This is a genomic window from Klebsiella sp. R390 (genome assembly GCF_051131745.1).
Classification (GTDB): Bacteria; Pseudomonadota; Gammaproteobacteria; order Enterobacterales; family Enterobacteriaceae; genus Klebsiella.
In genome coordinates this window covers 5,271,304-5,328,974 of record NZ_CP180445.1, presented here as the reverse complement: position 1 = coordinate 5,328,974, position 57,671 = coordinate 5,271,304, and the positions used below count along the sequence as shown (strand labels likewise).

Sequence of the window (57,671 nt, the reverse complement as noted above, 5' to 3'; positions counted from 1 at the left end):
ACGATCGCTCCGCCGCTGTAGAAACCTTACGCTGCCGAAAACTGGCGGCGGAGGACGTAGTGCTGGGTATTGCCGCCAGCGGACGCACGCCGTTCGTGCTGGCGGCCCTCGACTATGCCCGTGAGGTGGGAGCCAAAACCATCGCCCTGACCACCCGGGGTCTCAGCACTATTTCGCAGCATGCAGATATCGCCATCGCGCCGGACGTGGGGGCGGAGGTACTCTCCGGCTCGACCCGTATGAAGAGCGGATCGGCACAAAAGATGCTGCTCGGGATGATCAGTACCGCCGTTATGACCCAGCTTGGTAAGGTGCACGGCAACTTTATGATCGACGTGAAGGCATCGAACGAAAAACTCTACCGCCGCGCAGAACATATGGTGCAGCAGATTTGCGCCATTGATGAGCCTGGTGCCAGAGCTTTGCTGCAATCGGTGGGGTATAGCGTGCGGGCAGCGGTACTACGCCAGATGCTGAACCTGACGCCTGAAAAGGCGTTGGCCAGGGCCGCCGAGCCTTTCCGCTCGTTAACATCACAGCTAGGGACCGGAGGTGAACAACATGGCGAATAAGATAGATCATCTGGAAGCTGTGGCGGATGCTATTGAGCAAAATATTGGCGGTTTTGCCAACGTCGTTACCCTGACGAACTGTATGACCCGGGTACGCATCGTACTGGCCGATCGCACGCAGTTTAATGCCGACGCGCTGCGCAAAACCGAAGGTGTTAAAGGCGTGGTGGATGCGGGTGAGCAGTTTCAGATTATTGTCGGGATGGGCACAGCGGCAAAAGTCGCGGGAGTGCTCAATAAGCGACGGGGTGGGTCGGGGTCATCCCCGGCGGCGTCAGCGGAGAGGAAACCTTTCTCCGTACGGCGTGCGCTCAACACCCTGGCGGCAATTTTTGTCCCGACGATCCCGGCGCTGATTGGTTGCGGTCTGATCCTGGGCCTGATTAACGTCGTGAAGCTGCTGTTTCCCGCAGTGGTGACCAGCCATCAGGAGCTGTTCACGCTATTCACCGTCATCGGCAAAGCGGTTTTCACCGTGCTGGCCGTTATGATAGGCATGAACACTTCGAAAGAGTTGCAGGCTTCCCCGGCGATAGGCGCGGTGATGGCGGCGATCCTTACCGCTCCGGACCTGGCTGGTATTAAGCTATTCGGATTTGGCCTGACGCCGGGCGGCGGCGGTATTTTTGCTGTGCTGCTGGTATGCGCGTTTGCGGCTAAGTTTGAACTCTGGTTTCGTGGTTGGTGTAAAGAGAGCCTTGACCTGATCCTGACCCCGATGATGACAATTCTGCTCTCTTCACTCGTGGCGCTGCTGGTTCTGCAGCCTGCGGCCCATGCGGTCAACCTGTGGCTGGGTAATCTGGTTTCTCTGGCGCTGCTCAACCACTCTGCGGCGTCGGTGATTGTCGGTGCGGTACTGGGAGGTGGCTTCCTGTTCTTGCTGCTGACCGGGTTGCATCAGGGGCTGATCCCGATCCACGCCCAGATCCTCGATACCTTTGGTCTTAACTACCTGTTTCCTATTCTGGCAATGGGCGGGATGGGGCAGGTCGGGGCTGCGGCTTATGTCTATTTGAAGACGAAAAATCCGCGGCTGAAAAAAACCATCGCCGGGGCGCTGCCAGTGGGGATAATCGGCGTCGGTGAACCGCTGCTGTTTGGCGTGTCGCTGCCGCTGGGCAAGCCCTTTATCGCAGGCTGCATCGGCGGCGCTGCGGGGGGCGCGGTTATGGCTGCCTGCAAGGTTGGGATCATTATCCCGTTCGGTACGGCCGGGCTATCGCTGCTGCCGCTGGTGGGACCGGGCCAGATCCTGCCTTTCCTGCTGGCGGTAGGCTGTGCCTGGGTCGTCGGTTTTATGGCAGCGATGCTGCTCGGCTTTACCGATCCTACAGAGTAATTTGGAATAATTATGGACACGATTATCAGCAAAATCAGGGCGCTGGTGCACACCGGCAAGCGTGGCGAGCGGGCGATATCTACCTTTATCATTGCCCAGGGATTTGACCTCTCCACGATGAGCGCCACGCGCGTGGCGCAAGCGCTGGACATCAGCGATTCGACAGTGATTCGCTACGCCAGAATGCTGGGCTGCAATGGCTTTCCCGACCTGAAGCTGCAGCTGGCCGCTGCAAAGCCCGACAGCGCAGCCGTCAGGCAGGAGATCTACGAGGGGATTGAGACCGATGATAGCACCGCGCAGATCGTGGCAAAATCAAAGCGGCTTTTCACCAGCAAGATAGAGCAGTCGCTGGATCTTATTGAGCCTGAGGTCATAGATGCCTGTGCACATCTGCTGGTTAACGCCCGCAAGGTTGTGCTGGTAGGGATCGGCTCTTCCGCCTTAATTGCGCTGGATATGAACCACAAGCTGATTCGCAGTGGCCTGAACGTGCAGTTCAACTATGACTATCACACCCAACTGGTGCAGGCGTCGCTGCTCGGCCCTGGCGATGTACTGTTGGCTGTCTCCGCCCGGGGGGAGAGCGAAGAGGTGATAGAGGCGCTGACCCTTGCCCGTAATGGCGGGGCACAGACCATTGCCCTTACGCGCTATGGCAAAAACAGAGCCAGCGCGCTGGCGGAACACGTTATCGCTTACAGCTACACCGAAGCCCATGAGAAGTTGGGGATGGTGACGCCGCAGATTTTACAGATGATTGCCTTCGATATTCTGTTTTTCAAAATCAATGGCCTGATCTCTCATGACAGTATGCGAACCGCCATGAGCGCGGTAGACAAGCATCAGCAAAGGCGAGCTCAACCATGAAGATCTCCCATCTCGGAGAAGCTCCGGATTACCGCTTTTCACTGGCAAATGAACGTACCTTTCTGGCGTGGATCCGCACCGCGCTCGGATTTCTGGCGGCGGGGGTGGGGCTGGACCAGCTGGCTCAGGACTTTGCTACCCCCGTTATTCGTGAATTACTGGCACTGTTGCTGTGCCTGTTTGCCGGTGGTCTGGCGGTTTATGGCTATCTGCGCTGGTTGCGTAATGAGAAGGCCATGCGGCTGAAGGAGGATCTGCCATACACCTACAACCTGTTGCTAATCAGCATGCTTTTGATGAGCGTGACGGTGATGGTAATCGCATTGGTACTGTATGCCGGATAGTCGTAAAGCACGTCGGATCGCCGATCCGGGACTCCAGCCGGAGCGCACATCACTGGCCTGGTTTCGTACCCTGCTGGGATATGGGGCACTGATGGCCCTGGCGGTAAAACATAACTGGCATCAGGCTGGTGTCCTGTTCTGGGTCTCTGTTGTCGTACTGGCTGCGGTTACGATCATTCTCTGGCGCTATACCCGCAGCCGAAATGTGCTGGATGTGGTGAATTACGATTTTTCTCAATCTCGCGTGGCTCGTGACAAATTGATGATCTCCTTCGCGGTGTTATCCCTCGCAATACTGTTTGCTGTCGGACTCATTACGCCCCGACTTTATCTATTATTTCCCTGACTTTTCTCATAACCGGCATGACATCACCGTAGGCATATTCCATCGTCGTTAAATAAATAATATGGTTTTTATCAAAACCCTCGCGGTAAAACTGAAAACGTAATCCGGGCACACAAACCAGTAGCGTGGCGTTCTGTTCGATGAGTTTCGCTATATCGGATTCGGTAGTATCAAGCTCTACCCGCCAGTCGATACCCTCTGCGGCCAGTCTGTTTTTTAATCTTAAGAGGTAATCACCGGACCGATACCAGCCAAAAAGACCGCCGCCTGTACCATGCAGAGGGGAACGACCTAACGTTGGCGACGGTTTAACAATGAGAACGATCTTTTTAACGCTCATCCGCACTCTCCATTTGCAAAAGACGTTGACTGCCCTTGTAAAAAAACTATCACAGACGGGGCGCATGTCCATTGATTTGTAAGACACAATCCTTAATCAGCCTGCCTGACGTTGGCATATTGACAGAGAAGCGCCCGGCGCAGATGACATATGATCGAATAGCTGATAAGTTAGCTATTCAAAAAGCTATTCACTAACCTATTCATAAAGTGATTCATCGCCATGACAAACCGTTCTGACACCATCCGCCAGTTGCTACGCCAGGGGCCAACGCCCGTAAGGCAACTAACTGAAATTATGGGAATTAGTCAGCCCACGGTTTCCCGCGCGTTAAAAGCGCTGGGCGATGATGTCGTACGAATTGGTGCCGGGCCATCTATTCAATATGCGTTGCGCGACGCGTTTCGCGGGTTCAGTTCCGTCCCTATTTACCGCATCACTGAAGAGGGGCAAATCAAACCCCTCGGGAAACTCATTCCGGTTCATCCCGGCGGGTATGTCATGGAGCAGACTGATAACGTCTGTCTGCATAGCGACGGCCTGCCGTGGTGGTTGTTTGACATGCGACCGCAGGGCTACCTTGGTCGGGCATATGCCTCAGCGCATTCATCCGCGCTGGGGTTGTCGCCGAATCCGGAAGACTGGACGGACGCTGAAGTGATTAGCGCGCTGCTGACGCATGGGCACGATGCGGTGGGGAATCTCCTGATCGGGGAGCGGGCCAGAACCCAGTTCCTGGAAATGGCGTTACCAGAAGCGGTGGATCGCGCCACGACCTATCCCACGCTGGCGCTGGCGGTGAGCTCTGGCGAAGTTCCGGGGTCATCTGCTGGAGGTGAGCAGCCAAAATTCTGCACCTATACCGACCGCGGCCATGTGCTGGTGAAATTCACCGCGCTGGACGATAACCCCGTCAGCGAACGCTGGCGCGACCTGCTGCAGGCCGAGCATCTCGCCCTGAAAGTGCTGGGAGTCAACACCGAGGTGTTTGATTTTGGCGGACAGCGCTTCCTGGAGATCCCCCGGTTCGATCGCACCGGGCCGCTAGGCCGTATTGGTCTTTTTTCTTTGCGGGCGCTGGAGGCGGAGTTTGTTGGTCGAGCAAGGGACTGCTGGCCCGTTCTGGTTAATGAACTGGTGAAGCAGCAGCTGGTTCATCCTGATGCCGCCATGGGGACGGCACGGCTCTGGGCGTTTGGCATGCTGATCGGCAATACCGACATGCACCACGGGAATCTGTCGTTTCTCAGCAGCCATGGCCGCCCGTACCACCTTGCGCCGGCCTACGATATTCTGCCCATGGGGTTTGCCCCTAAATCCGGTGGCGCCATGGTGAATACCCTGCGGCCCGCAACGCTGCTTGAGGCGATCGACGGGGAAGTCTGGCGCGAAACCCTGGCGCTGGCTGAAGCGTTCTTCACGTTAGTCACTGAGTGCCGCCGTTTCTCCCCGCAGTTCGCCCCGTGTCTGGCGGCGTTACGCAGCCACCTTGACGAGGCGCGGGCGCGGATATCACGTCTGGGCTAATGCGGCAGAAAAAACAAAAGGCGCCACTGCGCCTTTTAAACGCTACTGCATGCCTTTCTGATACATCTCTACCAGCTTCTGTTTTTGCTCTGCGGTCAGCATATTACTGACGCTGGTGTAGTAGGTGATTTTACAGCGCGCGGCCTGGTCATGGAGCTTATTCTGAATGGCCATTTGTTGGGTGAATGTCGCTTCGTCCACCTTGCCTTTTTTCACCATCTCAACGAACAGATGCGGCTGATACTTTCCGCCATCAATATTATTAAAACATTGCTCGGCGCTGGCGTGAAATTGAATAAGCTGGTCTTTCTGTTGTTTATTTAAATGCAGCGCGCCGCCCATTTCTTCAGGGGTTGTTGGGGCTTCAGCGGCCAGGGTCATACCAGAGAAAATAAGTGAGCTCAGGCCAATAATAATAGTATTAAGTTTCATATGTCGTGCTCCATATTATGGGTGGTCGTGCCCGAAAAAGCCTCTGCCGCAAAGAGCCTGTGCGGCAGAGGAATCGGACTTTTAAGTTTTACAGCACCTGCAGTTTCGCGTCCTCAGAGCAGAGTCCGGCGGCGCTGGAAATACGGTAATCGGCACGGCGGTTTTCTGGCAAGAAATAAGCAGTCCCAAATGAAACTCTTTTCATCGTCGCTATTTTGTATAGTTCCTCCCTCGATATAAATAACAATATTTTCTCGGACTTATCAGGCGGAATTATATAATGAATACGCTTCACAAAATGCTGTCGGGTGGCTTGCTGATATCATGCGCCACCCTGTTAACGGCATGCGATCGCCCGGCCACCCCGACGGCCGGTACGCCAGCACACGCGGTAGGGGTCGTGACATTGCGCTCCCAGTCCCTGCCGGTAAAAACAGAACTGCCGGGCCGCGTCCTGGCATTTCGCGTGGCCGACGTTCGCCCCCAGGTGAATGGGATTATCCTCAAACGCAATTTTGTTGAAGGCAGCCATGTGAAGGCGGGAGAGTCGCTGTATCAGATCGACCCGGCGCCCTATGAGGCTGCGTTGAGTAACGCAAAAGGCGACCTGGCCAAAGCCAAAGCGGCGGCAGTGCAGGCGCATCTGACCGCCGGTCGCGAGCGCGCGCTTATCAAAAACCACTATGTCAGCCAGCAGGATTACGACGCGGCAGTTGCCAGCGCCGAGCAGGCCGATGCGCAGGTGGTAGCGATGCTGGCGGAAGTGCAGACGGCGCAAATCAACCTCAACTACACCCATGTCACTTCACCGATTTCCGGGGTGATTGGTAAATCAAGCGTGACCGAAGGGGCTCTGGTGACCAATGCTCAGTCCTCCGCGCTGGCTACCGTGCAGCAGCTCGACCCGGTGTATGTTGATGTCACGCAATCCAGCGATGATTATCTGCGCCTGAAAAGCGAACTGGAGAAAGGCGAGATACAGCAACAGGACGGCAAAGCCGACGTGATGCTGCAGATGGATAACGGGCGTCTTTACCCGCAGCAATGCAAGCTTGAATTTTCCGATGTCACGGTGGATCAAACCACGGGCTCGATTACGATCCGCGCCGTCTGTCCTAACCCCGAGAATATTTTGCTGCCCGGGATGTTTGTGCGGGCATTTCTGACCGAAGGGGTTCGCGAGAATGCCCTGTTGGTACCTCAGCAGGCGATTGCCCGCACGCCTCATGGTGATGCCACGGCCATGGTGGTGGATAAAGACAACAAAGCGCAGCTGCGCCAGGTAGTTGCGGCCCAGGCGATGAGTAATCAATGGCGCGTCTCTTCCGGCCTGCAGGCGGGCGACCGGGTGATTGTTACCGGCCAGCTGATGCTGCGTCCGGGGATGCCGGTAAAAGCGACCGAAGATGACAGCATGGCGGCCTGGGCTAACGGAGCGGGGAAATAAGCGATGTCGAGCTTCTTTATTAATCGGCCCATCTTCGCCTGGGTCATTGCCATCGTGCTGATGCTGGCGGGCGGTCTGGCGATCCTTAAACTTCCCGTATCGCAATATCCAACGATTGCACCACCGGCGGTGCAAATCACGGCCAGCTACCCGGGGGCTGATGCTAAAACCGTGCAGGATACGGTGACGCAGGTTATCGAACAGAAGATGAATGGCCTTGATGGCCTGATGTACATGTCTTCCAACAGTGATGCGATGGGCAATGCCACCATCACCCTGACTTTTGCCAACGGAACCGATCCGGATATTGCCCAGGTGCAGGTGCAGAACAAACTGCAGCTGGCGATGCCGTTGTTGCCGCAGTCGGTACAGAGCATGGGTATCAACGTGCAGAAGGCCAGCAGCAGCTTCCTGATGGTGGTGGGTTTTACGGGCGCGAAGGGCAGCTCGCTGACCCAGGCGGATCTGGCCGATTACGTGGCGTCGACGGTGCAGGATCCGATCGGTCGGACCCAGGGGGTCGGCCAGGTGCAGCTGTTCGGCGCGCAGTATGCGATGCGCGTGTGGTTGGATCCTAACAAGCTCAACAACTATCAGCTCACCACAGAAGACGTGGTGCGGGCCATCAAGTCGCAAAACAACCAGATTGCCGGCGGCCAGCTCGGCGCGCTGCCGGCGCCGCAGATGCAACGTATGAATGCGTCGATCATCGCCCAGACGCGTCTTAGCACGCCACAGCAGTTTGGTGACATCATTCTACGGGTGAACGAAGACGGCTCGCAGGTGCGGCTGCGTGACGTGGCGCGTATTGAGCTAGGCAGTGAGAACTACAGTTCCAGCGCCGAATACAACGGCCGACCAGCCGCCGGGCTGGGTATCAAGCTTGCTACCGGGGCGAACGCACTGGATACCGCTAAAGCGGTGAAAGAGGTCATCGACAACCTGAAACCGTTCTTCCCGCAGGGCATGCAGGTGGTCTATCCGTATGACACCACGCCGTTTGTCAAAATCTCCATTCACGATGTGGTGACCACGCTGCTGGAAGCGATCGTCCTGGTGTTCCTTGTGATGTATCTGTTTATGCAGAATCTGCGGGCCACGCTGATCCCGACCATTGCGGTTCCGGTGGTGCTGCTGGGGACCTTTGCGGTGCTGGCGCTGTTTGGCTTCTCGATAAATACCCTGACGATGTTCGGCATGGTGCTGGCGATAGGCCTGCTGGTGGATGACGCCATCGTGGTGGTCGAAAACGTCGAACGCGTGATGATGGAGGAGGGGCTCTCGCCGAAAGAGGCGACGCGCAAATCGATGTCGCAGATCCAGGGGGCGCTGGTAGGTATCACCATGGTGCTGTCGGCGGTGTTTATCCCGATGGCGTTCTTCGGGGGCTCTACCGGGGCTATCTATCGCCAGTTCTCGGTGACCATCGTCTCGGCCATGGTGCTGTCGGTGCTGACCGCGATGATCCTCACGCCCGCGCTGTGTGCCACGATCCTTAAACCGGGGAACCATGCGCCACAAAAAGGATTTTTCGCCTGGTTTAATCGGGTGTTCACCACCAGCACCAATCACTACGAAGGCAGCGTCAGGCGTATTATTCACAAAACGGGCCGCATGATGGCACTGTATGTATTGATTGTGCTGGGTATGGCAGCGATGTTTATCCTGCTACCAACCTCGTTCCTGCCGGACGAGGATCAGGGCGTATTTATGAATATGGTGCAGCTGCCGTCCGGGGCCACTCAGGCACGCACCCAGGCAAGCCTGGATAAAGTGACGCAGTATTACCTGCATAAAGAAGCGAAAAACGTTAATTCGGTATTTACCGTCGCGGGCTTTGGCTTCAACGGTAACGGGCAGAATAACGGCCTGGCGTTCGTTAGCCTGAAAGACTGGAGCCAGCGCCGCGGCACGGCAAACCATGTGGAAGCGATTATTCACCGCGCCAATATCGCGTTTCATCAGCAGATCAAAGATGGCGTGGCGTTCGCCTTTAACCTGCCGGCTATTACCGATCTGGGTACCGCGACAGGCTTTGACTTCGAACTTATCGATAAAGCCAATCAGGGGCATGCGGCGCTAACCAAAGCGCGTAATCAGCTGCTGTTTATGGCGCATAAATACCCGAACGTGGTGACTAAAATTCGTCCTAACGGCCTGGAAGATGCACCGCAAATGAAGCTGGAAATCGATCAGGAGAAAGCCGAAGCGCTGGGCGTCAGCAACGATGCGATAAACCAAACGATATCCACGGCGCTTGGTGGAACTTACGTCAATGATTTCCTTGACCGCGGGCGGGTTAAAAAAGTCTACGTTCAGGCCGATGAGCCATACCGTATGCTGCCTGATGATATCAATAGCTGGTACGTCAAAGGTAAACACGACCAGATGGTGCCATTTTCGGCATTCGCTACGGCGAAGTGGCAATACGGCTCACCGCGTCTGGAGCGTTACAACGGTCAACCGTCGATGGAGATCCTCGGCGAACCGGCCCCAGGGCGCAGCTCCGGCCAGGCGATGATGCTGATGGCCAAACTGGCCGCTAAGCTGCCGCAGGGGTTTGGCTATCAGTGGACCGGCATGTCATATCAGCAGCAGCTTTCGGGCAGCCAGGCACCGGCGTTGTACGCCATTTCGCTGGTGGTGGTGTTCCTGTGCCTCGCGGCATTGTATGAGAGCTGGTCGGTACCGTTGGCTGTGATCCTGGTGGTACCCCTCGGGGTGATTGGCGCCCTGATGGGCGCGATGTTGCGCGGGTTGAACAACGACGTCTATTTTCAGGTTGGGTTGCTCACCACCATCGGCCTGTCGGCGAAGAATGCGATATTGATCGTTGAGTTCGCCAAAGAACGGATAGAGAAAGAGGGTAAGGATCTGATTGCGGCAACCCTTGAGGCGGTACGCATGCGCCTGCGTCCGATCCTGATGACGTCGCTGGCGTTCATCCTTGGCGTACTGCCGCTGGTGATAAGCAATGGTGCAGGCAGCGGGGCACAGAACGCCGTCGGTACCGGGGTGATGGGCGGGATGATCAGCGCTACGCTGCTCGCCATCTTCTTTGTCCCGGTATTCTATGTCGTGGTGATGCGCTGCGTTAACCGCAAAAAATAAGGTCTAATAGCGCAGCGGCAGGTGAACGATGCGGATCAGTTTCCCCCGTTGCGCTTCCAGATATCCACCCTCCGTTAGATTTTTCATCACCCGCAGGATCGTACTGCGCGACAGCTTGGTCGTGCCGAGAATGTAATTGAGGATTGTGGTCGATTTCCGCAGCGTTTCATCGTGTTTTTCCAGTTCCAGCAGCTTGCCGCGAATAGTGTCGTAGGCATTGTCATTCAACAGGTGCAGGTCACGCCAGGTAGAGAAATGCAGGTGAAAGGCGAGCACTCGGGAAACGTCCTGCCATAGAGCAGGTTGTTGATTCAACAACGCCTGCGCTTTTGCTCCGGAAAGCGCATAAACCTCGCTATCGGCAGCAAATTTGACGTAGGTAGTGTCGCCCACCGGAATAACCAGTTCAGCCAGGCCAAAAATATGCGGGGCCTTCGCCATGCTCATTTGCAAATCGTCCACACGGCGATGTAGCCAGAAATTCCCGTTCTTCAGCAGGTAAATTTCCGGACCATTTTTGTGAAAACTGCGCGGGCGGCGCGTGACGATTTCATCGGCCTGCGGCAGCAGGACAGCCATCAGCCGCTCGATACTTTCCAGCGGCTTTAGGTCCATGATTTTATCCAGCGTTAGCTGGAAGGGGTCGTCAGGATGGAGCTTTGGCGTTGTTGTCATTCAGAAGCCATACGAGTAGACGTGCAGCAGGTGTCATTGTTTTTAAAAAGATACCTACACCATAGAGTAATAACCGTAGTGCTTCAAACGGGTTTCTGTAAGCCTCTCTCAGAGGCAGAAACAAAAAAACAGCGACCGCGGGCCACTGCTTTTAGGGGACATCAGAGGGGGGTTACCAACGGCGAGCTACCATGCGTCCGCCAAAGCGATCGTCACTTTTAATGGAGGCCATCAGCCCCTGGCGCGGGTTAAAACGATTAGGCAGGGTCACGCGCGGTGGCATCCTGGCGGTCTGTCGATCCAGACCGTGCTGCTGCTTCGGTGACAGCTTTACCGGACCGGGCGCCATTGGCAGGTGTTTGACATGGGGTTGCTGATGGTAACGCGGTGGCGTGTTAACCCGCGTACCGTTAAACGAGGCAATATGCGCTGGTGAAAAAGTATTATGCACCGGAGAAAAATGCGGGACGCGCACCGGGCCAGGTGCAAACACCGGCTGATGGAATGCCGGGTGCGCATTCACCACGGTACGGTTTACAAAGGTCCGGTTGTTATAGATAACCGTCGGGCTAGCGCCCCAGCGCATATGCCAACTGTTCCAGCCCCAGTTGTTATCCATGGCCGCGCCAACCATCACCCCGGCGGTAAAACTGATGAGGCCTGTGGCAACCATGTCCGCACTGCTGTATGACGGCGGTGGAACGTAGCCCGGATAGTAGATAACGGGTGGATTGCCATACACGGTCGGCGGATACACTGGCACATACACCACTCCGGGATGGGTCGGTGCGATCGTAATGGTCCTTGGGGTTGCGGGCACTGATTTGGCGGCGCTGGCCTGCGCGATTGAAGGTGCGCTGTGGACCTGCAGCTGTGGCGTAGATTTCAGGGCGCCACTTTGCTGCGCTCGCTCACGCAGTACCTGCACGGCGTTCATCACATCCGCGGGCTGGCGGGTATAGGCATCGCCAAGCTGGCGAGTCCACTGGATATTCAGCGCCAACTGCGCCAGCACATCCGGGAAAGTCATCAGCGATTTCACCGCGGCGGGCCAGTCTTGCATCTTCAGTTGTAAAGTCAACGTCTCGCCTTTCAGCGTGCTGTGCTCGCGCTGCCATTGATAAGCTATCGTGACCGCATCGGGCACGGTGCTGGCGGCCAGCACCTGCGCCAGCAGGCTATCGGGGAAAAGGGCAATCGGTGATACCAGCGAGTAAAGCTCATCGGCACCGATCACCGGATGTTGCACCACCGACGATGTAGCATACGGTGCCGGCGGCGGGGTATCGACGGCCTTCTGGTCGCATCCCGCCAGCGGCAAGAATAGCGCCAGTACGCCGCATAACGCATAACGGTTTTTCACCATAATCACCTGTAAGAAGACGTGTTTGGAAGATGTTATGGAAACCGATCGACGCTGGCGGCTCAAGGAAATAAGAGTTCCATTTGGCACTCCCGGCTCAGGTGATGGCTGGAGGATTAACGAACGTGGCGTTTAGTTTCAGGTACGTCACGAAATGACGATCCCGAGCTTTAAATATTGAATGAGACCATTGAGGCGAATTTCTGACGTCAGGATCCGAGGCGCTCCTTACTAGATTTAAAAACTAACAGTTCTGCTCTCCCAAAGAGAGAGCAGAGTATTCAGACGATTAATATCCCTCTAATATCGTTGACGTTGGTTAACGTTGGTCCTGTGATAATCAGGTCATTCGTTGAGTGAAAGTAGCTATAGCTATCGTGTGCATCCAGATATTCCCTGGCATTGAGGCCATGATGGTTTCCTCGTGACAGTGTATCGGGATAAATCAATGCTCCGGCCGCGTCTTCCGTACCATCAATACCGTCACTGTCACCAGCCACAGCCCAGATGTCGGGTTCACCCTGTAAGGAACAGGCGAGGCTAAGCAGAAATTCGGTATTACGCCCGCCTTTTCCGCCTTTGCCCGCGCCTACAGTAACGGTCGTCTCACCCCCTGAAAGCAAAATGGCAGGCCTTTTAACGGGATGACCATAGGCCTTCACTGACTGCGCAATTCCCGCCATCACGATAGCGACCTCACGGCTTTCACCTTCAATAGCATCTCCTAATATCAGTGGCGTAATACCATGCTGTCGGGCTGACTCCGCCGCAGCCTGCAACGCCATTGAAGGAGTGGCAATCATTTTCACCTGACTACGAGGAAAGGAAGGTTGATCGCAAGAGCACAACAGAACCTTCCGCACCGTCTCGCTAACAGAGATACGATACCGTTCGAGCACGTTGAGAGCATCGGCGGGAGTACTGTTATCCGCAATCGTCGGCCCGGAAGCCACATCTGTGGGGTTATCGCCGGGGACATCACTGATGATCAATGACACCAGGCGTGCAGGTTGGGCAAGTAATGCGAGCTTACCGCCTTTGACCGCAGAAAGATGACGCCTGACTAAATTCATCTCTTTGATATTGGCGCCGCTATGCAACAAAGCACGGGTAATTTCCTGCTTGTCAGCAAGGGTAAGACCCGGCACAGGCAAAGCCATCAGCGCTGAGCCGCCCCCTGAAATCAGAGCGATAACCAGATCGTCGGCGGACAAATCTGAAATAGCCTGGACTATCAGCATGGCCGCCGTTTGGCTCATCGAATCCGATACCGGGTGCGCCGCTTCCAGAATGCGGATCCTACCGGCGGGTACGGCATGGCCGTAACGCGTTACGACTACGCCGCTAACCTCCACATCCGGCCAGGCTGCATCCACTGCCGCGGCCATGGCAGCAGATGCTTTACCTGCACCGATGACCACACATCGACCTTTGGGTTTTTCTGGCAGAGAGGGCGGAATGACTGGCCCTGGACGGGCACTATCAATGGCCTGTTGAAAAATATCCCGCAGGATCTCTGCAGCCTGTTCATTTCTCATGATTACGCGGTCTCAGATAGGTGTACTTTAGCTTCGATAAAATGCACCAAAGCGTGTGTAACATCAGCGGTATTGGCAGTTCCACCGACATCGGGCGTCAGAATTCCGTTCTCGCATACGTACTCGATACCTTCCATGATAAGCGCTGCTGCATCACGTTCGCCCAGGTGCTCAAGCATCTGCACTGCTGTCCAGAACGTCGCTATCGGATTCGCAATACCTTTTCCTGTGATATCAAATGCTGAACCATGTATCGGTTCGAACATCGATGGGAAACGGCGCTCTGGATCGATATTGGCGGTCGGTGCGACACCTAAACTGCCCGCCAGCGCGCCGGCAAGGTCAGACAGGATATCGGCATGTAAGTTGGTTGCGACGATGGTATCCAGCGTGCTGGGATGCAAAGTCATGCGGTGCGTCATGGCATCAACCAGCATTTTATCCCACTGTACATCCGGGAACTCCTGAGCCACTTCAGCTGCGATCTCATCCCACATCACCATACCGTGACGCTGGGCATTAGATTTCGTCACTACGGTAAGGAGTTTACGCGGACGAGACTGCGCCAATTTGAATGCATAGCGCATAATTCGCGTGACGCCGACACGTGTGAAAATCGCCACCTCGGTACCGACTTCTTCCGGTAAACCACGGTGTGCCCGGCCGCCATTACCGGAATATTCGCCTTCAGAGTTTTCACGCACGATAACCCAATCAAGATCGCCAGGGCCGCGGTTGCGCAGGGGCGAAGTAACGCCCGGCAAAATTTTAGTCGGGCGTACGTTGGCGTACTGATCAAAACCCTGACAAATAGGGAGTCGCAGCCCCCACAGCGTGATGTGGTCAGGCACATCTGGTGCACCCACCGCACCGAAGTAAATCGCATCGAATTTTTTCAGCGTACTTAATCCATCTTCCGGCATCATCACGCCATGTTTTTTGTAATAGTCAGAGCCCCAGTCAAAGGTCTGGATATCAAACTTCAACTGCGGATCGTGCCGGGTAAGCGCATGCAATACTTCAACTCCGGCTGAGATGACTTCCGGGCCGATACCATCAGCAGGAATGGCTGCAATTTTGTAGTTACGCATAGGTATTTCTCCGATCAATGGCTATGGGTATGAGGATGGGGAATATCTACCATTTTCGGTTTATTCCCCTTAATAGAAAGAATCAGAACAATCATGGCTGAGAGCGTCAGCAGCCCGGCAACAAAGTAGAGTCCCCAGGTATAGCTGTCGGTTTGCTGGCGAATGACACCAATCATCATTGGGCCAACGAACCCGCCGAGATTACCGATGGAGTTAATGGTTGCTATCCCTGCAGCCGCCGCAGGACCGCTAAGGAATACCGTTGGCATGCTCCATAACGGTGGTTTGGATGCGCTAATCCCAACGGTGACGAGCGTTAGTGCGACGATCACGGTGAACAGGGAGCCCGCGCTGCCAGCGTAAATTAGTCCTGCTGCCGCCAGTAAGCAGGCACCAATCACATGCCAACTGCGTTCTTTCGTGCGATCTGAGTGGCGAGCCCACAGAATCATGCCAATGACGCCGAATATTGCCGGGAAAGCGTTGAGGAAGCCGATCTCCAATGACGACGCACCGAAGCTTTTAATGATCTGAGGTGACCAGATCCCCAGCGTGTATAACCCTGCAGAGGTGCCAAAATAGACCAGCGCCAACGCCAGTACTCGTATATCGGCCAGACCACGCCATGCACTGGTATGGCTTTGTTTTGCCGCCGTAGCCATCTGTTCCGCCTGCATGGTGTTTTCTAACCACTCGCGCTCTTCATCCGTCAGCCATTTGGCTTTAGCCGGACGGTCAGTCAGGAAGAAAAGTACGACGACACCGAGCACGACAGCTGGAATCGCTTCAAGAATAAACATCCATTGCCAGCCCGCGTAACCGAGCAGGCCATGCATCTCCAGTAAGGCAGCAGAAATAGGGGACCCTAATGCAGTAGACAGTGGCGCGGCGGCCATAAATATCGCGGTCACTTGAGCGCGTTTTGCAGCAGGGAACCAATAGCTGAGATAAAGGATGATGCCAGGGAAGAAACCAGCTTCAGCCACGCCGAGCAGGAAACGCAGCGTGTAGAAGCTGGTTGTGCCTTGCACGAATGCCATACAACCAGAGACTAATCCCCAGGTGATCATTACTCGGGCAATCCAGATACGAGCACCGACTTTATGCAATATTAAATTCGATGGTACTTCGAAGAGAAAATAACCAAGAAAGAAGATACCTGCCCCAAAACCAAATATTGTCGGCGAGAATCCCAAATCCTGATTCATCGTTAGTGCGGCAAAACCAATATTGACTCTGTCGAGAAATGCGATGAAGTACAGCAGCATGATAAAGGGAATAATGCGCAGCGTTATTTTACGCATTACCCTTTTTTCGAGTTGAGAGTTCATATTAACCTGCTCCAGATTGTGTAGGGTTGTGTTGGTTTTTTGTTATCAACTCCAGTATGCAGTTTTAGCTTGTCAGATCAGCCGAAGTAGATTATATAAACTATATGAATAATGCTTTTCCGAGATAAAAATGGATATAAATCAACTACGTTGCTTTGTGATTGTGGGTAAAGAACTCCATTTTGGTCGGGCAGCCCAAAGAATGGAAATGATGCCTGCGTCACTTTCTCGCTTCATTCGCCTGCTCGAAGAAGACCTCGGCGTACGGTTGTTAAATCGCTCAACACGTAACGTTTCGTTAACCTCAGAAGGGGCTTTATTTATCGATGAGGCCTGTAAAGTTATCGACCAGTTTGATGCGTTGGCGATGAGTTTTAAAAAAAGAGCGAAAGACGAGCGACGAACATTTCGTATTGGTGCGATTGATAGCGCAGCGCACGGATTAGTTCCGGCGTTACTCAATCGTTTTTTGTCCAAACACCCAACCAGCGACATTCATATCATCGAAGATAAGACCATCAACCTGTTGCCGAAATTAAAATCAGGCTGGCTGGATATCATTTTAATTCGTGCACCGCAAATTATAGATGCGTCGATTGATATCAAGTTTATTACTCAGGAAAGCTGTGTTCTGGCAGTGCCGCTGAATCATTCATTAGTCGATAGATCAGCAGTCACAATCGAAGACTTTAAACATGAACCGATCATTATTCCCGATCGTCGGACCCGGCCGCATAGCCATGATCTGACCATGAGTTTGTATAAACATGCGGGCCTGACACCGCATATCGCTCAGTTTGCTGAAGAGAAACAGACTATATTGAGCCTGGTTGCTGCAGGTTTAGGTCTGGCGGTGGTGCCTTCATCCTACAACACAATGAACAGAGAAAATATTAAATACATACCGTTAGCGCTTCCAGAAACAATCAAAGGCTTACCACTCAGCATTGCCTGGCAGAAAGGCAATGAAGACGCTTATTTGCATGAAATACTGTCTGTGTTAAATGATTACAAGCACGAGCTTACCGAAAAACTTTAAACGGCCGTGATCCTCTCTTTTGTGCTCTTTTGTGCGGATTGCTGACCCGCAGCGGGGGATGGCCCATTTTAAGCCTCCCGCCGATGTTCCAGCGGCGAACAGCCGTAAACTCTTTTGAATGCCGTGCTGAAAGCACTCTCTGAACCATAACCCAAAGAAAAACCAATCTGACCGACCGGTGTCTGAGAGGACCTGAGCGCTTTGCTGGCAAGGCGCATTCGCCAGTCGGTAAGGTAATTGAGAGGGGTACTGCCTGTGAGCTGGCAGAAACGGCGGACGAACCCCGCGCGTGACATACCAGCCATTTCGGCGAACTCAGGTAACCGCCAGCTGCGTGAAGGCTCATGATGTATTGCGCTTAATACCTTCATGATCCGATGATCGCGAAGCGCGCTGCTCCAGCCCTGATGGCTGGAATCACTTCTGCTTAACCAACTTCGGATCCCTTCAATCATCATCAATGCTTCCCCGCCGTAATTGGCGATGCCATCGCACAGAATATATGGCGTGTCTTCAGATTCACCTGTCACTTCACTTCCCAGGGTCGTCAGATCAAAGCCCTGCAGTCGGGTGAGGATAATGCCATCGCCTTGTTGCAACGTATGCCACTCAGTTTGTTCATCAGTCCGGAAACGGGCTTTTCCTTTTTGCACAGCAAAGAATTTAAGTCCATCAAAGCCCGGAAAATGCAGGCCCCAGGTATCTGTCGCGGTCAATCCGGAGGTAATGTAGCTCTTAGCTGAAAGCAGGTGAAGGACATCTGATAACGGATCCATGAGACTCTCGATAAAAACAGTGCGACTATTGATTATTAAAAAGCTACCAGCAATGCCGTAGTATGACAATCATTGAAACAGCGTAAAGCGTGTTTCTGTCTGAATCGTCAATTTCACTCCTTACATACAGGAAATATAATGCGCACTGATATGAGTGTTCAGAGCCGGCTGTTCACCACGGCAGTCTGCCTGGGTTTTATTATTGTTCAGTTGGATGTGAGCATCGTCAACGTCGGCCTGGAAGCACTTCGCCAGGCCTATCATGCCAATATTGCAGATCTCGAGTGGATCATTAATACCTATTCTCTCTTGTTTGCCGCTCTTTTATTGAGTTCAGGCCGCCTGGGCGAACGTTATGGTGTCAGAAAAATATTCATAACGGGGGTAGCGATTTTTATTAGCGCCTCTGTTGGCTGCGCAATCGCGCCCAGTCTGCTGACGCTCAATCTTTTTCGGGGAATACAAGGCATTGGTGCAGCACTGCTGGTTCCGTGCTCTCTGACATTGATAAAACTCTATTTTTCGGATCCCGCCACCCGTACCTACGCCGTAGGGATGTGGGCCGCTTCAGGAGGTTTTTCTCTGGCAGCCGGGCCGATACTCGGAGGCACGCTGATAAAGCTAATGGGTTGGAAAAGTATTTTTCTTATAAATGTGCCGGTAGGGATTCTCTGCATAATTATCACCCTAAAATTTGCCCCAGAAAGTACATCTTCGAAGCAAAAATTTAATTTTGGCGGTCAATTGCTGGTGGCGTTGACGCTGGGCCTAATGACGTTTGCCCTTACAGAGGCCGGGCGATACGGGTTGATGAGTACCGTGACTCTTTTACCATTAGCGGCAGGTTTGATCGCTCTCTGGCTATTCGTTTCGTCCGAAAGAAGAGCAGTAATACCGGTACTGGCACCTTCAGTGCTTAAAAACCCGATGATCATCAATGCGTTATTAATCGGTTTTATCTGTAATTTAGTGTTTTATGGTTCTGTTTTCATTTTGAGCATTTTCTTTCAAAGTGAAATGAAACTGGATGCTTTTCAGACTGGCTTCGCTTTCCTGCCAATGATGCTGTTTACGGCATTGGTCAACTTTAGCTGTGGTTGGTTATCGCGTTTTTTCAACATCAAAACGCTGGTTGTCACTGGTGCAGTAATGAGTTTCGTCGGGTTCAGCCTCTTATTATTGCTCAATGATAACTGGACTCTGTGGCAGATTTTCATTCCCACCATGTTATTGGGTGGGGGCACCTGTCTGGGTACGCCCGTCATGGCAACGCTCATTTTGTCTGAGGCCAGAGATGCTGATGCTGGGTCTGCCTCCGCGCTTTTTGCATGCGCCCGGCAGGTCGGAGGCGTTACCGGAGTGGCACTGTTTGGTTTGGTGATCAATACCATCGGGACCGGAGAACTTATCAGCGGTTTGAAAGTGGTGGCCGGGGCAGCAATGCTGCTGGTTCTGCTCTGGATGTACATCGGGAGTATGCGCCTGCTCAAACACGCTACCCGTAACCAGGTTTTGTAGAACGTCCGCTAAAAATGTTCACATCCAGAATAATGGGTCTGTTCATTAATGAATTTTTTGCACAAATGCATTCGCAATTGGCCTACTAATCGAGGTGAGCTTTTTATCTTAAAATGAAGGCTCTTACAGGGTGGAGGTACTCACAGTGGAATTTTCAGTATTAAGCAATAACATTAAAATGCCGATGGCGGGTTTTGGTGTTTTTCAGGTCACCAACAAAGACGAGTGCAAACAGTCAGTGTTAACGGCCATCCGCGCCGGTTATCGCCTTATTGATACTGCCGCAGTATATGGCAACGAAGATGCGGTAGGCGACGCAGTTCGTGAGGCGATCGCTGAAGGCTTATGTACACGTGAAGAGTTATTTATTACCTCAAAGCTATGGGTTCAGGACATGGCTAACTACGATACGGCAAGAAAAGGCATCGCGGCGTCGTTAGCAAAGTCGGGACTTGAATACTTTGACCTCTACTTATTGCACCAGGCGATGCGTGACTATTTTAGCGCGTGGCGGGCATTAGAAGATGCTTACGACGAAGGTAAGCTTAAGGCCATTGGTGTTTCCAATTTTTATGCTCACGTGTTAACAAATTTCTGTGAAACCGTCAGAATCAAACCCATGGTCAATCAGGTTGAACTGCATCCTTACTTTGCACAACCCGAGGCGCTGGAAACAATGAAATACTATGGGGTTCAGCCAGAGGCCTGGGCACCATTAGGCGGAGGAAGACATAATCCGTTTGAGAATAAAGTGCTCCAGCATATTGCTGACGCGCATCAAAAATCAATTTCTCAGGTTATATTGCGCTGGAATATTCAACGCGGCGTTACGGTTATCCCAAAATCCACTCATCAGCACCGTATTACAGAAAATATCGCCATCTGGGATTTTTCATTGACCGACGGTGAAATGGCACAAATTAGCGCTCTTGATTTAGGTTATGTTGGTGAATCGGTAAAACACTTTAACCCTGAGTTTGTGCGTGGTTGCCTTGGCGTAAAAATTCACGATTGATTTAAATTAGACCACGCCAAACAGGAGTTCAAAATGAAACCCGAAGATAATACGAATAGCGTTGTAGCCCAGGTCGCGCCCGCGATGGCTGCGTATGCTGAGCGATTTATTGAAAATGATCTCTGGAATCGCACGGAATTATCCCGTCGTGACCGCAGTTTAGTGACGGTTGCGGCGCTAATCAGCCGTAACGACAGGGCAGAACTTCCCCATTATCTTAACGTCGCGTTGGATAGTGGCGTGAAGCCCGCGGAAATAGCGGAGACGATTACCCACCTGGCATTTTACGCCGGCTGGCCAAATGCTACCGCTGCGGCGCTGGTTGTACATAACGTTTTTGTGCATCGTCATGTTGATATGACGTCATTGCCGGGTGAGAAAGTGGAATTTCTCCCTCTGGATGAAGAGACGGAAAACAAACGAGCCACACTGGTCGGGTCAAATTTTGGCAAGGTGTCACCGGGCGTGGTGAAGTACACGACTGAGGCGCTATTCCTCGACCTGTGGTTGCGGCCTGGCCTGGCGCCACGCGACAGAAGTCTGGTAACGGTAAGCGCACTGGTGACGGCCGGCCAGGTAGCCCAGGTGCCTTATCATCTGAACCGGGCCATGGATAATGGCCTGACCCAGACTCAGGCCTCAGAGATATTGACTCAGTTAGCCTTTGTGTCAGGTTGGCCAACTATCTTCTCGGCATTACCGGTCTTTAAAGAGGTGTTCGCCAGCAGAAATCCGGACTAACCGATAACGTGTCAGCGAGGCCCGAGGGAGCAGCAGTTGTTGCTCCCTTTATTCAGCTAGTTAATCGAGTTTTTTATCATTAATAAATCGGCTAACTACATCAGCAATCTGCACATTATTAAGGTCAGAGAACGGGAAATGGGTATTTCCTTTGATGCCGACCTCAGGTAGATGCGTCACCGTTACATCCCCACCGTGCTTGTTCACCACGTCACGCCACTCGCGAGCCATTGCCAGACGTACGCGCCAGCTGTCCTGCGCGGGCATGGCAACAGGCTTATCCGGTATGTTATCGCCGTAAATAATCAGAATCGGGATTTTAGTCAGCGCCATAAACTGTTCCATCGGCACGGGCTCACCCTTCAGCGTGTCGAATGCGCTGGGCATCGGGGCAGGGAGCTCATTTTCCGGGAAGACAAAGCTGCTGCCGGGCTCAAAGGCAACAATGGCTTTGACCTTGTCGTTTTTCATCGCTGTATACCAGCCCGGTCCGCCGCCTTGTGAGTGGGTGAAGAGGATCGCCGGGCCGGATTTATCCACGACAGCGGACATCGCATCAGAGATAACGTTGATATCAAACGGCCCGGTATTCGGGGTCATCTGACGGAAATACTGATTCAGCGCTTCTTTGTCGTGAGAGAACTGGACGCCTTTAAAATACTCTGGCCACACGCCAACACGGAACTGATTAAACCACAGCTGCTCATCCGGTTTTGGCGTCACAGTACCTTCTACGGTCGTGCGCCCGGCGCTGCCCCGACGGGGTTGATCGACAAGATAGGTTGAGAATCCGCGACGCAGGAATATGTTCTGGAACCCTTCACGGCCATCCGGGGTACTTTCCCAGGTACGGGAGAACTGACCGGCGCCGTGCAGCATGACGATAGGGTATTTATGCGGATGTTCCGGAATTTGGTAGAACACCGAAGCATGATCGCCATGATAAGTTTGACCGGCAGAATCCAACGGCTTTTTCGCATCAAATGTTCCCGGTGCCGTGATGATGGTACCGCCTGCAGAAAAGCTCCCTTGTTCCTGAATGACCAATGGCTCGGCATACACCGACTGCGCCATCAGGCCACTTACCATCACGCAGATAGCCAGCGTTTTTACTATTGTCTTCAAGATGACATCCTCTGTTATGTTTGCCGATAAATCATATCTGAGTTGCCGGCGTTAATTCGTTAGTACCCTTGATTGCCCTTATTTGTCAGGCTCATGAATACGAACGATTAGCCGCGAATTGCCTCTAACCAACTGGCGACGGTTTCTGTGGTTCTTCGCTCCTGATCGCATTCAATGACCAGCGGTTTTTCGCGGCGGGCAGTGGGGGCCAGTCCTGCCAGGATATCGTCGCTGTCTCCTTTTCCGTAACCACCATGAGTAATAAACGGGATGAGTAATTTGCCCGCAAGGTGATGGCTGCTCAGAAACGATTGCACGACGGGAGGCACGCTGGTCCCCCAGATGGGAAAGCCCAGATACACGGTCTCATAACGCGAAATGTCGGCGACGCTATTTTTTAATTTCGGTTTTACGCCCCGTTGGCGCTCATTTTTTGCCTGTTCAACGGTCTGAAAATAGTCTTCCGGATAAGGCGTGGCCGGTTCGATTTCAAACAGGTCGGTATTCAGGCTGCGGTGAATGACGCCCGCAATCACCCGAGTGTTGCCGCTGCGAGAGAAGTACGCCACCAGAATGCGGCTTGTGCCGAGCAGGCTTGCGTTCCCCGTAGCAGCAGGTGCCAGGGAGACGTTTGCCAGCGTCAGCCCGGCAAGTGCGGTAATCAGCATTCTGCGGGTGGGATCATGTTCCATAACCAATCCCTCTATTTGCTCGCAAGCGCTTGCTGCAGCGCTTTTTCAGCCCGTGTCGCCGCATCCGCTTCGCCATGTTCACGCAATACCCGCGCCAGCTGGCGCAGCTGGGCTGCCGTCAGACCGACCCGCATGCTTGCTCGCGTATGCGATAGCAGCTGTGCCTCAACGCCTGGTGTGGCCGCTAATGCGCCAACCGTTGCCAGCTCGCGGCTTTGCCAGTCAAGGTTATCGCGGGCAAAAATGTCGCCGAACAGATGCGTTTGCAGAAATTGATTAATGACCGGCGCAAAATCAAACACAGGGCCGCGGACGGGAGCGCCTGAGATGGTGGTCTGGTTTGCGGTACCGACACGACGCAGCTCATCTCCGACGGGGACGGGGGCGACCGGCTCTTTACCCACGACGTCTTCGGTGCCACGTTGTTTACGTGCATCGACGACCCTCATCAGTTCGTTAAGGGCATTCAGGCTACGGGGGAAGCCCGTATAAGCGTAGAGCTGGACCAGAATTTCTTTGCTTTCGTTGATGGTGAGACCGGCATCAAGCCCCTGATTCAAAGCAGCATTCAGCTTATCCATCTGACTACTGGCCATTGATGCCGCTATCAAAGGGATAGCCTGCTGACGAGCGGACAGCGTATCTGTAATCGTTTGTGCCTGGTTCATTTCTGCGGCTCCTTGATTAACGGGTGCAGCATTTACCGTGAGAGCAACACTAAAGGTGAGCAGCACCGCTGCCGTTAAGGCCTTAATGGGCGTGGTATTGTTCATCTGTCACTTTCTCCATCCAGTTAACGCTTTGGCCTTCTACAACCCCGGTTATCGCCAGATGGGTCATGGCACTACCCGGTGCAGCGCCATGCCAGTGTTTGACGCCGGCCGGGCAAGAGACAACGTCACCAGCCCGGATGACCTGTACCGGCTGGCCTTCCTGCTGGGTGAGCCCGATACCGGAAGTCACAATCAGTCGCTGACCTGCCGGATGTGTATGCCAGGCGGAGCGGGCACCAGGTTCAAAGGTGACATACGCGCCGGAAACCTGGATATCGTTATCCGGTTTGAACAGAGGATCCACCCGAACGCGACCGGTAAAGTTTTCCGCTGGCCCATTCACTGCGTTCTGGCTTCCGGCAGGCGCGATATGGACCGCGGATGGTTGCTCTGCAGCCCAGGATGAAAATGCAAAGAGAGGGGCTAACAGCCCGAGGTAACGTAAATGTCTGATCATGAAAAAGCGTCCTTATCTACGATGGTGAGGATGACCTGTAATAATTCTAATAAGGGTGTCATGTCGACAGGCTGACGCCACCCTGACAATTGTGTCAGTTAACGATTATTACGGTGACAGCACTTTGCTTTTTCTGAAAATAAAATACCAAAGCAACAACCGTGTAATTAATGAAAATAAAACGATAATCGCCAGGTAGCGCAAATAAAAAAGCAGGGCGGATTCATCGTAATCAAAAAAAGAGAAATCAACCTTCATCAGCAAGTAGTCGAGATAGTCCTGGTGCAGTAACCAGTACAACCCCTGGAGCGCCATTATCGAAAAAAATCCCGGCATAATCACATTGGCCAACCGTGAGCTGTCGGAGATATTGAGGACCCGGCAGAAAAATGTTGCCAACATTTTCCAGTGCAACCCGATATGCCAGGCCAGGATCAGCATTCCCCAGTGGACCGACGTCATATGCACTTTTCTGACCCAAATCGCCGGGTTGTGGAAAGGCAGGTCCAGGAGGATATGCCGCGACAGCATCATGCCAGAGATAATGGCCGTCAGGATGACAACAAAGGTCACTGCGTTAATCACTCTGTTCACTATCCGCATCGTTAACGGAATTCTCGGCGACAGTGACCACAGGCGATGCCGGTTAAGGTATAGGTGCAAAATAATGAGCAGCGTAAAAATAATCCCGGCCCACTCATGGACAATTTCACCCTGAAGGTGAAACCCCATCAGCACCAGCAGAAGTAGCGTCATCAGCGCATCCTGCATGACCTGAAAAATATAAATTTTCTTCATCTCGATGGATTAACGCTGTGGCTGGACTTGTTTTACCCATTGCTCTACTTGCGCAGGGACATCAGGATTCGATATATCGTTGCGCGAGATTGAGAGCGCACGAGTGACTAATTTGGCCTGTGGTTGCATGCGGGAAATTTCGCGCAGGGAATCGGCTAAACGGCTGCCACCATGGGTGGTAAAGGGAATAACCGTTTTGCCGGAAAAATCATTTTGCTCAAAGAGGCTATATATCACCATTGGCATGGTGTACCACCAGATCGGATAGCCGACGTAAAGGGTGTCATAATTGCTGAGATCCGGGAGCGGCGTTTTTAGCAAGGGCCTGGCTTTAGTTTGCTGCTCCTTTTCAGCCACGCGTAACAGTGCATCATGCTGGCGTGGGTAGGCGGTGGTAGTTTCAATGCGAAACAGATCGCCGCGAGTCTGCTTCTGAATCAACTGTGCAATAAACTGCGTGCTACCGGTCTCTGGGGTGTATTTTTGTAATACGCTGGCTCCGGAAAAACCGTCCACGGCATCAGGTTGCATTTCCTCGGGTTGGGAAAAATAGATAATCAGCGTGCGGGACTGTGCGGATGAATGCTCTGATGCAACAGCAGGCTGTCCTGAAAGTCCGATGACAATCATCACCAGAAACCCGCTAAATACCTTTTGTATTCTCACTGTTTTTATTCCTTCAATTAGCTGCGGTTGGTCTGAGCCGTAATTCTGGCGCAGATAGCCTGACATCAGACTGACGACAACCTGACAGCATTGTCATAAATACCCAGTAATCACCGCCTGCTTCCTGACAAAAATGTTATTTCACTGTCACGGTGCTGACAGCGCTATATCCCTAACCTGAGGCTGCAAATTTAATTCTGCTGGCATGCATGAGGGCCAGGCTGACAATTAACGGGAGATACAATGAAGTTCAGTCTTTTAAGTGCAATACTGCTCACGGCAATGGCCGGAGTGGCTTCAGTCAATGCGGCTGATTACAAAAAAAATCCATTCACACTTGCCTATGACGGTGCTATCACGGAAAACGTTAAAGGTAAGGTCAATATCCATCCTGTGAAATACGATCTGCACGGCATCCAGATTGCTGCGAATGTCTATACGCCAGCGAACTACGATCCTGCCAAAAAATACCCTGCTGTGGTGGTCGCTCATCCTAATGGCGGCGTAAAAGAGCAGGTCGCCGGGCTGTATGCCCAGCGCCTCGCCGAGCAGGGATACATCACGATTACCGCCGACGCGGCTTATCAGGGGGCAAGCGGCGGAATACCTCGCAGTGTGGATAAACCGGCTAACCGTATTGAGGATGTTCACGGCATGGCTGATTACCTCAGCCAGTATCCGGGTGTTGATACTTCCCGCCTCGGACTTCTGGGTATCTGTGGAGGCGGTGGCTATTCACTTGTGGCCGCCGAAACGGATAAACGATTCAAATCAATTGCAACCATCAGCATGTTTAATTCAGGCCTGGTGCGCCGCAATGGTATGCAGGATTCACAGCTGGATACTATCCAGCAGCGGCTGCAGCAGGCTTCTGATGCGCGCGCTCAGGAAGCTGCCGGAGGCGAAGTGCGTTACTCCGGCGATGCAAATCTGACAGATGAACAGATCGCCAAATTACCCTTTGCCTTATATCGACAGGGCTATGAGTACTATTGGAAAACTCACGCGCACCCAAATTCAACGTTCAAATACACTACCAGCAGCTTGTTGGATTTAATGAACTTTGATGTGACCGATCACATCAATCTCATCAATAAACCACTGTTGATGATTGCCGGTTCAAAAGCGGACACGCTATATATGACCGAAGATGCGTTCGCTAAAGCGACAGGTACGAAAGACAAAGAGCTCTTCCTGATCGATGGTGCCAGCCATATTGAGACGTACTGGGTTCCTAAATACGTTGACCAGGCAGTACAAAAGTTAGACGTTTTCTTCGATAAGAATATTTAGAGAGCCTCCGCTGATACCCCGGTCGGGCAGGCTGGGGTATATCTTTTTTTACGGAATTTCGCCTCCCACAAGTGGCGTGAGGGGAAAGACACTCAGACCAGTAAACATGTTTGCTTCCTTATTAAAGACATAATCATTCCCCGGTCCAGGATGGTTTCCGAGGAGGGTGTCCTATCGGGCGAATTTACGAGAGCCGATAACGCACAGAATGACGCCAAGTGTGACGAACACCATCAGGGGACTGACGGTTTCATGCAGGAGCGTGGCCGAAAGACCCAGGCCTAAGAAAGGCTGAAGCAGTTGCAGCTGGCCGACCGCAGCAATGCCGCCGATCGCCAGTCCTTTGTACCAGAAGATAAAACCAATCAGCATGCTGAAGAGCGATACGTACCCCAACGCGACCCAGGCAGTCGCTCCTATGCCGGCAAACGTGGCTGGCATGGTGAGCAAGGAAGCGATGAGCATGAAGGGCAGGGAGAGGATCAGCGCCCAGCTGATAACCTGCCATCCGCCCAGTACACGGGTCAGTTTGGCTCCCTCGGCATAACCAAGGCCGCAGGCAATCACCGCCGCCAGCATCAGTAAATCACCGGTAAGAGAAACGGAAGCACCTTGCGAGAGAGCAAAGCCCATCACCAGCAGGCTGCCGATGACTGAGAAGATCCAGAAGGCCCGTTTAGGTCGTTCACCACCCCGCAGGACGCCGAAAATCGCGGTTGTCAGGGGCAGAAGCCCCAGAAAGACGATCGAGTGCGCAGAGGTAACATGTTGCAACGCCATCGCCGTCAGTAACGGAAAGCCAATCACCACGCCTAGTGACACGACGATCAGTGGGATGATCTGCGATGCATGCGGGCGTTTTTCCCGAAAACCGAAGATCAACATGATAGCCAGTATCCCGGCAATGGACGCACGGAGGAATGTCAGGAAGAACGGATCCATACTCAGTACGGCGACACGGGTAGCCGGTAATGAGCCACTAAAAATCACCACGCCCAACAGACCGTTAATCCAGCCGGAAATGGCGTTCGGATCTGTTTTATGTACCACTGAATTCACCACGTTTTCCTCTCTATCGGCGTTTTGCCTGCAGGATTGAGCATCTGTTGGGCGGATGGTAATGTCATCAACCTGATACAATCAAATTATTGTCATGGATACATTTGATGAAAGCACGTTACAAAGCCATCGTGGATAATTTCGCGGAGATGATTCGCAGCGGGAAAATACTGGCCGGCAGCCGTTTGCCGACTCATCGTCATCTTTCTGCCCAGGAGCATATCTCGCTGGCTACGGCGACTCGGGTTTACAGCGAGCTGGAAGCGATGGGTCTTGTGAGTGGAGAAACCGGTCGGGGGACGTTTGTTCGGGAAATTTCGTTGCCATATGGTCATGGTATTGACCAGCATGCCGTGGCAACGGACGTGCTGGATCTGAACTTCAACTATCCCGCTCTGCCCGGGCAAGGTGAGCTGCTGCGTGACGCACTCCGGCAGATATCTACCGCCGGGGATATCGAATCACACCTGCGTTATCAGCCCCATGCGGGCAGACAGACGGAGAGAGAGATCGTTGCAGAACACCTGTCAGGAAGGGGATTTAAACCGACAGCGGACAATGTGGTGATTGTGAATGGCGCACAGCATGGGCTGACGGTGACAGTCATGGGGCTGCTGAGGCCCGGAGACGTTGTGGCCGTGGATGCACTGACCTATCCGGGGTTTAAAGTACTGGCCGAATTGTTTCATCTTGAGCTCATCGCGATCCCGTCACTGAGTGATGGTCCGGATTTCAGCGTACTCAGGCAGTTATGTCAGAAAAGACATGTCAGGGCGGTGTATGCCATGCCGACGTTACAAAATCCCCTTGGATGGGTGCTGACACATCGGCAGAGAAAAGAGCTGGCGGCTATCGCCCGCGAACATGACTTACTGATTATTGAAGATGCGGCTTATTCCTACCTGATCCGCAGACCCCCTCCGCCGATCGCGTTTTACGCGCCTGAGCGTACGGTTTACGTCACAGGCTATTCGAAGAATGTCGCCACCGGTCTTCGGGTAGGAGCCGTTGTGTGCCCTGAGACATACCGTTCCGCCATCGAAAGGGCCGTCCGGGCAACGACATGGAATACCCCTTCAGTGATGACAACGCTGGTGTGTAACTGGATACAGGATGGCACTGTTGCACGCTTTGAAGAACTCAAACGACGCGATGCGCGCCAAAGGCAGGCGGTGCTCAGAAATACCCTGGGCGAAATCCCTTGTATTACCCATCCGGGCTCTTATTTTGCCTGGCTGCCGCTGACCGAAGAGTCACGGGCCGATCGTGTCGTGAAAGTTCTGATGGACAGTCACATTTCGGTTTCAACAGCCGAACCTTTCTGCACCGCTCAGACCATTCCCCAGGCCATTCGGATAGCGCTGGGATCCGTCTCGATTGAGAACTTGCAGAAAGCATTGATTAAAGTACGCGACGCCGTTGAGAACGAACAATATCGTTAATTGCAGAGGGCAGGGTTCAGTAATCATGGCATACGTTAAGGTGAATTCTGCAGGAGAGTCTGGTTAATGACTGGCTCCCATTTATCGAGAACAAAAGAAGAGCGGCCTTTTACCAATCACAAACATAAAACCATCCTCTCCCTGGTTTGTTATGGTATAGCTGATATCCTTGTCAGGATAAACATAGAAATCAGGAAGTGCGCTTGCTAACTTAGCATCGGTAACCGGTTCTGGCGTGATGTTGTCAAACTTCTGAATTTTGACCGAATGAAAGCGGTATGTATCTTTGTTTTCATTGATGTTATAGATAACATCGCGCCTTATTTTTCCTTTCACGGTATCATTTTCAAGATAAATGCCACTGATAGCCACCACTCCGGTCATAGTGCTTAAACTATACATAAAGTTCAAATTGAGATTAAACCTAGAGTTATCCTGATAAATAATGATAGTCGTGGAACACCCATCATTCTTTTTACTTTTATTCAGGAATAAAGTTAAAGACGCAATAATGACAATAAAAGTAAAGCAAGCTACCGACAGTACCATTAATTTTTTATTCATCAGATGTCTCACGAAATGAGAAGGTTATGCAGTCAGGATGCGTCGCTTGTTGATAGTTTTTTTTGCACGCAAAAATTATACTTGACGGAGAAGTGCTTGAAATCATGAAGTATATCCATGGATACTTCTTACAATCATTGGACGAGTTTAAAATGAGTGATTTGTAATTTTCATAACCATTCGAATTTTCATGTCCGACATCTTTCACAAAGAAGTGACAGTTTTGAACCTGTTCCACGAATCGATAGTTCCGAAAATAGTTTTCTTCCTTGCCATTGTTCATAAAGCTGGCGAGAAGGTAAGATCCTAAAATAGCCAGGCCTATCGCCGCCATGATACATACCAGGTAACCGGCTGAGTTATGGCGGCTACCGTCTTCAGCCGAAGGTATGTTAATCGTGTCATCAATGACATCCTCAGAACTGGGCGGTGAAGGGGTTTTTATCGGAGCACCAAAGGCTGCCAACTCAGATGCATCAACGCGTTGAAGATCCGCGTTCTCGGCAATCTGAAAGCCTTTTCGTGAGACAGTCATGATAAAATTGTCAGGCATACCGGCATCACGCAGGCCACGTCTAATGGTTGATATATTGTGATACAGGGTATTTACAGGAACGATCAATCCATTGTCTTCCCACACTTTTTTGAAAAGCTCTTGATGCGAAACAATATTTGGAGCGGCTTCCAGCAAAATGAGGAGGCAGTGACTGGCAGGAGAGGTCAGTATTATTTTTTTATCAGGATCGTTCAGTGAGGTTAAACATTTACTACCTGGTCTGAACACAATGCTATTGTTAATAATCCAGTTCATTTTATTTAACAAAAGAGTTGATTTACAATCAAAAAATGCTCTTTTAGAGCATTAACCAAACAACAATTACAAAACATGATGAAAACCCCATTAGGGATATAATTATAGTTGAAAAAGGTAAAATGTAAAATTCTGAAAAGGTTGCTTTTGTGGATAAAATATTGCACGAACGTATCTGGAACTGAGAAAGAAAAGACTGATCATATTAAATGTTTTATAACAGAATTCGGGGAGATAAATCAGTGTTCCAGGCACTGACTCACGGTTTTACCGTCCATTCCGTTTGCACCGGATGTTGAGGGAGACGTATGAAATAGCATGCGGAACGTTGTTATCTGGAAGGATGCTGTTTGAAAATGGTTATGTGGGTTCGTTGCACTGTGATTCTGAATCTATCGGGGTAAAACCGATACGGCCATCAGCCGGTACTTGAAGAACTGAAGGCAAAAAATAGTCGATAAGAGCAGGGCGCCTGCGTGAATTCTTACGCATAACCGTCCTGCTACACTCGCAGAATTCACGTAGCGCGCGCAGTTTAAATTAAAGTTTTATAAATCATAAGGTAATGTGTAGTTTCTTCATTGTCTGGATTTGCCGGTTAATATTTTGCCGGCAGATGATTAAGCGACGTCAGCACGCCATCCTCCAGCTGTATATAGCCGCCTTGCTTTAACTGCGCCAGAATCTTCATCACCGAACTTCTTGAGAGCCGGGTTCGTTGCAGAACATATTTTGCTGCCGTTGTCGCCTGGCGGAATTTCGGTTGGATTATTTAACCGCTAATTCTGCGGCGCTGTTAGGCCGCCAGGCGGAATGCCACTGGCAGAGGGAACTACGATGACTGAGCTTATGAACCATCGCAGGTGATAAAACCTATGTTGGGTGAATTCCAGAAACGAGAGGGAGGCCAGAGCTGCCAGCGTGTTGATTATCGGTTTGTGGAGGTGCCTTATGCAGATGCAATTTAACATAATATACATTATGCGCACTTAAGCTGTAGCAGCTAATTGCGACATCAGTCTCTGACCGAATGTGAACATGTCGATACTCCAGTCCCACTGCAGCGACCGCTGCTGTCATACCATAAAACTCATAACGGCATACGCAACGGAGTTTTCTCGCGAACAATGTAACCGATTCAGGATCCTGCAGGACATTATCGACCGGCGTCTTATCACACGTCTTGCAGCAAACCCGGCTTGAGATCTCTGACGACACTTCCGCCGACTACTGGGTCGCTATGATGAACACTGATGGGAGATAATTCCAGCCAGCCTCGGATCACCCCAGAACAAACAGCTGCAGCGAAACTTGACCCGCCACGGGCTTAACAATCTGGTTACGCCGGTTTTGCTCCGACATTAGCCTGCCGAAAGCTCGCTGGTATTTATGATTTATTCTTAGCTACGTGGATTTTGATCTGCTACCAATCAACAGAAAAGCTCGGAACCGGTCTGATGCGCCATTACCCTACTCTTCCGATGTGTCACAGGATATCTGTCTGCAATGAGGAATTGAAGCGTAAGTATCAGAACATTAACCAGTTATATGTTCTTTCTGACACCACGAGAACACCATTAGTGTCACCACCATTGACCAAATCAATTTTAAAACCCATAACCCTTAAGATTTTTCTCACGAAAAAGAAAAAATGACTTAAGTGATCGGCGGCTCACTTTCATTTAAAAGCGACATTATGTTTTTATGTAAACAAAACACAGCTTGCTTCTGGTTTATTATGTTGCATTAAATTGATTTCTCATGAGAAACCACTATCGGTGTGAATTTCGATAAAAGTTAACATTTAACAAATCATTAAACTATCCGCAATCATTAAGATATTTCCTGTGAAAATGTTCGCCATCTCCTACATAAGTATAATGTATTAATATAAAAGGCTTTTTTATAAAATGACGTTGGATAAATAAAGAATTTTCCCCCTGCTTCAATGTTGGTAGTAAAAACATACAAAATAAGCTTTGTTTCGTTTTATTTTTGTACCTAAAACACACCGATGTCGTTACAGCGATGTTATTGCTATCAGTCAAAATTGATCTAGATCAAGACCGACAACTTACAATACTTTATGTTTTTTTATACGATAAGGTCGATATAAAAATCCAATTTGATATATATTTTAAATATCAAAACACAAACCAACACACAGGAGTGATTTTAAAATAAATAAACCGAACCACTTGAAAATTCCTATTATTGCATGTTGAGTAATGGCTGTATATGATCATTACGCAACGTCGATAGTATTACCTCTTTATTTAAAGGAGTGGCTGATTATTAATCTCCAAAAGTATTGTCGATATATCATGCAACAACATCATAAAAATAGGTGATTCTATGCGTAACAATAAATATGCTCTTTCAGCATTAGCTCTGGTAATTACTTCAGCAGTAAGTGCATCGGCCTTTGCGGTAGATGGCAGTATTACGATTAATGGGAAAATTACCGATACAACCTGTACCATTTCAGTTGATGGCGGTAGTTCAGACGCAACAGTAACATTGCCTACCGTATCATCATCTAGTCTTACTGCTACTGGTGCAACTGCAGGTATGACGCCATTTAATATTTCACTCAGTGGCTGTACTGGTGTGTCATTAGATACCGCGCAGACCTACTTTGAACCAGGTGCATTTACTGACAGCAGTACTGGCCGTTTAAATATCGACAGCAGCATCCAGGATACAGCTCAAAATGTGCAGGTTCAGTTACTGAATGCTGACCGTCAGCCTCTGATTGTTGGTGCTTCTGTAGCAACTGGACAGAATGATATCCCGGTTAGCATTGCCACTGGGAATGGTACTCTGAACTACTTTGCACAGTATTATGCAACAGGCCCGAGTATTCCTGGGACAGTGACGACCCAGGTTGATTACACAATGATTTACGAGTAAATCCAGCTAAGGGGTAAAAGCGGCGACTTTTACCCCTTTTATAAAGACGAGGTTCTTGCATGTTTAAAAAAACAATCTGTAGCATGGTTTTTGTTGCCGCTGGATTAATGTCAGGCTCAGCATTAGCTGATGTCGTCATTAATGGAACACGTATTATTTATAATGCTAAAGATAAAGAATCTGTCGTGCAACTGAAAAATAATGGTAAGAATCCCTATCTGTTGCAGCTATGGATGGATGATGGTGATGCAAAAGCAAAACCAGGACAAAGCAAAGTCCCTTTTATCATTACACCACCGGTTATTCGAATTGACCCGAACAAAGGGCAAGCAATACGTATCATGGCGGCCAACCCTGCTCTGCCGCAGGACAGAGAAACGCTCTATTGGTTCAATATGCTTGAAGTACCGCCAAAACCGACGGCCATGATTCAATCAGGAAGCAATCTGATACAGCTCGCGTTTCGCACCAGAATTAAATTTTTCTATCGCCCGGAAAACTTACCTCAAACCCCGTTAGAGGCTTACAGGAATATCAGTTTTGAACTCCGTGGAAATACGCTAAATGTTAAAAACAGCACCCCTTATTTCATTACCTTTAGCAGTATTGATGTTCGTAATGCAAAAGATTCTCCGGTAGTAGCTTCTGTTGAGAAATTTTCCAGAAGAATGATAGAACCCAAAGGAGAGCTTAATCTCCAGTTAACCAAGAAAAGAGCAGACAGTCTGTATGGGCTCACTTTATTTTATAGCGTAATTAATGATTTTGGCGGGAATACTACAAATGAACAGTTGCTGCGAAGCCCGTAAAACTAATAGCACCCTATTTCATTTATCCCAGGTTGCACAATGCATTCTTCTCTCCATCGCTTTTTCTCAGATTGCATATGCCGAACAAAATGATGATATTATTTTCAACACGGATTTTATGCGGTCGGACGTTGACGTTAGCGCATATTCACGTGGAAACCCTGTTCCCGCAGGCGAATACTCAGTAGAGCTTTATGTCAATGAGCGATGGAAAGGCAAAACTAATGTCACTTTTAAAATGACAGAGGAAAAATCAACCATCGCCAAACCTTGTTTCGATCTTAATTTAGTCGCGAAATTAGGCATTGACATTGAAAGAATAAAACCAGGAATACTTGAAAAGTTAAAATCAGATCATGCCTGTGTACAGCCTCAGGATATCGCAACCGATCTGGTCGCCAACTATGATGTGTCAATGCAGCGGATTAACCTGCAATCACCTCAAATCTATTTAGTACGCAATGCCCGCGGTTATGTCAGCCCGGAACTTTGGGATAATGGAATTACCGCGGCAACGCTGCAATATGACTATAACGCCTATCACTCGGAAATGTCGGGAAGTGATTCTATTTCTACGCAGTATCTAGGACTACAAGGCGGATTTAACTGGGATGTCTGGCGACTCCGCTATCGCGGTTCTTTTAACTGGACCGAGGGTCAAGGATGGAATTATGACAATACCAATACCTACCTTGAGCGCGCTATTGTTCCGCTTCGTAGCAAACTGGTTCTTGGCGAATCGTCCACCGATGGGCAAGTTTTCGACAGCATCGCTTTTCGCGGTGTCATGCTGATGTCTGACGACCGGATGTATACCGACTCACAACGCGGGTTTGCCCCACTCATTAACGGTATTGCTAACACCAACGCTTTAGTTCGCATCAGCCAACGTGGGATACGCATTTATGAATCAACGGTTCCACCGGGTCCGTTTGTCATCGATGACCTCTATCCAACGGGAACCGGGGGCGATCTATTAGTAACCGTTAAAGAGGCCGATGGCAGTGAACACAGTTTCACCGTGACCTTTGCGTCGATTGCTGAGCTTCTGCGACCGGGGACCACGCGCTATTCCGTGATGGGTGGCCGCTACCACAACACAACAATCAATGAAGAACCTGAAATCATGATGGGAACATTGCGTCATGGTTTTACCAACCTCATAACTGGTTATACCGGTCTGTTGGGAGGGGAAGATTATCAGTCGGCGGTTGCCGGGGTCGCCCTGAACACTGGCGTTGGTGCTATATCGGCAGATATTGCACATGCACGAACAAAACTGTATGACGAGACCAGTGCCGAAGGGCAAAGCTTTCGTTTATCGTTTGCCAAGATACTACCCGTCACCAATACCAACATCACCCTCGCGAGCTATCGTTATTCAAGTTCTGGCTATTACGATATGAATGACGCGATGCTATTGCGGGATTCCCAGCGGCGTTCCCACAGCGGTTATTACAGTAGTAGCATTAACCGAAAAAATCGCATTCAGCTTAGTGCTGCACAAAATATTTCGGATACCTGGGGTAGCTTTAATATCAGCGCCAGTACCCAGGACTACTGGAACAGAAACGGGCAAGATACCGAATATCAGATAGGCTATAGCAACGGTTTTAAATGGTTTACTCTCAACGTCAACGCTAACCGAAGCCGCGATCTGGACACCGGTAAATGGGACAATAAAATTGCCGTCGGTATCTCATTACCGCTGGGGGAAAGCGCGCACACGGCCTATCTGAGCTCTACCTATGTTCAGGAACGCGATCATCGTGGCCTACAGAACTCCATTGCCGGCACGCTCGGTAGCGATCGTCAATATAACTACAACGCATTCGCCAGCGTTGACCATTATAAAGACAGTGCCGACAAAAATACGGGCGGCGTCAGCGGTAACTGGACATCGCCGTGGAGCACGGTGGGTGGGAGTTTTTCTGCGGGTAATGGCTATCAGCAATACAGTATGAATATGTCGGGTGGCGCGATTGCCTGGCGTAATGGTATTGTCCTCACGCCGATCATGGGCGATACGATGGCCGTCATTGAGGCTGAAAATGCCGGTGGCGCGAAGATTACCAGCAATAGCAGCTTGCGTCTTAATAACAGCGGCAAGGCGGCCGTCCCCTACCTGACGCCATATCGCCAGAATACCATAGAGCTTGACCCCAAAGGCCTCTCAAACGATGTCTCACTGGATGTTACCAGCCAGAATAGCGTACCAACGGCGGGTGCTGTGGTCTTAATGAAATATAAGACCGATACCGGCCACTCTGCGCTTCTGAATATCAATCATAGTGGCGAGGTTTTGCCTTTCGGCTCCTCTATTTACGATGAGACCGACAATAATGTCGGATATATCACTCAAGGTGGTCAGGGTTTTGTACGCGTGAAAAATGAATCGGGTCGGTTATATGTGCAATGGGGCAATAACGGCAGTCAGCGCTGTTCATTTCATTATCAGTTACCGCAGAAACGGACGACATCAATAAATGATATGCCACTGATTAATGCGGTCTGCCAATAAAGGGAGCACAGGAATATGAAAAAAATAATACGCGTAATAGCCTTGTGTTTACTCACATTTGTCGGGCTGTGTGGTTATGCTAAAGCAGACGGAACCTGGGTGAACTGCGAGCGGACTAACGGCTACTATCAATATTTCAACTCCGCCACAGTGGAAGTCGGTAAAGATGCTCAGGTGGGCGATTTATTAGGCGGATGGCTGACATCCTCTAACCCAACGGCGTGGACATGTAAACATGTGACCTCGTACCAGGGATATACCGTGGCGATGACCGCACAAGGCGATCCGCCCTACGCCGCGAATGGAAGCACCCAGGTTGATGGGCAAACCTATACCATTTATAACACGGTGGTAAAAACCGGACTGGGTTATATTCTGCGCTGGCGCTATACCATCAAGGGGCAAACCAGCGACTGGTTCCCACTGACCGGCACGGTACCTGGCATGTATGAAACTCCGGGCCCTTCCTATAATGTCAGTTATGACAGCAATAACCCGAGCTGGAATATCGGCGTAGATGTGCAGATTCGATTTGTAAAAACGGCAACAACGCTAACGGCCGGCACAACGGGTGTTTTCGATCCTATCTATATGCGTCATTATCAAACCTATGGGGGATCAAGCTTTGCAGGCTCCGGGACTTACATGATTGCCGAGTTTAAATCTGGCGGTTTAAATATCTCCACCACCGGTGGAACCTGCACAACCTCAGATGTCACGGTCAATTTACCACCGGTCAGTCGTAGCGAATTTACCGGCGTAGGCTACACCACCGCGAGGACTGATTTTGATCTGGTATTTACGCAATGTCCGGCGGGATTAGCCAGCATTAGTTATTTATTTACGCCGACAACAGCGATTATCGATAACGCAATGGGCGTGTTTGCTTTAAACACCACGCAGGCCACAAGCGCGAGCGGCGTAGGCATTCAATTATTAAATGACCAGAACATCCCGTTATCATTTAATACATCTTATTTACTGGCTGATTATGATTCAACAAAGAACAATGCCACTTATACGGTTCCATTACGTGCCGGGTTATATCAAACGGATAATGCGGTATCTTCCGGGACCATTACCGGATCGGCAACCTTTACGTTGAGTTATAAATGATGCTGTTTGACAGGAGCTGACGCCATGATTAAATTCGCTCTGGCATTTATTGTATTATGGTTTACCTACTGCCCGGTGGTCAGCTCAGCCACGTACATCAATTACACCCGACTCATATTGAATGAAAGTGAGCGCGAGGTAACATTTAGCGTTAAAAATGAGGGCAATGGTGCCGTGTTAATGCAATTATGGACCGATCGCGATGATGTTCTGGAGAGGCCTGAAAATATAAAAATGCCCTTTCTCATTCAACCGCCGGTGTTCAGGCTGAATGCACAAGAAGCACGAAAAGTACGACTCCAGTTTGTTGGAGACCCAGCTATATTGCCTGCGGACAAAGAATCATTGTTTTGGCTGAATGTGCTGGAGGTCCCACCAAAGCCAAATGTAAAAGACAATAGGAATGATAACTTATTGCAGGTCGCCTTTCGTACGCGCATAAAAATATTTTATCGGCCTGCCACCGTTGCTAAACTCAGCCCTGAAAGCGAAGTGAAGAGATTGACATATTCGACCGTAAAATGCGGAAGTCATTATTGCATTGAGATGGCCAACCCAACGCCATTGCATTTTACCTTACTGGATATCACGTTAAATGATGGTCAACGCATAAAAGACATCCCTGAAAATGGAATGATATTGCCTAATGCATCAATACGTATCCCTTTGAAAAATAATACCACTTTGGGGGCCCGGTTAGTGTCATTTAACTGGGTTGATGATTACGGCGTGGGAAATGTCATTAATAAATAATAAGGAAATTAAACATGCTCAGCTTCAATTCATCAAATTTGCGCTATAAATTTATCTATCTCACCAAAAATGTTTATGATGGCATCGCCATTAATGCAATTTTTGAGGAGTCATTACAAGCATCCAGGTTGATCAATGATATCGGTGAGGGAATTCCATTCCATTTAATCGATAAATACATTGATTTCATTCCGTTTTCGCTAAGGTTTATTGATATCTACAGCGCCCGGAGCAAAAAATTTGAGCAAGATATTATTCTGCCCGCTAAATGGCAGGACTCAAAACGTATCATGTTGACGAATGTCCTGTTCTTTGTCGATATGTATAACCCGGATCAGACATCATTCCTGCATATTTCCGGTGATAAGAGCCCGAAAATAGTTAAGGAGCAGATGAGCGTGTTTTTAATGCACTGTGCTGCAACGATTAATCATGACAAAAAAAAGCAGTGTAAAGATTTCCGTTTCACCCTGCGTGAGCAACAGATGATCTTCCATCTGCTGGAAGGGATGAGCATAAAAGATGTTTCCCATGCGCTAAAAGTCAGTGATAAGGCTATCTATCTACTCAGAAATGAACTTTCCTGTAAGTTAGGCGCACAGATGCAACCTTATATTTATAATAGAACAAGGCGCAACAACCATGAGGAATGCAGTCGTTCGATGTAATCGAACAACCCTGATGCATTTATAACATGCCGTCATTAACACCTGGCAAGGAAGATGACGGCTAATTCCAACGAATAAACGGTAGCTGGCCATAAAATAAACAGGCGGTTTATTTTTCAGCGCTATTACTGGTCCAACTCACTTTTTTCAGAAAACCACATCCGGCGCATCGATATTATCGTTCAGGACCCGATACCAGGCGCCGCCAGGTCAATGTTAACGGCGCCCACCCTACCCTCTACCTCCCGGATAGATATTACTTCCCGAAAAGTAAGCGGGTATATTTTTCAGAAACCGCGCCGCTGCGTGTGCCATCTGCCCCATAATATCGATCCTCACGACACAACTTTTCCTTAATGTCGCAGAACGTTCCACCGGTAAAGGTAAACGAGGTCGGATCAAACTTCCCCTGTGCACTCAGTCGTTTTGCTGCTTGCTTACCCAGATACTTCTCAGTCATAGCACGAGAAACGCCGTCGCTAGCCGTAGCACAAATATACTTATCGCACAGGACATGCGTTGCTGGTGAAAAAAGGGACTGCGGCTGTTTTGCATGTGCAGGTAATGCCGCAGCAAGCAGTAAGCATGGCATAACGAAAGGCATTATTTTGTTCTTCACTGAATCATCCTGTTAGTAGTACATAGCATCGAAGCATCAACCGGTTACTGACGCTGTCCGATTAATTACAGGATATAACCCTGCTCACGCATTTTATCCATACCCTGCTGGCTCGAACAAACCATACCCGTTGTCAGTAGTTCAAATCCGTAATGCTGGTAAAACCCGGTTTTGTCCGCCACGGAATAAATAAAAATTTTACCATAGGGTAATAACGCGTTGCATATTTGCTGCATTAACTGCCGGCCATAACCTTGCCCCTGCAGGCTCGGCGCCACGACCACATCGGCCAGATAGCTGCACCAGGTCAGATCGCTAATCGCTCTGGCCACAGCGACAAGCTGCCCGTTGTGAAAACCAAACCAGCAGAAAGTACTGTGGCGAAAGGCCTGTTCAAGCAGCGCCGTATCACGTTGCCCCAGACCGCCGTCGGCGATTAACTCTGCCAGTGCCGACCAGTCAATGGCGTCAAGCGCTTCTTTACCCTGAATAACCATCATTAAGACACTCCTTAACACTGCTGAGGTGATAGTGACAGTACAGTATGGCTCCGCGCTAAAAATAGAAATAGAAAGATTAAAGGTAAAGGCTTCTAGCGGTATTCAAGGTTATAAATGATGCTGCTATCCGCCCGCCCGGGGGTAACCTGGTTTTCCATCTGGATATAGCGAGCAAAAATCGGGATGGTCACAGAAGCTATACCATCCTGCGGAAAATCTCCGCTAAGCTCGGAGGTTAGATTAATAAATGATGACTCATCCTGCGCGGTGGCAAGTTGGATCCCCACCCCGCTGGCGTCGTCTACTCCCGAGTCATCAAGTTTGATAATCCCCTGCGCATCATCGAGGGTGCCAAAAACCGGTTGAAAAGAGAGCGCCCAGATATTGGCATTCACCGGAGCAATACCGTAGGTAGTCAGACCTGCCGGTCTCCCGCGACTGCCGAAAAAAGTCGGACAATTGATCAGTCGGATACTTGCATCTTGCCAGGCGGTCGTCGAGCCAATCCCGGTAAACGTCCTACTGATGACATGGCTGCCCATCTGTACCGTCTTCTCAGGTGACTCAATCTGACACGTAGGTACGGTAACCATAACCTGACCACTCAACCGGTATTTGAGGAACTCGTGCATGTCGCCACTCTGGCCACCTGAGAACACCGCAGTCGGTAGGCTGGTCCCATTAACCACCCCAGGCTGAACATCACCCGTTTTGATTAACACAAACTCGATCGCCAGTGGATTATCCCTCATGAGTAATTGCGAATATACGCCCGGTGTGTACTGATAAGGAAAGCCTTTGCTCGCCAGGTAGACCACGCTGACGCCCGGCAGATTGGTTCCATACATGCGACCGCCATAAGGGCTTAAGCCGGAGGATTCAGGATATGACGTATCAGCATAATCAAACCCCCAATAAAAGCTCTCCGCTGCGCTGCAGGTTATCCCCGCATCACCGACGTCACCCTGGCTGGCGACCCGGATGCGATAGATTTCGCTGCCAACGGGCATATCCGGAGGTACGGAAATAGTAATATTCCCCAACGAGGCCGATCTATCCTCGATAGTATCGGGGGTGCTATTGCACCCCGTAGCCAGTGCGTTTGTCGAACAGATACCGAGTAGCAACGCGATGATCAGTAAGCGTAAATTAGCCATTCTTCGTCCTTAATTATGCTGCTTTCCTGGGCGGCAGACCGTCGCCAACGTGGTGAGTTCAGGGCTTTTTTCTGGGATCTGGTATGTCGCGTAACAACGTTGATTCGCCTCGCCGCCCCAGCGAACAACAAGCGACCCGGATGCCGCACCAAGCCGGACAAATGCGCGTTTTCCTTGGCCGACCACGCCCACGATATTTTGCTGCTCATCCACAACATCCGCGCCAAAGGGCACGTCATCATTGCCCTGTAAGTGGATCATCACAGGTCGCCCGTGCGTAGTGTTGAAACGTAGTTTCACCACGGCACCGCTGTAGGGAGCCACTTTCTGGCTGGTGTCATCCAGCTCAATATCGTCTGACAATCCTTTCGGGTCGATGCTGATTTCATTCATTTGATAGGCGTTAAGGTATGGCACTATCGCATAACCGGAGCCATCCACCCGAACGCCTGGGTAGCCGCTCACGCTCGCACCACCTGCCCCTTTTGCCTCGACCAACGCCTGGGTGTCACCGCTATAAGGCGTCAGGGTAACGCCACCGCTATGGACAATTGCGGCGCCATTCATGCCTACCGAGTAGTTGTGGTAGTGTTTACCCGTGCCCGCCGAAGCCTGCAGAGTGGTATTCATCGTGCGCAAAGACGTACTTGCAGATACGGAAGGCGTGCCGTCCTTATTCGAATGAGAGCCAGACAGGTTATAACTGAGTGAATTATCATTGAGCGCTGAACCGCTCAGATTCACCTGTTCACGTAGAACCCCTCCTGGTTCATGGTTCATATTGACCGACATCTGCCGGAACAGGCTTTTGCTGCCCAGCGGAATGCTCAGGCTGAGCGTATAGCGGTTCTCAAAGTCATTGTCGCCATTACGGGTACGGCTGGCACTGATGCCATAACTCAGGTTACCCAAACGGTTGTTATAGCCAAGCTGGTACTGTCGGTCGCTGTGCGCCGAGTTCCAGTAATTTTGCTGCCAGGCATTGAGGTAGAAACTCCCCCATCCCTCAGGAAGCGACTGACTCGCGGTGATCCCAAGACGGCTTTTCGGTCTCTGGATGCTATAAAAGTCATCACCCTGGCTCTGTTGCTCCCGGATTTGCATGGCCGTCATGTAATCAACATAACGGTCGGTCGAAAAACGGTATGCCGCAACGCCGATCTGACTGTTGGTTTGCTTAATATGTTGGCTAAATTTCAGCTGATAGCTCTGCCCATTCAGCTTTTTACGGCCATCCAGTGGTTGTTCAAAAGTGGCGTTAGCGTGCGTCACATCCAGAGAAACCGCGCCGATAACCGTCCCCAAAGCGGTGCCTAGTTGCCCACTTTGGTAATGCTCATTACCCTGAAAGCCCACATATCCCGTCAGAAAGTTGTTCAAACCCCGCTGCCACGTCAGCTCACCCAGAACCGGTTCGTTACTGACCCAGCCTTGTCTCAGCTTCCCCAACGTCAGGCTGTAGTTATTCATACCCGGTCGGAGCAAATTACTGGTCGGTGCAAAAGGGATAGTCTGGTGCTGCGAAGTACCATCAGCTTCAAGAACGATGACGTCCAGTTCGCCACCGTAGCCGGTCGGGTAAAGATCGTTAATCTCAAACTCACCCGGAGGGACGGTCGTTTCATACAGCAGACGATCCTGCTGCTTGACCTGCACCCTGGCATTGGTACGTGCATTACCACGGATCAGCGGTGCGTAGCCACGCTGCGAACTGGGTCGCATCAACTCTTCATTAGACAAGCGCAGACCGCGAAATGACTGGGTATCGAAGAGATCGCCGGGTGTGCTGGTATCGCCTAACGTCAGGCGGCCCTGTAAATCGGGGATATCGCGCTGCACGTAGGTTTCAAGCGACTGGTAACGACTGCCTGCATCGTTACTCCAGTTCCAGCTACCATTGTGGCGCAGCAACCACCCGGCCAGGTTCAGGCCGCTGGAAAGCCCTGCCCATGCGCTATCCATATTTTTACCGTGGCTTTGCGAGCTATAGTAATTGGTGTTATAGCTCAGCAATCCGGCGGTAATGCCTCGATCCCATTGTTGAGGGTTAACGTAGCCGCGAGGATTTCGTTGCAGGTACACGCCCGGGATATCGATATCCAGCTGTTCACCGGCCTCAAACGTCAGCACGGCCTGAGGGGCGATCTGTTTGAGCGGTAAACAAGCGTCGGACTGAGCGTTACGCAGAAGATCTCGGGCACTGGGCTCCATTTTCTGCTGATCGAAGCCTATCAGGTTGACGGTTTGCAGGCTCAAACAGATCTGCCCGCTCTGTAGATCGGCTGTTTCGTTTAATACGGTGACATCATGGGTACCTTGAGATACACCATTGACCAGGACTCTGACCCGGTAGACCCCTGGTACCGCCAGCCCACGTTCATAACGCGAAATATCGATTTTGTTATGGCTGCCAGGACTCATAAAAGAGGTATTAAACTCCACCTCTTCTGCACAAACCGGACCTGCAAGCAGGGCAATTGCCGCAGCAACAGGTCTCAGTGCCAGCCTGTCAGACATGAAAATGCTCCCTTTCTTCCGTCATCACTCGCCCGGCAAAAACCAGACAACGTCCGTTATTTACTTCTTAGCAGGCTTGATAACCTTCATCGCGCCATAGTCATTGATGATGACCGGATAGAATTGACTGGCGGACTTACTGAGCGTAAAAGTACGGACGTCCCCAGGTTTGACGGTACCGCCCTCGCCTATCGAGGTTTCCCCTTTTTCATCCTCAGTAAAAAACGCCACGTTGATATGAAAAGGTGTCGGATTTTTGGCTGAGATACGGTCTCCTGAACGGGTCCAGACGACTTTCCCTGGTGCATCTGTCGAACTCCCCACCAGACCTGCGGGCCGGAAAAAGAGCTTCAGGCGCGAGCGGAATGCCATATGCAGCATATTCTGGCCGTCTTCATTTTTGACCTTTGGCGGGACTTCAAGGACATTCAGGAAAAACAGTGATTCTTTATCCTGGGGCAACGTTTCACCGGTGTAGCGAATACGTAGCACCTGGCCACGCCCGGCATTTACCCGGTTTACCGGCGGGGTAATAAAAAACGGTGCTTTTGCACTCTCAGGCGTAGAATTACGATCCCCGCTGTCGATCCAGGACTGAACTAACACCGGCGACGTACCGTTATTATTCATTTTTACCGTAACTTCTTTTTCCAGTGCAGGATAAATAACGCGAGTACCCGTAATCACCACCGCGCTATTTGCTGGCATAGCCACACTGGTCATCAATATGATTGCCAGCCCCGGGAGTAAATTCCTTTTCATCATAAGCTACCATCCTGAACGGCAGCAAAAATGCTGCCGTATTTTCATGTCACCAGAGAATATAATTACTCGTAATCAATACTGAAGTTAACCTGGCTTTGGACAATGCCAGGCTCTGCCGATCCCAAAGAGTAATAGCGTACGGTATACGGCAATTCTGCTTCTTCCGACGCAATACTGTGACGAGTGGAACTCCCTTTCTGGTTATAAAACCCTACATTAATTGGCGATTGATTGACGGCATCCAGAAGTTGAAGCTGAACATTTTTAGCTTCATCACCACCGCTAGCAGTATTTTTAAGATTAAAGGTGTCATAATCAACAGTTGAACCATTTTCAAAAAATGCAGCTGCCGTAGAAGTTCCACTTACCCCGGTACAGTTCGTCAACACAATTTTAAACAGGGTATCACCTGCAGTGGCACCTATTCCAAGAAGCGCAGAAGCAGTAACTGTCGGCAGAGTAACGGTTGCCGGGAGGGGATTTCCATCAACGGTAATATCGCAAGTATTTCCTGCTAATGCCCCTTCAAAGTAAATAGTACCATCAGCGGCAATAGCTGATGAAGCCATTAAAGCGGTGGTTACCGCCGCAGAAATCATAACAAGTTTCATTTTCATATAATAACACTCCATTATTGATAATACTTAGCCGAGTTACATCTCACGCAAACAACCACCTTTTATCACCATTAAAAGTTGCAGTTAAACAGAATAAATAAGATGGCAAAACAACACTTTTACAACCGATAAAATTATATGTTAATTACTTACAGGCTCATGCTGACGGATGCAACCATAGATAACAACCGCCTTACTCCTGAGCTTACAAATACCCATCCGATGCATGGCTTTTGTTTTGTGCCTGTAGACATTTTTCTCTGTGACGTTTAAATTCTTAGCAATTCTTGACACCGAAAAACCATTTGAAAGATTATCCATAATAAACCGTTCAGACGGTGTCAATTTTTCTGTGATGCGCTGCAGCGCATTTTGCTTCACCGCCCGATGCACTGCTGCAATTGTCATTAAAGGAGGTATATTCCTGGAGACCATGCCATTATGTCCGGTGAAATACTCATAGCCACAGGCATTATTAACAAATAAGCAAATTTTAATCTCTCTTACGGAAAGATATTGCAGTATCTGTCGTACAATTTGCATACAGTCAATGGCAAGCAGAAGTACGTCTCCACGCTCAACAGTATCCAACTGCTGCTGCCATAACTTAGGATCAAAAGGTACTGCAATGATATCCTCGCCAGCGCTGTTAAAAACTGATGCAACACCGAAGGAAAAAAAACCATCATCAGACATTATGTAGTTCATTGACGGCCTCCCAGTCTAACGTCTTCTGCAAGAACAAACCGTGGGTACAACCTCTAAACCCGACCAGGATTATTCTCAAACCCATGCCGTAGATTATGTTGCAGCAAAACACAGAACAAAATAATAAACTTTCCTTATTCGATTATTTAGTTAATAGTTTAAATATTAATGTATTTTAAGGCATTTCACAGTGAAATGCTCTGCTTTGGTAGGGTATTGAAATCAATAATTCTGCCACCAGCCAGGACATGAAATCGCTAATAACATCACTCGATTTGCTTACTGCGAGGTGCACACAAGGAAAGGTGAGCTGACTGAACTGATCAGACTGGTCCGCGGATTAATCATACGTACACGAATTCTCAATTGTTCAGAACCATGGCTTATCATGTTGACCAGACTCATAAACTCTTTATCACCAGAGCTATCAGCTGGCGCCAGCACAATATGATAATCATCAAGAATGAAATCCATTCCCACAGAGGCGTGAACTGATTGATAATTAAAGAAAATAAACCTATGCAAGGTCGCTGAGCCTTCTGACGATAACGATTCGCCATCCATTCGGATATGCCCTTTTCCCTCGGGTTCCAGCGACAGGTACAACTTCCCCCGTAAAATGGGTTGAGAGGCATTATCATTGTATATAGCTAAGTTGCCAGAACAGTGAAAACTGTCGTTTTTTTGATGAAAAAAATGCCAGGAGAAGAATACGCTGGCCACGGCAAATACCATCGTGGAAAACCAAAGAAATGAGATCTCTTTACGCGCCATTCTACCTCCAGTTGTAGAAGAAATAATTATTGCAAAAACCGTTTGGATTACTTCCACGAGCCGTACATTGTGTGAGAAGGGTCTTTCCCAGGCCTGAATCATTAATTCGGGCATCATAGTAAAACATAAATTGATGTTGCGTATCGCAATGTAAGGCAAGCCCTTCTTTGACCCGGAGAAAATCGCCGGAAATTATTGCCTTTGCTTGTTCGCTGACGTCTTCTAATGCATTAACTCGACACCCTGCCACCGGCAGAGAACTGACAAAGGGACTGGCTAAAAACTGATGTTCGTAGAGAATATAGATTAGCATGAATGCTGATAATGAGAGCAACAACGCACCAGGAACGATGTATTTGAAATAGACGCTAAAATACCCACTTCGCGATGTTTGTTTTTTATGCTGGGATAACGTCGGTTGGTGTTCGGGAGAGGATGAAAAGCTTTCGATGGTGGTTCTATTTGCACTATGATTTAGCTGAGCGTTGTTTCCATCATAAATCCTCTCCACATTGATATCTGGATTAAGCTGGATCCCGACACGAGGAATAGTGAGGATAATATCATCAAGACCATATTGACGAAACGCCCGGCGTAAAATACTGAGATACTGGTTGAGATTATTATGACTACCCGCGCCGCCGTGACTACCCCAAACTTTTTCCAGTACGGCATCACGCGACATGACATCTCGGTGATCAAGCAATGTAATTAATAGTTCCGAGGCGGTTCGGGTTAGTTGCACACAATCTTCGGCATTTGTTGCAGAGCGTAGGACACCCTGTAAAGGGTCATAGAATACAGAATATTGAATAAAATATCGCATAATGTCTTAACTTTATATTTTGAATATCTGGAGGATTATCTTTTAATGACAGACAGGAGCTGCAGCCACAATTTCACATCCACTGCAATAAATAAAATATCAAAACCACTCCCACTTTTAACAAAGTAACACGCGCTAAAAAAATAGTGTACTTATGTTATTAATGCACTTCCCAACTAAATAAGACATTGAAAATCTTTTACCATTAACTCCTTGCCACACTCATCAATAGTACAAATTAAACTCTGGCGCACGATAGAATCAATAGCGATACTATCCGCTTTTGGTTTTATCGTAAACATAAATTTTCCATATGAATCATATTATCCGCGAAAATACGAGTATATTCTAATTCGTCATTACTCGAGGGACGAACAACCTGAGGGGCACTTCATCACCCTGATTACAAGATAAAAACACTAAAAGCATTAATGCAGCATTTGCTTTACAAGTGTCGGCAATTAACGCTTGAATGGATGGCAGGATGACCGTCAAGAAGATGACCTCAAGAAGCAGAAATCCACGCCGAAGCGTGGATTTTTTCTGCAGAATGACGGGTATAGATGATAAAAGAGATGCAGTACCCAGAGCGAAGCTATCCTTTGGCAAAGTTGGCCTGAATACGCTGCTGCAGATACGCCTCCGCGGTTATCGGCGGGTACTTCGCCTGCGGGCCAAGGATCTCGACATCTTTATTGGCCTGACAGAAAAATGCCAGGCTATAGCGCGGCCCCTGGTACTCATGCGCAAGCGGGCTTCTCACCCGGTGGAAGTTAGAAGGCAGCTGGTCATCGCTCCAGCGCATCAGCATATCGCCGATATTACAGGTGATCACCTCTTCCCGTGGCTCGATACTGGTCCACTGCTGACTCTCGCGATCTTTCCCAGGACACACCTGCAGTCCGCCTTGTCCCGCGCGTTGAAATAACAGTGTCAGGCAGTCAAAATCCGTATGGGCACCGGCACGCCACATCCTCTGTTGGGCCTGACCAGAAGCGTAGTAGTGCAGCATGCGCAATGTGCTCTGGTAAGTTTCACTCTCCGGATTGTGAGCCGTGGAAAAAAATGACTCTGTAAACCCCAGCTTTAAAGCAAAACAAGACAGCAGCTTCATCCCCAACTGCCAACACTGCGATTCAAATGTCAGCATCGTCTTTCTGAACGCGGGCAGTTCCTGGTCGCTGGGCCACAACCCGGTCATCAGCGGACGGGTTATCTGATACGACTCTTTTTGGTCCGGCGTCTTCGTCGACGGCCGTACCTGCGCTTTGCTTTCCCAACCGGCATTACGGGACAGCGGATACTGCCCCTTTACCTCATCGGGAAGCGCGAAAAACGTCTCGGTCATACGGAACGCCTGATGGATATCTTCCAGAGGAATGCCATGATGGCTCACCTGGAAGAAGCCAATCTCCACTGCGGCCTCCCACAGCCGATCGGCAATTTCACTTTTCCTTTCCTCAAAATTTGAGAGATCGATGCAGCGGACCTCGCGAGCAAAAGTTTCTTCGCCAGGCGCGCCCATCAGCGCTTCTTTTTCCAGTTCCTGCAATGCGTAGCCCTGATTCTGAATAGAATGCGTCATCATGATTGTCCTGTATTGGGTTCAAACAGCAGCACGCTGTTGTAAGGTTTGTACCGCCGCCTGCGCCTGGTGACGCATGACCTCAAGATCCAGACCTGGAATCACATCATCCTCTACGATCGGCCGGCCATTGAGCAGCAATGCTTTCAGGGAGGCCCGACCACCGCAGGCTACCGGCCCTATCGCGATATCGTGTAGCCCGAAGTAACGCGGGTCGTCCAGACGATAAATCGCTAAATCCGCCTGCATCCCAATGCCGATGGAACCGCATTGGTGTAAACCGAGGATGTTCGCGCCACCAGCGCTTCCCCAACGCACGACATCTTCCACCGTAGCCGCATCGGCGCCGCCCTCAAAGGTGCCGCCGGCATAGCGCGGCTGCGCCTGCATACCTTTACGCGCCCGTTGTAGCAACCATGCGGCATGGGCTTCGCTTTGCATATCCGCCGCTTCATTTGATGCAGCGCCGTCCACCCCTAACGATACCGGTACCCCTGCCTTTTCCAGCGCCAGCAGATCTGCAATCCCGCTTCCCAGCCGCCCGTTGCTTTGCGGACAATGGGCAATGCCGGTGCCGGTTTGCCCTAACAGCGCGATCTCTTCCGGCAGTAATTTCACCAGATGGGCAAACCACACATCATTCCCCAGCCAGTCGTGTTCAGCACAGAACTGGACCGGGGTCATGGCGAACTTATTGCGCGCGGCATCCAGATAATCCACGGTTTCCGACAAATGGCTGTGCAGCCGAATCCCCAAATGACGGGCCAGTTTGGCCATCTCCCGCAACTGGACACCCGGCGCGGAATGCAGCACGGTGGTGGGTGCCATCACCACCCGCCGCAGGGACCCCGTTCCAGGGTCGTGATAGCGTTTGACCAGTCGTTCAATATCCGTCATATAGCCATCGAAGGTTTCGGGACGCAGCGCGACCGGTAGATCCTGCTCAACGGCCCGCCCCTGGGTCGCGCCCCCCCGACACAGAACAATCCGCATACCAAGCGCTTCGCCTTCGTTAAATACAATCTCCGACGTATCAAACGGCATATCTGGCCAGTATAAATAGTTGTGATCCGCGACGGTGGCACAGCCCGATCGCAGCAGCTCAACCAGGCCAATGCGCACCGCCAGACGAAACGTGTGTTCATCGAATGCCGCGCGAAAGCGGTAAGGCGTGGCGCTCAGCCATGCCGTCAGACTCTGATTCAATCCCTGAGGCTCTCCCTTCAACAGTGACTGAAAAAGATGGTGATGCGTATTCACCCACGCCGGGTAGATGACACAATCCCGGGCGTCGATCTGTCGTTCCTCAGGCAGCGCCGCTAGCGAACCGATGGCGGTGATGACGCCATCACGGATACGGATATCCGGACCGGCCAGCCGGGCATCGTCCCCCGGGAGGCCACTCAAGATGGCATGCGCATTTTTAATTAATAATGACATGGGTCGCTCCTCAGGGTTTTACCTGCATATCCTGCACAAATTCGGTGGTATAGGCCTGCTTCCAGTCGGTAGCGGCATTCAACAGGTTGGCGCTGACCATAAAATCACGGGTTTTGTGCCAACGTGCTTCCGTCATTGTTCCCCATCCCTCGGTAGCGGCATCGCCGCCATCAATCAGGTGATGCTGACGGATTTGTGTGACGCCCCAGGCCAGAAGATCGTCGGTCATTTTAGGGTTTTCTTTTTTTATCAAGGTGTTTCCCGGGGCAGGATTATTCAAATAACTGACCCACCCCTCCATCGACGCACGCACGAACTTCGCCATTGCCGCGTTACGTTCGGCAATGGTTTCCGGGCGGGCAATCAGAATGCCGCCGTAGGGGGGATAGCCGTGTTCGGAAAACAGGAAGAAGTTTGATTTCACCCCTGCTTTTTGCACCTGGAAAACCTCAGAACTGACGTAGGCCTGCTGGGCGAGATTCTCATCCGCCACAAAGGGCTGAATATTGAAGGTATAGGGTCGGGCCTGAGCATCATCCAGTTGATATTGCCCCTTCAGCCACGGCCACCAGGTCGCCTGACCGGAGCTGGATACCAGAATGGTTTTCCCTTTCAGCCCCTCCAGCGAGGTGACATCGGCGTGGGTCAGCAGTCCCTGGGGATCGTATTGAAAGGGTGCGGCAATGGCTTTGGCCTGGAATCCTCGCTGGATACCTTCCAGTAGCTGCAAATCGTAGCCGATAATGACATCGGCCCGTTTTGATAACAGCAGTTGCATGCCGTTAACCTGGGGGCCGCCAGACTGGATGTCGACATCCAGACCGTATTTTTTGTAGATCCCCGTCGCCTGAGCCTGGTAATAGCCACCCTGTTCCGCCTGGGCGTACCAGGAAGTCAGTAGCACAATTTTATCCTCGGCCTGAACGGTCAGAGACAAACCGCTGAGGGCAACGATGCCCAACATACGGTAGCCCCAGGGAATGCGTGAACGTATTTTCATTGCCCTCTTCCTCATAACGCCGGGAAGGAGGACGAGCGGACAACGACTCAGCCTCCCACCCCGGTCAACATTGAACCGCGAAATGGTTACTGAGCAATGTCCCGCACGGAGAAACCGTACTGACCGCTTATACTCATTTTCATCTATACAAAAACGATGCCAATTATTATCGACATCTATCCTTGCCTGGCATCCTCGCCAGCATTGTGCGATGCCTGTGTTTCACCGCCATGCAACCTTTGATTCATCAACACAAAAACGCACTATTTTAGTGCGTTAATGGCTTGTTTTAGTGCTTGTCGGTCAAATTTGACTGAAGAGTATTTCCAGCTGCTTGAGCATCATGGAGGCGGCAAGCGACAGCTGTCGCGCGGGGGATACGCACAGCGCCAGCGTGAAGGGTTTAAGTTGTGGATCGGTCATCGGAATAAACACCAACTGGTCTGCCTGAATCTCATCCAGAATATCCAGGCGGCACAGAATTCCGATCCCCATCTGCTCTTTGATCAGGGTTCTTATCATGTGAATGTTATTAGAAACAGCGACTTCCTTGACCTCATTACCGCTGATGTTCACCAGCGCCTCTACCGGCGAGCTGATCATCAGCGGCGCGCAAGGAAGGATAAACGGGTATTCAATGCACTGACTAAACCGCACGGAGCTGCGATCTTCCAGCGGGTGGCCTTTGGGAACCACGATCCCAATATTCATCTCGGCAAAGGCTCGTACCTGCAGTTCGCGGGAGCTTTGGGGGTTAAGCATGATACCGAAATCCGCCTCACCCGAAATTAGCGCCTCCTGGATGTTGATATTGTTCATGGTGGATAATGTAAAAGAAATGTTGGGATACTGGTTATGAACCTCTTTCAACATCGCGGAAAAAAAATGCCGGTTAATGGCATCAATAGTCGCGATGCGCACATGTCCGCGTCGCAGCCCTCGCAGGTCATCCAGTTGCTCGCATACCCGGGTAAAGTCCTTTTTCCAGTTGTTAGCGGCGTGCAGAAGTAACTCCCCGGCAGCCGTCAGGCGCAGCCCTGTCGGATGGCGTTCGAACAACGGCATCGCCAGCTCATTTTCGACGCGCAAAATTTGACGGTCGATGGAAGACGCTGAAACATGCAGCGCCTCTGAGGCTTTACGAAACGACCCATGGCGGGCCACTTCCGTGAAATAAAGCAGAAAACGGGAGAATGCAAACATCGTCTGGGTGCTCTCTTTTTTGCAACGGGTTGTGCGAATCAAAGCTCTGGACGCAACAGTTTTATCACAATACCGTAGCATTTATAACGGAGAAACGATCGTTTCACCGATAAACTCGCACGCCGGCCCGCCAACGGCTGAGGGAGCTCCCCCTTTCGTGGCTCCTCGCGGCACAGCAGACGGCTTAATGTGGATGGTAAACGTTAATGAAAGACGGCGATCTGATCCCTGTATCGGTGGAAGCAATAAGCCCTAATGGGCTTGGCAATTTATCCTTAAAATTAATTCCGGAAGCCGGAAAACTATTCCCGGAATATTCGGCAGGATCCCACATCGATATTATGATCCCAGGCATTGGCCCACGGCAGTACTCTCTCTGTGGGATGCCTGACCACCGCGAGTATTATGAAGTGTGCGTTAAGCTAGGGGATATTTCTCGTGGCGGCTCGCACTATCTGCACCATGAGCTTAACGCGGGGGATCGACTGTCCATTTCCCGCCCGCGTAATCATTTCCCGCTGCCCGCTGCCGGGCGTTATCTGCTGCTGGCCGGCGGCATCGGCATCACTCCGCTGCTGGCGATGGCTGAAGAGATAGCACGGCAACAGATTGATTTTGAAATTCATTATTATGTCTCTGGCGCGCAGCACGTGGCGTTTGCCGCGCGACTGGAGATGCTCTCAATGGCGGGGAAGATCGTTATCCATTGCAGCGATGAGGGCGACTCTTTGCGCCATCGAATCCCCGCCTGCTTAACACAACCAGAAGACGACACTGCGGTGATTGCCTGTGGCCCGGACGGTTTTATTAAACGGCTACAGGATATTATGGAAATACATTCCTGGCCGATTTCACAATTATCTTTTGAGCGTTTCAGCCGCGCTATTCCGGATAATGAACCAGAGAACAAAAGTTTTTATATTCAGCTTGCATCAACGGGTGAACGCCTGCTGGTTGCACCGGAACAAACTATCGCCCAGGTATTAATGAACGCCCGGGTCGAAGTCATGCTCTCCTGCGAGCAGGGGATCTGCGGCTCCTGTATTACCGACGTTATCGACGGCATTCCTGAACACCGGGATACGGTCCTGACGGCGGAAGAAAAAGCCGGAAACAGTCAGATCACCCTGTGCTGTTCGCGTTCGAAAACGCCGGTTCTGGTTCTGGACCTGTGAGGAGAGTGACGATGCAGACCCCCTCTCTTCGCGCACCGCTTGCCGGCGTTAGCAACGTCCGACTCCCGGCCTGGGCACTTCCTGCGAGTTGGCCGACGCAACTCAACGGTACGCCACTGACGGCGGATCTGACCTTTGCTGACGGGAAAATCGCGACTATAGCCCCCTTTGACCCACTGAATCACACCTTATGGGATCTCGGCGGCGCGCTGGCGCTACCTGGCCTTATCGAACCCCACGCCCATCTGGATAAGACCTATACCATAGAGCGCTGCCGTCCAAAGGAGCCCGGTCTGCTGGCCGCTATCCGCGCCATGCACGACGATCGCCGGCACTGGACCCAGGCGGATATTCAACGCCGCGCGTCCGCAGCGCTGGCCAGAGCAGCGGCCAATGGCGTCAGTCATCTGCGCACCCATATCGACTGGTTTACCCCCTCCGCGCCTGAGGCATGGTACCAAATCGCCCGTCTGGACTATCCCGACATCAGCGTTGAGCGGGTGGCGCTGGTGCCTCTGGAACTGTTTGCCGACCCGGCGGCGGCACAAACCATTGCGCAAGCGGTGGCCGACAGCGGCAAGGGCTGCTTACTTGGTGGTTTTGTCCATTCCTCGAACTGGGATCCGGCTGCTATGGAAAATCTGCTGTGCAGCGCGGCCCGCTGGCAGTTGGATCTGGATCTGCATATTGATGAAGAGCTCAGTGACTATCCCCGCGGACTGGCATGGCTGGCGGAGCGTCTCGCTCGTCACCCTTTTCCGGGACATATCTGCTGCAGCCATGGCTGTGCCCTGGCTTCCGGCAACGAAGAGCTGGCTGCGCAGATCCTGTGTCAGATGGCGACGCATGGCGTCACCCTTATCGCCCTGCCGATGACCAACCTGCTACTCCAGGATGCGGTAACCGGCCGCACGCCACGCCAGCGGGGGATCACGCTGCTACAGGAGGCCAGCGCCTGTGGCGTGGCAACGTTGCTCGGCTGTGACAATGTCCAGGACGCTTTCTGCCCGGCGGGAAGCTATGACCCGCTGGATACTCTGGCCTGCGGCCTGTTCAGCGCCCAGCTCAGCGACGTATTCGACCGTCAGTCCCGGCTGATCTGCGACCGGGCGGCGTTAACGGGTGCGCCGGAAGACACAACGCCATTCGCCATCGGCAACGCGGCCAGTCTGGTGATTTTCCCGGGTAGCGACAGGGTTACCTGGCCTTTAAACAGTGCCGCTCGTCTGGTGATTAACCACGGCAGGTTAACCCATCAACGGGTGTGGCAACAGGAGATGACGTATGAGTCTTGAAGCAGGTGCAGGCGCTCCGTTGGCGCAGTATGCCGCCTGGCGCAGAGCCGGTGATTTTATTTTTCTCTCCGGCATTATCCCGGTCAATCCGCTAAGCGGCACCATCGTCAACGGCTTTCAGGATGTGCCTGAAGCGGTACGGGAACTGCTGGGGGAAACGGGCGAGTTTTCTACGGATGCGAAACAGGGGCCGATTCTGGCACAAAGCTGGTACGTGCTGGAGAGCATTCGCCACACGGTGGAGTCCGCTGGAGGACAGATGAGCGACGTCATCAAGCTGGTTCAGTATTTTCGCAACCTTGACCATTTCCCCTATTACAGCCGGGTAAGAAAGCTTTTTTACCCGCAACAGCCGCCGGTTTCTACCGTCGTGCAGGTCAGTGAAATGTTGCCCGACGCCACGGTACTGATTGAAGTTGAAGCAACGGTCTGGTTACCCCAATAATTTTCGATCCAGAGGCACAGCGATGATCAACGGTTATATTCCTGCAGAGCGCTTTCTCCCTTTTCTGAGCTGGACGGCGATTGCCGCCCTGCCAGACAAAAATAATACGGTGATCGTGCTCCCCACGGGGGCGATTGAACAACACGGTCCGCATCTGCCCTGTTCCGTGGACAGTGTCATTTCATCCGGCATCGCGGGCCATGCCCTCGCGCGGCTGCCGGCGGATATTCCCGCCTACGCCATTCCGCCGATTACGTACGGTAAGTCCGACGAGCATCTGCATTTTCCCGGCACCTTGACCCTGAGCGGCGATACGCTTCTGCACACCCTCCTTGAGATAGCGGAATCGCTGTATCGTGCGGGCTTTCGCAAGCTACTGATGATCAACGGTCACGGCGGACAGCCGCAGGTCCTGCAAATGGCATCCCGGGAAATGCGCCTGCGTCACGGCGATATGATCATCATTCCCCACGACGTGTTCAACGTCCCCAATAGTGAAAAACAGTTTCTCAGCCCTCAGGAACAGAAAATGGCGATGCACGCGGGCCATAGCGAAACGGCGCTGATGCTGGCCCTCGCGCCAGAGTGCGTCCATATGGAGCATGCGGTGGCCAGCTTCCCGCCGGAGTTCCCCTGTCCGACCCTGTCAAAAGGCCGCCCTGCGGCAGCCTGGGCCTCCATCGATTTTAGCCCCAGCGGCGTTATCGGTGATCCGACCCCAGCCACCCAGGCCCAGGGCCAGGAGCTCCTCGAATCGCTGGCCAACAGTTGGGCGCAAGCGATTAGCGAAATCCATCACATGGACTGGGTCGTGCGGCACGAGCCGAGCTGGGGAAAACACCACTGGAACGGCTTCGTGCAGTCCACGCCCTCTTCTTCCGTTGCTGAGTAAAAGGAACTCTGATGAAAAATATGCGTACTCCGGCTTACACGATGCTCACCCTTGCGGCCATCGCCACCTCTACGTCCGGCTTTGCTGCGGAAAAGTTTACCTTTCTCACTAACTGGTATGCCCAGGCGGAACACGGCGGCTTCTATCAGGCCCAGGCCCAAGGGCTGTATAAAAACGCCGGTCTCGATGTCGATATTAAAATGGGAGGCCCGCAGATCAACGTGATGCAGCTGATGGCGGCGGGTCAGGCGGATTGCACCCTCGGCGATAATGGC

Annotated in this window: 56 protein-coding genes (2 of these 56 only partly in view); 25 read left to right on the top strand and 31 right to left on the bottom strand. The window is 51.1% G+C overall.

Annotation, left to right across the window (positions count from 1 at the left end; all coding sequences use genetic code 11):
• The 5 genes in view from murQ to ACMYSP_RS24930 are tightly spaced (at most 12 nt apart) and all read left to right on the top strand, a layout consistent with a single transcriptional unit that may run on beyond the window.
• Positions 1-572: the 3' portion of an N-acetylmuramic acid 6-phosphate etherase gene (gene murQ / locus ACMYSP_RS24950; protein WP_434584764.1), read on the top strand. The gene continues 346 nt to the left of window position 1, outside the view; only the last 572 of its 918 coding nucleotides appear in the window; its start codon lies beyond the left edge, outside the window; its stop codon occupies positions 570-572.
• Positions 562-1,914, top strand: a complete 1,353-nt coding sequence (locus tag ACMYSP_RS24945) for a PTS transporter subunit EIIC (protein ID WP_434584762.1) — start codon at positions 562-564, stop codon at positions 1,912-1,914. Before murQ ends, ACMYSP_RS24945 begins: the two co-directional genes overlap by 11 nt.
• A 12-nt stretch (positions 1,915-1,926) precedes the next feature.
• Entirely contained in the window at positions 1,927-2,784 is an 858-nt protein-coding gene (locus tag ACMYSP_RS24940) for a MurR/RpiR family transcriptional regulator (protein WP_434584760.1), read from the top strand.
• Positions 2,781-3,128, top strand: a complete 348-nt coding sequence (locus ACMYSP_RS24935; RefSeq protein ID WP_434584758.1) for a YidH family protein — start codon at positions 2,781-2,783, stop codon at positions 3,126-3,128. Before ACMYSP_RS24940 ends, ACMYSP_RS24935 begins: the two co-directional genes overlap by 4 nt.
• Positions 3,118-3,474 (top strand): DUF202 domain-containing protein, encoded by a 357-nt coding sequence (locus ACMYSP_RS24930; protein ID WP_434584756.1) that lies wholly within the window; start codon positions 3,118-3,120, stop codon positions 3,472-3,474. Before ACMYSP_RS24935 ends, ACMYSP_RS24930 begins: the two co-directional genes overlap by 11 nt.
• Here ACMYSP_RS24930 and ACMYSP_RS24925 read toward each other — a convergent pair.
• Positions 3,443-3,814, bottom strand: coding sequence for a nitrogen fixation protein NifS (locus tag ACMYSP_RS24925; protein ID WP_434584754.1), 372 nt, complete (start codon positions 3,812-3,814; stop codon positions 3,443-3,445). The two genes, ACMYSP_RS24930 and ACMYSP_RS24925, sit on opposite strands and share 32 nt — an antisense overlap.
• Before the next feature lie 222 nt (positions 3,815-4,036).
• On the opposite strand from ACMYSP_RS24925, the gene yjjJ reads away from it, so the two are divergent.
• Positions 4,037-5,341: a type II toxin-antitoxin system HipA family toxin YjjJ gene (yjjJ, locus tag ACMYSP_RS24920; RefSeq protein ID WP_434584752.1), complete on the top strand. Its 1,305-nt coding sequence runs from the start codon at positions 4,037-4,039 to the stop codon at positions 5,339-5,341.
• 42 nt (positions 5,342-5,383) lie between these two features.
• Here the strand turns inward: yjjJ and ACMYSP_RS24915 are convergent, their stop codons facing one another.
• A complete protein-coding gene (locus tag ACMYSP_RS24915; RefSeq protein ID WP_434584750.1) occupies positions 5,384-5,773 on the bottom strand; it encodes a hypothetical protein in 390 nt (129 codons plus the stop codon).
• A 280-nt stretch (positions 5,774-6,053) separates the two neighbouring features.
• Here ACMYSP_RS24915 and ACMYSP_RS24910 point away from each other — a divergent pair, with 280 nt between their 5' ends.
• Both ACMYSP_RS24910 and ACMYSP_RS24905 read left to right on the top strand, forming a co-directional pair.
• Entirely contained in the window at positions 6,054-7,220 is a 1,167-nt protein-coding gene (locus tag ACMYSP_RS24910) for an efflux RND transporter periplasmic adaptor subunit (protein WP_434584748.1), read from the top strand.
• Positions 7,221-7,223: 3 nt separating this feature from the next.
• Positions 7,224-10,331, top strand: coding sequence for an efflux RND transporter permease subunit (locus tag ACMYSP_RS24905; RefSeq protein WP_434584746.1), 3,108 nt, complete (start codon positions 7,224-7,226; stop codon positions 10,329-10,331).
• 3 nt (positions 10,332-10,334) lie between these two features.
• Here the strand turns inward: ACMYSP_RS24905 and ACMYSP_RS24900 are convergent, their stop codons facing one another.
• The 5 genes from ACMYSP_RS24900 to ACMYSP_RS24880 all read right to left on the bottom strand — a co-directional run bounded on the left by ACMYSP_RS24900 (position 10,335) and on the right by ACMYSP_RS24880 (position 16,329).
• The gene (locus tag ACMYSP_RS24900) at positions 10,335-11,006 is read right to left on the bottom strand and encodes a helix-turn-helix domain-containing protein (protein ID WP_434584744.1); all 672 of its coding nucleotides are present in this window, start codon (positions 11,004-11,006) and stop codon (positions 10,335-10,337) included.
• A gap of 172 nt (positions 11,007-11,178) precedes the next feature.
• Positions 11,179-12,372 (bottom strand): DUF3300 domain-containing protein, encoded by a 1,194-nt coding sequence (locus ACMYSP_RS24895; RefSeq protein WP_434584742.1) that lies wholly within the window; start codon positions 12,370-12,372, stop codon positions 11,179-11,181.
• A 278-nt stretch (positions 12,373-12,650) separates the two neighbouring features.
• Complete coding sequence (locus ACMYSP_RS24890) at positions 12,651-13,907, bottom strand: glycerate kinase type-2 family protein (protein WP_434584740.1); 1,257 nt, start codon at positions 13,905-13,907, stop codon at positions 12,651-12,653.
• A gap of 2 nt (positions 13,908-13,909) precedes the next feature.
• The gene (locus ACMYSP_RS24885) at positions 13,910-14,998 is read right to left on the bottom strand and encodes a tartrate dehydrogenase (RefSeq protein ID WP_434584738.1); all 1,089 of its coding nucleotides are present in this window, start codon (positions 14,996-14,998) and stop codon (positions 13,910-13,912) included.
• Positions 14,999-15,012: 14 nt separating this feature from the next.
• Entirely contained in the window at positions 15,013-16,329 is a 1,317-nt protein-coding gene (locus ACMYSP_RS24880) for an MFS transporter (RefSeq protein ID WP_434584737.1), read from the bottom strand.
• A gap of 130 nt (positions 16,330-16,459) precedes the next feature.
• Here ACMYSP_RS24880 and ACMYSP_RS24875 point away from each other — a divergent pair, with 130 nt between their 5' ends.
• Complete coding sequence (locus ACMYSP_RS24875) at positions 16,460-17,368, top strand: LysR family transcriptional regulator (RefSeq protein WP_434584736.1); 909 nt, start codon at positions 16,460-16,462, stop codon at positions 17,366-17,368.
• A gap of 68 nt (positions 17,369-17,436) precedes the next feature.
• On the opposite strand, the gene ACMYSP_RS24870 is transcribed toward ACMYSP_RS24875, so the two are convergent.
• Positions 17,437-18,144, bottom strand: coding sequence for an AraC family transcriptional regulator (locus ACMYSP_RS24870; protein WP_434584735.1), 708 nt, complete (start codon positions 18,142-18,144; stop codon positions 17,437-17,439).
• Positions 18,145-18,282: 138 nt separating this feature from the next.
• Here ACMYSP_RS24870 and ACMYSP_RS24865 point away from each other — a divergent pair, with 138 nt between their 5' ends.
• From ACMYSP_RS24865 to ACMYSP_RS24855, 3 genes are all read left to right on the top strand, one after another.
• The gene (locus ACMYSP_RS24865) at positions 18,283-19,662 is read left to right on the top strand and encodes an MFS transporter (protein ID WP_434584734.1); all 1,380 of its coding nucleotides are present in this window, start codon (positions 18,283-18,285) and stop codon (positions 19,660-19,662) included.
• 145 nt (positions 19,663-19,807) lie between these two features.
• Positions 19,808-20,677 carry an aldo/keto reductase gene (locus ACMYSP_RS24860; RefSeq protein ID WP_434584733.1) on the top strand — a complete coding sequence of 290 codons (870 nt, stop codon included), beginning with the start codon at positions 19,808-19,810 and terminating at the stop codon, positions 20,675-20,677.
• Between the two features lie 33 nt (positions 20,678-20,710).
• Entirely contained in the window at positions 20,711-21,418 is a 708-nt protein-coding gene (locus ACMYSP_RS24855) for a carboxymuconolactone decarboxylase family protein (protein ID WP_434584732.1), read from the top strand.
• A gap of 60 nt (positions 21,419-21,478) precedes the next feature.
• On the opposite strand, the gene ACMYSP_RS24850 is transcribed toward ACMYSP_RS24855, so the two are convergent.
• The 6 genes from ACMYSP_RS24850 to ACMYSP_RS24825 all read right to left on the bottom strand — a co-directional run bounded on the left by ACMYSP_RS24850 (position 21,479) and on the right by ACMYSP_RS24825 (position 25,938).
• Positions 21,479-22,543 carry an alpha/beta hydrolase gene (locus tag ACMYSP_RS24850; protein WP_434584731.1) on the bottom strand — a complete coding sequence of 355 codons (1,065 nt, stop codon included), beginning with the start codon at positions 22,541-22,543 and terminating at the stop codon, positions 21,479-21,481.
• Between the two features lie 107 nt (positions 22,544-22,650).
• A complete protein-coding gene (locus ACMYSP_RS24845; RefSeq protein ID WP_434584730.1) occupies positions 22,651-23,235 on the bottom strand; it encodes a flavodoxin in 585 nt (194 codons plus the stop codon).
• Between the two features lie 11 nt (positions 23,236-23,246).
• Positions 23,247-24,008: a carboxymuconolactone decarboxylase family protein gene (locus ACMYSP_RS24840; protein WP_434584728.1), complete on the bottom strand. Its 762-nt coding sequence runs from the start codon at positions 24,006-24,008 to the stop codon at positions 23,247-23,249.
• Positions 23,986-24,465 carry a (R)-mandelonitrile lyase gene (locus ACMYSP_RS24835; RefSeq protein WP_434584727.1) on the bottom strand — a complete coding sequence of 160 codons (480 nt, stop codon included), beginning with the start codon at positions 24,463-24,465 and terminating at the stop codon, positions 23,986-23,988. The genes ACMYSP_RS24840 and ACMYSP_RS24835 overlap by 23 nt, the downstream gene beginning before the upstream one ends.
• A gap of 108 nt (positions 24,466-24,573) precedes the next feature.
• A complete protein-coding gene (locus ACMYSP_RS24830) occupies positions 24,574-25,221 on the bottom strand; it encodes a DUF4405 domain-containing protein (RefSeq protein ID WP_434584726.1) in 648 nt (215 codons plus the stop codon).
• Positions 25,222-25,272: 51 nt separating this feature from the next.
• Positions 25,273-25,938 carry a flavodoxin gene (locus ACMYSP_RS24825; RefSeq protein ID WP_434587313.1) on the bottom strand — a complete coding sequence of 222 codons (666 nt, stop codon included), beginning with the start codon at positions 25,936-25,938 and terminating at the stop codon, positions 25,273-25,275.
• Between the two features lie 234 nt (positions 25,939-26,172).
• On the opposite strand from ACMYSP_RS24825, the gene ACMYSP_RS24820 reads away from it, so the two are divergent.
• Positions 26,173-27,222, top strand: coding sequence for an alpha/beta hydrolase (locus ACMYSP_RS24820; protein WP_434584725.1), 1,050 nt, complete (start codon positions 26,173-26,175; stop codon positions 27,220-27,222).
• 171 nt (positions 27,223-27,393) lie between these two features.
• Here ACMYSP_RS24820 and ACMYSP_RS24815 read toward each other — a convergent pair whose 3' ends face one another.
• A complete protein-coding gene (locus ACMYSP_RS24815) occupies positions 27,394-28,284 on the bottom strand; it encodes a DMT family transporter (RefSeq protein WP_434584724.1) in 891 nt (296 codons plus the stop codon).
• Positions 28,285-28,388: 104 nt separating this feature from the next.
• Here ACMYSP_RS24815 and ACMYSP_RS24810 point away from each other — a divergent pair, with 104 nt between their 5' ends.
• Positions 28,389-29,723: a PLP-dependent aminotransferase family protein gene (locus ACMYSP_RS24810; RefSeq protein ID WP_434584723.1), complete on the top strand. Its 1,335-nt coding sequence runs from the start codon at positions 28,389-28,391 to the stop codon at positions 29,721-29,723.
• A gap of 81 nt (positions 29,724-29,804) precedes the next feature.
• Here ACMYSP_RS24810 and ACMYSP_RS24805 read toward each other — a convergent pair whose 3' ends face one another.
• The 3 genes from ACMYSP_RS24805 to ACMYSP_RS24795 all read right to left on the bottom strand — a co-directional run bounded on the left by ACMYSP_RS24805 (position 29,805) and on the right by ACMYSP_RS24795 (position 31,822).
• Positions 29,805-30,287 (bottom strand): hypothetical protein, encoded by a 483-nt coding sequence (locus tag ACMYSP_RS24805; protein WP_434584722.1) that lies wholly within the window; start codon positions 30,285-30,287, stop codon positions 29,805-29,807.
• On the bottom strand, positions 30,280-31,098 hold the full coding sequence (locus ACMYSP_RS24800) for a winged helix-turn-helix domain-containing protein (protein ID WP_434584721.1): 819 nt from the start codon (positions 31,096-31,098) through the stop codon (positions 30,280-30,282). Before ACMYSP_RS24800 ends, ACMYSP_RS24805 begins: the two co-directional genes overlap by 8 nt.
• A gap of 598 nt (positions 31,099-31,696) precedes the next feature.
• A complete protein-coding gene (locus tag ACMYSP_RS24795) occupies positions 31,697-31,822 on the bottom strand; it encodes a helix-turn-helix domain-containing protein (RefSeq protein WP_434587311.1) in 126 nt (41 codons plus the stop codon).
• A 1,631-nt stretch (positions 31,823-33,453) separates the two neighbouring features.
• Here ACMYSP_RS24795 and ACMYSP_RS24790 point away from each other — a divergent pair.
• The 6 genes from ACMYSP_RS24790 to ACMYSP_RS24765 are packed head-to-tail and all read left to right on the top strand — an operon-like array spanning position 33,454 to position 39,878.
• Positions 33,454-34,011 carry a fimbrial protein gene (locus ACMYSP_RS24790; RefSeq protein WP_434584719.1) on the top strand — a complete coding sequence of 186 codons (558 nt, stop codon included), beginning with the start codon at positions 33,454-33,456 and terminating at the stop codon, positions 34,009-34,011.
• Positions 34,012-34,070: 59 nt separating this feature from the next.
• Positions 34,071-34,820 (top strand): fimbria/pilus periplasmic chaperone, encoded by a 750-nt coding sequence (locus ACMYSP_RS24785; RefSeq protein WP_434584718.1) that lies wholly within the window; start codon positions 34,071-34,073, stop codon positions 34,818-34,820.
• The gene (locus ACMYSP_RS24780; RefSeq protein WP_434584716.1) at positions 34,795-37,341 is read left to right on the top strand and encodes a fimbria/pilus outer membrane usher protein; all 2,547 of its coding nucleotides are present in this window, start codon (positions 34,795-34,797) and stop codon (positions 37,339-37,341) included. Before ACMYSP_RS24785 ends, ACMYSP_RS24780 begins: the two co-directional genes overlap by 26 nt.
• A gap of 15 nt (positions 37,342-37,356) precedes the next feature.
• Positions 37,357-38,457 (top strand): fimbrial protein, encoded by a 1,101-nt coding sequence (locus ACMYSP_RS24775; protein ID WP_434584715.1) that lies wholly within the window; start codon positions 37,357-37,359, stop codon positions 38,455-38,457.
• 24 nt (positions 38,458-38,481) lie between these two features.
• Complete coding sequence (locus tag ACMYSP_RS24770; protein ID WP_434584714.1) at positions 38,482-39,210, top strand: fimbrial biogenesis chaperone; 729 nt, start codon at positions 38,482-38,484, stop codon at positions 39,208-39,210.
• Positions 39,211-39,224: 14 nt separating this feature from the next.
• The gene (locus ACMYSP_RS24765) at positions 39,225-39,878 is read left to right on the top strand and encodes a transposase family protein (protein ID WP_434584712.1); all 654 of its coding nucleotides are present in this window, start codon (positions 39,225-39,227) and stop codon (positions 39,876-39,878) included.
• 256 nt (positions 39,879-40,134) lie between these two features.
• Here the strand turns inward: ACMYSP_RS24765 and ACMYSP_RS24760 are convergent, their stop codons facing one another.
• The 13 genes from ACMYSP_RS24760 to ACMYSP_RS24700 all read right to left on the bottom strand — a co-directional run bounded on the left by ACMYSP_RS24760 (position 40,135) and on the right by ACMYSP_RS24700 (position 53,589).
• Entirely contained in the window at positions 40,135-40,470 is a 336-nt protein-coding gene (locus tag ACMYSP_RS24760) for a YcgJ family protein (RefSeq protein ID WP_434587309.1), read from the bottom strand.
• A 92-nt stretch (positions 40,471-40,562) separates the two neighbouring features.
• Positions 40,563-40,997, bottom strand: coding sequence for a GNAT family N-acetyltransferase (locus ACMYSP_RS24755; RefSeq protein WP_434584710.1), 435 nt, complete (start codon positions 40,995-40,997; stop codon positions 40,563-40,565).
• Between the two features lie 92 nt (positions 40,998-41,089).
• Complete coding sequence (locus ACMYSP_RS24750; RefSeq protein WP_434584709.1) at positions 41,090-42,154, bottom strand: fimbrial protein; 1,065 nt, start codon at positions 42,152-42,154, stop codon at positions 41,090-41,092.
• 9 nt (positions 42,155-42,163) lie between these two features.
• On the bottom strand, positions 42,164-44,671 hold the full coding sequence (locus tag ACMYSP_RS24745) for a fimbria/pilus outer membrane usher protein (protein WP_434584708.1): 2,508 nt from the start codon (positions 44,669-44,671) through the stop codon (positions 42,164-42,166).
• Positions 44,672-44,731: 60 nt separating this feature from the next.
• Positions 44,732-45,436 (bottom strand): fimbrial biogenesis chaperone, encoded by a 705-nt coding sequence (locus tag ACMYSP_RS24740; protein ID WP_434584707.1) that lies wholly within the window; start codon positions 45,434-45,436, stop codon positions 44,732-44,734.
• Positions 45,437-45,498: 62 nt separating this feature from the next.
• A complete protein-coding gene (locus ACMYSP_RS24735) occupies positions 45,499-46,053 on the bottom strand; it encodes a fimbrial protein (RefSeq protein ID WP_434584706.1) in 555 nt (184 codons plus the stop codon).
• Between the two features lie 141 nt (positions 46,054-46,194).
• Positions 46,195-46,749 carry a LuxR C-terminal-related transcriptional regulator gene (locus ACMYSP_RS24730; RefSeq protein WP_434584705.1) on the bottom strand — a complete coding sequence of 185 codons (555 nt, stop codon included), beginning with the start codon at positions 46,747-46,749 and terminating at the stop codon, positions 46,195-46,197.
• A 291-nt stretch (positions 46,750-47,040) separates the two neighbouring features.
• A complete protein-coding gene (locus tag ACMYSP_RS24725; RefSeq protein WP_434584704.1) occupies positions 47,041-47,535 on the bottom strand; it encodes a hypothetical protein in 495 nt (164 codons plus the stop codon).
• Between the two features lies 1 nt (position 47,536).
• Entirely contained in the window at positions 47,537-48,361 is an 825-nt protein-coding gene (locus ACMYSP_RS24720; RefSeq protein ID WP_434584703.1) for a winged helix-turn-helix domain-containing protein, read from the bottom strand.
• Positions 48,362-48,956: 595 nt separating this feature from the next.
• Positions 48,957-49,946, bottom strand: a complete 990-nt coding sequence (locus ACMYSP_RS24715; protein WP_434587307.1) for an isopenicillin N synthase family dioxygenase — start codon at positions 49,944-49,946, stop codon at positions 48,957-48,959.
• A gap of 21 nt (positions 49,947-49,967) precedes the next feature.
• On the bottom strand, positions 49,968-51,386 hold the full coding sequence (locus tag ACMYSP_RS24710) for an amidohydrolase family protein (RefSeq protein WP_434584702.1): 1,419 nt from the start codon (positions 51,384-51,386) through the stop codon (positions 49,968-49,970).
• A gap of 10 nt (positions 51,387-51,396) precedes the next feature.
• A complete protein-coding gene (locus tag ACMYSP_RS24705) occupies positions 51,397-52,386 on the bottom strand; it encodes an ABC transporter substrate-binding protein (RefSeq protein WP_434584701.1) in 990 nt (329 codons plus the stop codon).
• Between the two features lie 303 nt (positions 52,387-52,689).
• Complete coding sequence (locus ACMYSP_RS24700) at positions 52,690-53,589, bottom strand: LysR family transcriptional regulator (protein WP_434584700.1); 900 nt, start codon at positions 53,587-53,589, stop codon at positions 52,690-52,692.
• A gap of 206 nt (positions 53,590-53,795) precedes the next feature.
• Between ACMYSP_RS24700 and ACMYSP_RS24695 the strand changes: the two genes are divergently transcribed.
• The 5 genes in view from ACMYSP_RS24695 to ACMYSP_RS24675 are tightly spaced (at most 22 nt apart) and all read left to right on the top strand, a layout consistent with a single transcriptional unit that may run on beyond the window.
• Positions 53,796-54,764: a PDR/VanB family oxidoreductase gene (locus ACMYSP_RS24695; RefSeq protein ID WP_434584699.1), complete on the top strand. Its 969-nt coding sequence runs from the start codon at positions 53,796-53,798 to the stop codon at positions 54,762-54,764.
• 11 nt (positions 54,765-54,775) lie between these two features.
• Entirely contained in the window at positions 54,776-56,059 is a 1,284-nt protein-coding gene (locus ACMYSP_RS24690; RefSeq protein WP_434584698.1) for a cytosine deaminase, read from the top strand.
• Positions 56,049-56,504: a RidA family protein gene (locus tag ACMYSP_RS24685; protein WP_434584696.1), complete on the top strand. Its 456-nt coding sequence runs from the start codon at positions 56,049-56,051 to the stop codon at positions 56,502-56,504. The genes ACMYSP_RS24690 and ACMYSP_RS24685 overlap by 11 nt, the downstream gene beginning before the upstream one ends.
• Positions 56,505-56,526: 22 nt before the next feature.
• Positions 56,527-57,396, top strand: coding sequence for a creatininase family protein (locus ACMYSP_RS24680; protein WP_434584694.1), 870 nt, complete (start codon positions 56,527-56,529; stop codon positions 57,394-57,396).
• A gap of 11 nt (positions 57,397-57,407) precedes the next feature.
• A protein-coding gene (locus ACMYSP_RS24675; RefSeq protein WP_434584692.1) for an ABC transporter substrate-binding protein crosses the window boundary here: on the top strand, positions 57,408-57,671 show its start. It continues 720 nt past the right edge of the window; 264 of the gene's 984 nt are visible here — the first part of the coding sequence; the start codon lies at positions 57,408-57,410; the stop codon falls past the right edge of the window.

Bases quoted from the DNA above. Each gene is read 5' to 3' on its own strand.
- ACMYSP_RS24725 (WP_434584704.1), bottom strand. From the start codon at position 47,535: ATGGCGCGTAAAGAGATCTCATTTCTTTGGTTTTCCACGATGGTATTT.
- ACMYSP_RS24680 (WP_434584694.1), top strand. From the start codon at position 56,527: ATGATCAACGGTTATATTCCTGCAGAGCGCTTTCTCCCTTTTCTGAGC.
- ACMYSP_RS24840 (WP_434584728.1), bottom strand. From the start codon at position 24,008: ATGAACAATACCACGCCCATTAAGGCCTTAACGGCAGCGGTGCTGCTC.
- ACMYSP_RS24760 (WP_434587309.1), bottom strand. From the start codon at position 40,470: ATGCCATGCTTACTGCTTGCTGCGGCATTACCTGCACATGCAAAACAG.
- ACMYSP_RS24770 (WP_434584714.1), top strand. From the start codon at position 38,482: ATGATTAAATTCGCTCTGGCATTTATTGTATTATGGTTTACCTACTGC.
- ACMYSP_RS24755 (WP_434584710.1), bottom strand. From the start codon at position 40,997: ATGATGGTTATTCAGGGTAAAGAAGCGCTTGACGCCATTGACTGGTCG.
- ACMYSP_RS24695 (WP_434584699.1), top strand. From the start codon at position 53,796: ATGAAAGACGGCGATCTGATCCCTGTATCGGTGGAAGCAATAAGCCCT.
- ACMYSP_RS24740 (WP_434584707.1), bottom strand. From the start codon at position 45,436: ATGATGAAAAGGAATTTACTCCCGGGGCTGGCAATCATATTGATGACC.
- ACMYSP_RS24915 (WP_434584750.1), bottom strand. From the start codon at position 5,773: ATGAAACTTAATACTATTATTATTGGCCTGAGCTCACTTATTTTCTCT.
- ACMYSP_RS24830 (WP_434584726.1), bottom strand. From the start codon at position 25,221: ATGACGCTACTTCTGCTGGTGCTGATGGGGTTTCACCTTCAGGGTGAA.
- ACMYSP_RS24865 (WP_434584734.1), top strand. From the start codon at position 18,283: ATGCGCACTGATATGAGTGTTCAGAGCCGGCTGTTCACCACGGCAGTC.
- ACMYSP_RS24810 (WP_434584723.1), top strand. From the start codon at position 28,389: ATGAAAGCACGTTACAAAGCCATCGTGGATAATTTCGCGGAGATGATT.
- ACMYSP_RS24940 (WP_434584760.1), top strand. From the start codon at position 1,927: ATGGACACGATTATCAGCAAAATCAGGGCGCTGGTGCACACCGGCAAG.
- ACMYSP_RS24925 (WP_434584754.1), bottom strand. From the start codon at position 3,814: ATGAGCGTTAAAAAGATCGTTCTCATTGTTAAACCGTCGCCAACGTTA.
- ACMYSP_RS24745 (WP_434584708.1), bottom strand. From the start codon at position 44,671: ATGTCTGACAGGCTGGCACTGAGACCTGTTGCTGCGGCAATTGCCCTG.
- ACMYSP_RS24805 (WP_434584722.1), bottom strand. From the start codon at position 30,287: ATGAATAAAAAATTAATGGTACTGTCGGTAGCTTGCTTTACTTTTATT.
- ACMYSP_RS24705 (WP_434584701.1), bottom strand. From the start codon at position 52,386: ATGAAAATACGTTCACGCATTCCCTGGGGCTACCGTATGTTGGGCATC.
- ACMYSP_RS24905 (WP_434584746.1), top strand. From the start codon at position 7,224: ATGTCGAGCTTCTTTATTAATCGGCCCATCTTCGCCTGGGTCATTGCC.
- ACMYSP_RS24780 (WP_434584716.1), top strand. From the start codon at position 34,795: ATGAACAGTTGCTGCGAAGCCCGTAAAACTAATAGCACCCTATTTCAT.
- ACMYSP_RS24715 (WP_434587307.1), bottom strand. From the start codon at position 49,946: ATGACGCATTCTATTCAGAATCAGGGCTACGCATTGCAGGAACTGGAA.
- ACMYSP_RS24775 (WP_434584715.1), top strand. From the start codon at position 37,357: ATGAAAAAAATAATACGCGTAATAGCCTTGTGTTTACTCACATTTGTC.
- ACMYSP_RS24720 (WP_434584703.1), bottom strand. From the start codon at position 48,361: ATGCGATATTTTATTCAATATTCTGTATTCTATGACCCTTTACAGGGT.
- ACMYSP_RS24885 (WP_434584738.1), bottom strand. From the start codon at position 14,998: ATGCGTAACTACAAAATTGCAGCCATTCCTGCTGATGGTATCGGCCCG.
- ACMYSP_RS24855 (WP_434584732.1), top strand. From the start codon at position 20,711: ATGAAACCCGAAGATAATACGAATAGCGTTGTAGCCCAGGTCGCGCCC.
- ACMYSP_RS24900 (WP_434584744.1), bottom strand. From the start codon at position 11,006: ATGACAACAACGCCAAAGCTCCATCCTGACGACCCCTTCCAGCTAACG.
- ACMYSP_RS24730 (WP_434584705.1), bottom strand. From the start codon at position 46,749: ATGTCTGATGATGGTTTTTTTTCCTTCGGTGTTGCATCAGTTTTTAAC.
- ACMYSP_RS24750 (WP_434584709.1), bottom strand. From the start codon at position 42,154: ATGGCTAATTTACGCTTACTGATCATCGCGTTGCTACTCGGTATCTGT.
- ACMYSP_RS24785 (WP_434584718.1), top strand. From the start codon at position 34,071: ATGTTTAAAAAAACAATCTGTAGCATGGTTTTTGTTGCCGCTGGATTA.
- ACMYSP_RS24685 (WP_434584696.1), top strand. From the start codon at position 56,049: ATGAGTCTTGAAGCAGGTGCAGGCGCTCCGTTGGCGCAGTATGCCGCC.
- ACMYSP_RS24870 (WP_434584735.1), bottom strand. From the start codon at position 18,144: ATGGATCCGTTATCAGATGTCCTTCACCTGCTTTCAGCTAAGAGCTAC.
- ACMYSP_RS24690 (WP_434584698.1), top strand. From the start codon at position 54,776: ATGCAGACCCCCTCTCTTCGCGCACCGCTTGCCGGCGTTAGCAACGTC.
- ACMYSP_RS24935 (WP_434584758.1), top strand. From the start codon at position 2,781: ATGAAGATCTCCCATCTCGGAGAAGCTCCGGATTACCGCTTTTCACTG.
- ACMYSP_RS24800 (WP_434584721.1), bottom strand. From the start codon at position 31,098: ATGAACTGGATTATTAACAATAGCATTGTGTTCAGACCAGGTAGTAAA.
- ACMYSP_RS24765 (WP_434584712.1), top strand. From the start codon at position 39,225: ATGCTCAGCTTCAATTCATCAAATTTGCGCTATAAATTTATCTATCTC.
- ACMYSP_RS24700 (WP_434584700.1), bottom strand. From the start codon at position 53,589: ATGTTTGCATTCTCCCGTTTTCTGCTTTATTTCACGGAAGTGGCCCGC.
- ACMYSP_RS24930 (WP_434584756.1), top strand. From the start codon at position 3,118: ATGCCGGATAGTCGTAAAGCACGTCGGATCGCCGATCCGGGACTCCAG.
- ACMYSP_RS24710 (WP_434584702.1), bottom strand. From the start codon at position 51,386: ATGTCATTATTAATTAAAAATGCGCATGCCATCTTGAGTGGCCTCCCG.
- ACMYSP_RS24835 (WP_434584727.1), bottom strand. From the start codon at position 24,465: ATGATCAGACATTTACGTTACCTCGGGCTGTTAGCCCCTCTCTTTGCA.
- ACMYSP_RS24945 (WP_434584762.1), top strand. From the start codon at position 562: ATGGCGAATAAGATAGATCATCTGGAAGCTGTGGCGGATGCTATTGAG.
- ACMYSP_RS24820 (WP_434584725.1), top strand. From the start codon at position 26,173: ATGAAGTTCAGTCTTTTAAGTGCAATACTGCTCACGGCAATGGCCGGA.
- ACMYSP_RS24790 (WP_434584719.1), top strand. From the start codon at position 33,454: ATGCGTAACAATAAATATGCTCTTTCAGCATTAGCTCTGGTAATTACT.
- ACMYSP_RS24735 (WP_434584706.1), bottom strand. From the start codon at position 46,053: ATGAAAATGAAACTTGTTATGATTTCTGCGGCGGTAACCACCGCTTTA.
- ACMYSP_RS24895 (WP_434584742.1), bottom strand. From the start codon at position 12,372: ATGGTGAAAAACCGTTATGCGTTATGCGGCGTACTGGCGCTATTCTTG.
- yjjJ (WP_434584752.1), top strand. From the start codon at position 4,037: ATGACAAACCGTTCTGACACCATCCGCCAGTTGCTACGCCAGGGGCCA.
- ACMYSP_RS24845 (WP_434584730.1), bottom strand. From the start codon at position 23,235: ATGGAACATGATCCCACCCGCAGAATGCTGATTACCGCACTTGCCGGG.
- ACMYSP_RS24890 (WP_434584740.1), bottom strand. From the start codon at position 13,907: ATGAGAAATGAACAGGCTGCAGAGATCCTGCGGGATATTTTTCAACAG.
- ACMYSP_RS24880 (WP_434584737.1), bottom strand. From the start codon at position 16,329: ATGAACTCTCAACTCGAAAAAAGGGTAATGCGTAAAATAACGCTGCGC.
- ACMYSP_RS24875 (WP_434584736.1), top strand. From the start codon at position 16,460: ATGGATATAAATCAACTACGTTGCTTTGTGATTGTGGGTAAAGAACTC.
- ACMYSP_RS24910 (WP_434584748.1), top strand. From the start codon at position 6,054: ATGAATACGCTTCACAAAATGCTGTCGGGTGGCTTGCTGATATCATGC.